Raw genomic sequence first — 56,814 nt, 5'->3', positions numbered from 1 at the left:
AACTCCCGTACGTGTTCCAGGATCTCCGCCCGGGAGAGGCCGGGCAGGCCGACGGCCAGCTGGATGCTGAACCCGTCGAGCAGGGCCCGGGTCCGGGCGGCGAAGCGCTCGGCGTCGACCGGGCGGAACTCGCCGCGCGAGATGCCCTCGGCGAGGAGGGCGACCAGGTCGCGGTGCCAGGCGCCTTCGATCGCGGCCTGGCGTTCGCGTTCCTCCGGGCCGGCGTTCTGGGAGCGGTTCCAGACCTCCAGCCAGAGCGTCCAGTGCGGGTCGCGGGCGTACTGGGGCACGTACAGGTCGACGTACGCGGCCAGCCGCTCGCGGACCGGACCGCGGCGGGAGAGCAGGGCCCGCCGTTCGCCGCCGAGGGCGGCCTCGCTCCACTCCAGGGTCTGCAGCAGGAGCTCGTCCTTGCTGCGGAAGTAGTAGAGGAGGTGGCCGCTGCTCATGCCGACCTGGCGGCCCAGACCGGCCATGGTGAGCCCGTCCAGGCCGCGCTCGGCGATCGTGGCCATGGCGGCGACGAGTACGTCCTCGCGCGGCGGCGCGTTCTTCCGCGCGCGTACCCCACCCGCCACCATGGCCACTCTCCTCACACCTTGGGCTGCTGCTGGGTGATGCAGTGGATACCGCCACCCCCGGCGAAAATCGTACGTGCGTCAACCAGTGTCACGGTCCGCTCGGGGAACAGACCGCGGAAGATCTCGGCGGCCTCCTCGTCGCGCGGGTCGTCGAAGGAGCACAGCACCACGCCGTCGTTGCACAGGTAGTGGTTGATGTACGAGTAGTCCACCCACTCGCCGTCCTCTTCCAGCACCGTCGGCGCGGGGATCTCCACGACCTGCAGCTGCCGCCCCCGGGCGTCGGTGGAGGCGCGCAGCAGGGCCGCGATGAACTTGCCGCGCTCGTGGTCCGGGTGGGCCGGGTCGGGCTGGGTGTGGACCATGACCACGCCGGGGCGGGCGAAGGCGGCCACGATGTCGACGTGGCCCTGGGTGCCGTAGGTGCCGTAGTCGCCGGCCAGGCCGTAGGGCAGCCAGATGGCCTTGGTGGTGCCGAGGTGGGCGTGGATCTCCTGCTCGACCTGCTCGCGGGTCCAGCCGGGGTTGCGGCCCTCGCCGAGCTGCACGGTGTCGGTCAGCAGGACGGTGCCCTCGCCGTCGACGTGGATGGCGCCGCCCTCGTTGACCAGCGGGGTGGAGTACGTACGGGTGCCCACCAGGTCCGAGACGTGGCGCGCGACCTTGGAGTCGTGCTCCCAGCGGGCCCACTCCTGGGCGCCCCAGCCGTTGAAGGTCCAGTCCACGGCGGCCAGCTCGCCCTGGGCGTTGGTGACGAAGGTGGGGCCGATGTCGCGCATCCAGGCGTCGTCGAGCTCCCGCTCGACCAGCTCGATCGGGTGCTTGTCGCCGGCGCCGACGACGACACGGGCCCCTTCGGCGTCACCGGGCGAGACGACGAGGGTGACCGGCTCGTACGCGCTGACGGCGCGGGCCACCGAGCCCCAGGCCTGCCGGGCCTCGGCGAGCTCCTCGTCGTTGGTGAAGGTCGGGTTGGGGCTGGGCCAGGCCATCCAGGTGCGCTCGTGGGGAGCCCACTCGGGGGGCATGCGGTATCCGGCGTCGACGGGCTTGTTCATGGCGGTGGTCCTTGCTGGTCTACAGGAAGTACAGGCGGTTGAGGGAGACCGATTCGGCGGCTTCGGAGCGCAGCGGGTCGCCGTCGAGGGTGACGAGTCCGCTGCGCGCGTCGACGTCGACCGCGCCCACCCGGGAGTTGAGGAGGAGGTCCTCGGGGCCGATGCCGCGGGTGCCGCGGACGGCGACCCGGCGGCGGCGGGTCGGCATGGCGTCGGAGCCGAGGCTTGCGGCGGCGGCCGAGACGAAGGCGACGGAGATGTCGGCGGCGGTGGCGCCGTACGAGCCGAACTGGGGGCCGAGCACCAGGGGTTCGCAGGTGTCGGTGGCCGCGTTCGGGTCGCCGGTGACCCCGTACGCCGGGAAGCCGGACTTCAGCACCAGCTGCGGCTTGGCGCCGAAGAACTGCGGGCGCCACAGCACGATGTCGGCGAGCTTGCCGACCTCGATGGAGCCGATCTCGTGGGCCAGGCCGTGGGCGATGGCCGGGTTGATGGTCAGCTTGGCCATGTAGCGGAGCACGCGGGCGTTGTCGTCGCCCTCGCCGTCCCCGGCCATCGGACCGAGCTCGTGCTTCATCTTGGCGGCCATGGCGAAGGTGCGGCGGACGGTCTCGCCGGCCCGGCCCATGCCCTGGGCGTCGGAGGAGGTGATGCCGATCGCGCCCAGGTCGTGCAGCACGTCCTCGGCGCCCATGGTGCCGGCCCGGATCCGGTCGCGGGCCATGGCGGCGTCGCCGGGCAGGTCCGGCTTGAGGTCGTGGACGGAGACGATCATGCCGTAGTGCTCGGCGACCGCGTCCCGGCCGAAGGGCAGGGTGGGGTTGGTGGAGGAGCCGATGACGTTCGGCACGCCCGCCATCTTGAGCACGTTGGGGACGTGTCCGCCGCCGCAGCCCTCGATGTGGAAGGCGTGGATGGTGCGGCCGTCCAGGACCCGCAGGGTGTCCTCGACGGAGAGGCATTCGTTGAGGCCGTCGCTGTGCAGGGCGACCTGGACGTCGTGCTCCTCGGCCACCCGCAGGGCGGTGTCCAGGGCGCGGGTGTGGGCGCCCATGTCCTCGTGGACCTTGAAGCCGGAGGCGCCGCCCTCGGCGAGCGCCTCGACCAGGGGGGCCGCGTCGGAGGAGGAGCCGCGGGCCAGGAAGCCGATGTTCACGGGCCAGGCGTCGAAGGCGTTGAAGGCGTGCTTGAGCGCCCACGGGGAGTTCACGCCGACGCCCCAGACCGGGCCGAACTCCTGGCCGATGACGGTGGTGACACCGGCGGCCAGCGAGGCCTCCATGATCCGCGGGGAGAGCAGGTGGACGTGGGTGTCCACGGCGCCGGCGGTGGCGATCAGGCCCTCGCCGGAGACGATGCTCGTGCCGGTGCCGACGACCACGTCGACCCCGTCGAGGGTGTCGGGGTTGCCGGCCCGGCCGATGGCGTGGATGCGGCCTTCGCGGATGCCGATGGACACCTTGCGGATGCCGAGCACCGCGTCGATCACCAGGACGTTGCTGATGACCACGTCGCACGTGTCGCGGACGGCGGCCGCCTTGAGGTGCAGGCCGTCGCGGGCGGTCTTGCCGAAGCCCGCCAGGAACTCGTCGCCGGGCTTCTGGGCGTCGGACTCGACCCGGACGGTCAGCCCGGAGTCGCCGAGCCGGACCCGGTCGCCGGCCCGGGGGCCGAAGACGGAGGCGTACTCGTGCGGGTCGATGTGGCGGCTGCCGGGGGCGCAGTGGTCGCTGTGCCGGGTCTGCTTGCTCACGGGTTCGTTCCTTCCGCACCCAGGTAGCCGCAGGCCGCGGCCTTGCGGAGGGCTTCTTCCTTGGCGCCGGGGGCGTCCAGCGGGCCGTCGACCAGGCCCGCGAAACCGATGGCGACGCGGTCGCCGCCGATGGCGACCAGGCCCACTTCCGCCTCGCCGAGCGGGTCGAACCGTACGGACGAGCCGGCGGGTACGCACAGGCGCATGCCGTAGGCCGCGGCGCGGTCGAAGTCGAGGCGCGGGTTGGCCTCGAAGAAGTGGAAGTGCGAGGTCACGCTCACCGGGACGGTCGCGGTGTTGCGGACGGTCAGCCGCACCTCGGGCTCGGGGGCCGGGGACTCGGGGCCCGGTACGACGGCGCCCGGGGCGTCGTCGCCCAGCGTGACCGCGTCGCGGATCGGGGTGGAGACCACGGCGAGGCGGGAGCCGTCGTCGAAGACGGCCTCCACGTGCACCTCGGTGACCACGTCGGCGACGCCGGGAAGCACGTCGTCCGCGCCGAGCACGCTGCGGGCCGCCTCGATGGCCTCGGCGAGCCGCCTGCCGTCGCGTGCCGCCTCACAGACGGTGTCCGCGATGAGCGCCGTGGCTTCCGGGACATTGAGTTTCAGGCCCCGGGCACGCCGGGCCCGGGCGAGTTCCGCCGCGCTGAAAAGCAGCAGCCGGTCGCGCTCCGTAGGGGTCAGCCGCACGACGTCCACCTCCCTGGTCTCAAGGTTGAGCGGGTTAGAGCATCACTCTAACTCGTCACTTCCCGGCAAGGAACCATTGACCTGAGACCAGGCATTAGGTCACATTGAATGTCGCTCAAACGAATCCCCCCGCCCGCCACCGTCCTCTGCCAGGGAGCCCCCCATGCCCATAGAACAGCGCGGAGTCGACACCATCCCCGAAGAGGAGCGCACCAGCTCTCCGCGTGACCTCGTCGCGATCCTCCTCGGCTCGAACCTCTGCCTCGGCGTGATCGTCTTCGGCTGGCTGCCGCCCTCCTTCGGCCTGGGCCTGTGGCCCTCGGTGACGGCCATCCTGACCGGCACCGTCGCCGGAATCGCGTTCACCGCGCCGCTCGCCCTCGTCTCCCTGCGCACGGGCACCAATCTGTCCACCTCCAGCGGGGCCCAGTTCGGGGTCCGCGGCCGGCTCGTCGGCTCGGTGGTGGGCCTGCTGCTCTCGCTCGGCTACACCGCGCTCACCCTGTGGATCGGCGGCGACGTGATGGTCGGGGTCCTCTCCCGGCTCACCGGGCTCCCCGACACCGGGGTCTCCCGCGCCCTGATGTACGGCGTCCTGGCCGCGTGTACCGTCGTCGGGGCCGTCTTCGGCTACCGGCTGCTGCTGCGGATGAGCAAGCTGCTCGCCGTCGCCATGCTGGTGCTGCTGGCCGTCGGCGTGTTCGCGTACTCCGGCGACTTCACCACCGCCGCCCCGCCCGACACCCCGTACCTGCTGGGCTCCTTCTGGCCGACCTGGCTGCTCGCCACCGTCGCGGCCGGCCTCAGCGGGCCGGTGGCCTTCATCACCCTGCTCGGGGACTACACCCGCTACATCTCCCCCGCCCGGCACAGCTCCCGCAAGGTCCTCTGGGCCACCTGCGCCGGCCTGATCTTCGGCCTGCTGGTCCCGCAGCTCTTCGGCACGTACACCGCGCTGGCCGCCCGGGCCGGCCTGGACTACGCCGGACCGCTGGTCGAGGCCTCGCCCGTCTGGTACCTGGTGCCGCTGCTGGTGGCCGCGGCCGGCGGTTCGATCGGCAATGCCGGGCTGATGCTGTACTCCATGGGGCTCGACCTCGACGCCATCGTGCCGCGGACCACCCGCACCAGGGCCACCCTGATCGCCGCCGCCGTCGCCACCGGGTTCGTCTTCCTCGGCTCCTTCGCCTGGAGCGCGCAGGCCGCGATGACCTCCTTCGTACTGCTGCTCACCGCGCTCGGCACCCCCTGGGCCGTGATCACTCTGGTCGGCTACGTGCGCTGCCGCGGGGAGTACGACCCGGATGCGCTCCAGGTGTTCAACCGCCGGGCCCGCGGCGGCGTCTACTGGTACAGCGCCGGGTGGAACCTCCGCGCCACCGCCTCCTGGGCGGCGGGTGCGGCGGTGGGCCTGGCCGCCGTGTCGACTCCGCTGTACGAAGGGCCGCTGCTGGCCCTGACCGGCGGGGTGGACTTCAGCTTCGTCCTGTCGGGGCTGGTCGGCGGCCTGGTGTACGCGGCGCTGTCGTTCCGGGCCGCACCGGTGCGGAACGTCGCCATGGCCATGGACTGAGGACGCACAACGGGGAGGCGCCGTGGAAGAGCTGGCCTATGTGATGGGCAAGGTCGTCAAGGGGGTCGCGGGCCTCGCGTACGCCTTCGGCGACACCCTCGTGGGCCTCGGCCCCGAGGGCAAGGACAAGCGCAAGGGGACCGACGGCGAGGACGGGGCCGAGGAGAAGGCCGACCGCTGACCGCCGCGGCCCGACGGCCGCCGCCGTACACGGGAAGGGCCCCTGCCGGAGCAGGGGCCCTTTGCCGTACGTCGGGAGTGCGGAGCGACTAGCCGAGCGGGTGCATCCAGCCGTGGTTGTCGGCGGCCTGCCCGGTCTGCAGGTCCAGCAGCGCCTTGCGGAGCTTCATGGTGACCTCGCCGGGCTCGCCGTTGCCCTGGGTCCAGTTGGCGCGCTGGGACTTGACCGAGCCGACCGGGGTGATGACGGCGGCGGTGCCGCAGGCGAACACCTCGGTGAGGGTGCCGTTCTCGTTGTCCCGCTTCCAGTCCTCGGTGGTGATGCGGCCCTCCTCGGCGGTGTAGCCGAGGTCGCGGGCGATGGTGAGGAGCGAGTCGCGGGTGATGCCCGGGAGGAGCGAGCCGGTGAGCTCGGGCGTCACGATCCGCTGCGTTCCATCCTCCTGGCCGTACACGAAGTACAGGTTCATACCGCCCATTTCCTCGATCCAGCGGTGCTCGACGGCGTCCAGCCAGACCACCTGGTCGCAGCCGTGCGCGGCCGCCTCGGCCTGGGCGACCAGGGAGGCCGCGTAGTTGCCGCCGGTCTTGGCCGCGCCGGTGCCGCCCTTGACCGCGCGGACGTACTCCTCGGAGAGCCACACCGAGACGGGCTTGACGCCGCCGGGGAAGTAGGCGCCGGCGGGCGAGGCGATGACCATGAAGAGGAACTCGTTGGCCGGGCGCACGCCGAGGCCGACCTCGGAGGCGAACATGAACGGCCGCAGGTAGAGCGAGGCTTCACCGGAGTCGGGCACCCACGCGCGGTCCTGCTGGATGAGCGCGTCGCAGGCGGCGATGAACAGGTCGGTGGGCAGCTCCGGCATGGCCATGCGGCGGGCGGAGGCCTGGAACCGCTCGGCGTTGGCCTGCGGGCGGAAGGTGGCGACGGTGCCGTCGGGCTGCTTGTACGCCTTGAGGCCCTCGAAGATCGTCTGCGCGTAGTGCAGCGTCATGTTGGCCGGGTCGATCGACAGCGGCGCGTACGGGACCAGCTCCGCGTCGTGCCAGCCGCGTCCCTCGGTCCACTTGACGGTCACCATGTGGTCGGTGAAGTGGCGGCCGAATCCGGGGCTGGCCAGGATCGCCTCGCGCTCCGCGTCGGACAGCGGGTTCGAGGAGGGCTTGAGCTCGATCGTGGGCGTCGTCATGAGTGCTTGTCCTTCACCGGTTGTGTATGGCGGACCGCGCTCACGGCGTACTAGGACGTCCGAGCTTCCCCGTATTCCGCGGCCTCGCGTTCGATTATCGCGCGCGGGGTGGCTCCGGAGAAACGGGGCGATGCGGCCCAGGGGAGATGGTGGCACCCGGGGCCGCACAGGAAAAGCCGCCGGGTCCAGGGAAAGCGGCCCGGCGGCTTCTTGACTCTGGTGGAGCTGAGCTGCGCCGGGTCAGCCGGCTACTCGCGCGGCGAGGGCGTCGCCGATCCGGTCGGTGGACCGGAAGGTTCCGTCGCGCTCGGCGAGGTCGGCCGAGACGGCGTCCTCGATGCGGGCGGCCTGGGCGTCGTAGCCGAGGTGGCGCAGCAGGAGGGCGACGGAGAGGATGGTGGCGGTCGGGTCGGCCTTGCCGGTGCCCGCGATGTCCGGGGCGGAGCCGTGGACCGGCTCGAACATGGACGGGAAGGCGCCGGTCGGGTTGATGTTCCCGGAGGCGGCCAGGCCGATTCCGCCGGTCACGGCGGCGGCCAGGTCGGTGAGGATGTCACCGAAGAGGTTGTCCGTGACGATGACGTCGAACCGCTCGGGCTGGGTGACGAAGAAGATCGTCGCGGCGTCGACGTGCAGGTAGTCGGTGGTGACCTCGGGGTACTCCTGGCCGACCCGGTCGAAGATGTTCTTCCACAGGTGGCCGGCGTAGACCAGCACGTTGTTCTTGTGGACCAGCGTCAGCTTCTTGCGGGGGCGGGAGTTGGCCCGCTCGTACGCGTCGCGGACGACCCGCTCCACACCGTAGGCGGTGTTCACGCTCACCTCGGTGGCCACCTCGGCGGGCGTGCCCGTGCGCAGCGAGCCGCCGTTGCCGGTGTACGGGCCTTCGGTGCCCTCGCGGACGACCACGAAGTCGATGTCGGGCCGGCCGGCCAGCGGGGTGGCGGTGTTCGGGAACAGCTTCGACGGCCGCAGGTTGATGAAGTGGTCGAAGGCGAAGCGGAGCTTCAGCAGCAGGCCGCGCTCCAGCACGCCCGACGGGACCGAGGGGTCGCCGATGGCGCCCAGCAGGATCGCGTCGTGGTGCTTGAGGGCCTCCAGCTCCGCGTCCGGGAGGGTCTCGCCGGTGCGGTGCCAGCGCTGGGCGCCGAGGTCGTATTCCTTGGTCTCCAGCTTCACATCCTGGGGCAGGACCGCGGTAAGGACCTTGAGGCCCTGAGCCACGACTTCCTGGCCGATGCCATCACCGGGGATCACTGCGAGATTGATGCTGGTCGACATGTCGGCACCGTACTCCTCGTCCAGCCTTCGGTCATGTTGCGTCCACCATCTGGACGCAACATGACGCGGACGGGACGTCCTGCTCGGGGCCGGTCAGGGCCCGGCCGACGTCTGCTGGGGCCCTGGTCGGGGCCTGCTCAGTGGCCGGTGGCGCCGCCGTTGTCGCGGCGGTCCAGGGCCCGCTGCAGCGCGGCGGCAGCGTTCCTGCGGTCCGCGTCGGCCGTGGAGGAGTGGCGGACGCGGCGGGCGGCGGGGCGGGAGGTGGTGGTGTGCATGGTGATCGACTCCTTGAGATCGCGGCGTGGCGGGGCCACGGATGAGGGGTTCCTTCAAGGCGCCGGAGGGGCGGGGAGCGCATCGCCGCAGGGATTGCCTGCTCGGGGCGCGCGCTCTCGACCGCATTCGCCGGATCGGCGAGACGTTCGGCTTCTACAAAGCTAGGACAGGTCAGGCTGTATGTCTCGGCAATTACTCGGACTTCCTACTATCTGAGACGGGTATATCCGGACGATGCCGGAACGGTGCCCGGACGATGCGCTCACCCCGTGCGGCGGCTCAGGCGGCCGGCCGGTGCCGCTGGGCCCGGAGCTCGCGGATCAGCGCCTGCACCGAGAGGGTTCCGGCCTGTTCGCGGGTGGTGACGTAGCCCACCGAGCGGGTCGGGCGCTCCGGTCCGAGATCGGTGATCTCCACCGCGTCCCCTGCTCCGCGCAGGGACAGGGCCGGCATGATCGCCATACCGAGCCCGCGCTCCACCATGGTGAGCACCATGCCGTCGTCCTCCGCCTGCACGGTGGCCCGCGGGATCCAGTCCTGCCGCCGCCACCAGGCACGGGTGTAGGAGCCGCAGTTCTCGTTCCAGTCCAGCAGCGGCAGGGCCCGCGGGTCGGGATGGCCCGCGGGGTGGACCAAGGAGTACGGCTCCTCGAGCAGCTCCCCCCGCAACAGCCCGGCCGGGACGGCGTCGGAGCCGCCCAGCGTGGCGATGCCCAGGTCGGCCCGGCCCGCGGCGACCTCCCCGGCCGTGCCGGCCCCCAGTTCCCGGACCACCCTTACCTCGGGCCGCAGGCCGGGGTGGCGGGCGGTGAGCCGCTCCAGGGCGGGCGGCAGCAGGTGCAGGGCCGCGCTGCGGAAGGCGGCGATGCGCAGGGTGCCCTCCAGGGGCCCGCCGGCCGTCGGCCCGCCGGCTGCGGCCGCGCCCCGCACTTCCGCGCCGAGGACCTCGTACAGCCGGAGGATGCGGCGGGCGTGGGCGACGGCCCGCTCCCCCGCCGGGGTGGGGCGGGCCCCGGAGCGGCCCCGCTCGAAGAGCACCGCGCCGAGCTTGGCCTCGCTGCCGCGCACGGAGTGCGACACGGCGGACTGGGTGAGGCCGAGCGGCCCGGCGGCCGCGGAGAACCCGCCGGTGTCGGCGACGGCCACCAGGACGCGCAGTTCCTGCGGAGCGAGCTCGGTCGTGCTGTCTGCCACGGGGGTCCCCACCTCGGTGTATGAGCGCCGCTCATGGATGCGCGGCTTCCATGAGCGCAACCCTCTGCCCGGCCCCGGGATTCCTTCCTACCGTCATCGCCATGACCACGCAGACCGGCTACGCCGTCCACCAGATCGCCCGTCCCACCGGCTTCCCCACCGCCGCCGAGTTCACCCTCGCCGAGACCCCCGTCCCCTCCCCCGCGCCCGGCACCGCCCTGGTGGAGAACCTGCTGCTGTCGGTGGACCCGTACCACCGCGGCCTGATGGACGGCGGCGAGGGCGGTTTCGAGCTGCACACCCCGCTGGAGGGCCGCGCGGTGGGCCGGGTGATCGCATCCCGCGACCCCGGGCTGGCCGAGGGCGACCTGGTCTTCCACCGGGCCGGCTGGCGCACCCACGCCCTGGTCACCGCGGGCGTGGACGGCACCCGCAGGATCCGCCCGTACGAGGGGGTGCCGCTGGAGGCCCACCTGTCCATCCTGGGCGGCACCGGCCTGACGGCGTACGCCGCGCTCACCCGTACGGCCGGACTGCGGGAGGGCGAGGACGTGTACGTGTCCGCCGCGGCGGGCGGGGTCGGCACCGCCACCCTGCACATCGCCCGGCTGCTGGGCGCCCGCCGGGTCGTGGGCAGCGCCGGCTCGGCCGCGAAGGTCCGCCACCTGACCGAGGAGCTGGGCTTCGACGCGGCCTTCGACTACCACGACGGGCCGATCGGCGAGCTCCTCGCCGCGGCCGCGCCGGACGGGATCGACGTGTACGTGGACAACGTCGGCGGGGAGCACCTGGCGGGCGCGATCGACGTGCTCCGCGAGTACGGGCGGATCGCCTGGGTCGGCGCGATCTCGACGTACAACGGGGACCGTTCGCCGGCCGCGCCCCGCAATCTCTTCGAGGTCGTACACAAGTCCCTCCGCCTGGAAGGGGTATTGGTTCGCAATCACACCAATCTGCAGGAGGAGCTGGAGGAGTTCCTCGTCCCGCACCTGCGCAGCGGGCTGGTGGGCACCGACACCACCGTTGTCCAGGGCATCGAGCACACGGTGGACGCCTTCCTGGACATGCTGCGGGGCGGAAACACCGGCAAGATGCTGGTCCGGCCGGTGGGTTGATTCCGGCCACCCGGAAGTTCACCGAACTCTTACCGCACGGCTGTAGACCTTTGACGCCCGCGGCACCACCCTTGCCGTCGATGTGCCGCAGTGGCACCGGAGTGGGAGGCGAGGGGCCAGTGACACCGATCAGCCGCAGAGGGTTCGTGGGAATCGGAGCGGGTCTCGTGGCGGGAGCGACCCTGGCCCCCGGCGCGACGGCCGAGGCCGGAACCCCGTCCGCGGCGGCCGCGGCGGCGGCCGGCACGATCACCGACGTCAAGCACGTGGTGATCCTGATGCAGGAGAACCGCAGCTTCGACCACTACTTCGGCCGGCTGAAGGGCGTCCGCGGGTTCGGCGACCGGGCGGCCGGCAACCTCCCCGGCGGCTGGGGCATGTTCAACCAGCCGAACTGGGGCGGCCGCCAGTACCCGTGGAAGCTGTCCGCCACCCCGCCGGCGGGCGGCGCGGACGGCGAGACCCTCGCCCAGTGCACCGGCGACCTGCCGCACAGCTGGACCTCGCAGCACGCGGCCTGGAACAAGGGCCGGATGGACAACTGGGTGACCGGCGTCGGCAACACCCGCACCCTCGGCTACCTGGACCGGTCCGACATCCCCTTCCACTACGCGCTGGCCGACCACTACACCGTCTGCGACGCGTACTTCTGCTCGGCGCTCTCCGCCACCGGCCCCAACCGCACCTTCCTGTGGAGCGGCAAGATCGACGCCTCCAGCAAGGACGGCGGCGACGAGTCCGGGCTGACCTGGGAGACGTACGCGGAGGCCCTGGAGCGCGCCGGCATCTCGTGGCGGGTCTACCAGAACGCCCAGGACAACTACGGGGACAACGGTCTGGCCTACTTCAAGAAGTTCACGGACGCCGCGCCCGGCACCCCCTGGCACGACAAGGGCATGTCCTCGGTGCCCCGGGTCACCGGATCCACCCCGGACGACATCGCCGCCGCCATCCGGGCGGACGTGGTGGCGGGCACCCTCCCCCAGGTGTCCTGGGTGGTGGCCAACGAAGCGTTTTCCGAGCACCCGTACGCCCCTCCGGGTGACGGCGCGCACTTCGTCGACCTGGTCTACCGGGCGCTCGCCGCGAACCCCGAGGTCTTCGACTCCACCGTCCTGTTCCTCAACTACGACGAGAACGACGGCTTCTTCGACCACGTCCCGCCGCCGGTGGCCCCGCCCGGCACCCCCGGCGAGTACCTGGACGGCATTCCGGTCGGCCTCGGCTTCCGGGTGCCGATGCTGGTCATGTCCCCGTGGACCCGCGGCGGCTGGGTCAGCTCGGAGGTCTTCGACCACACCTCGGTGCTCCGCTTCATGGAAACCTGGTCCACCGCCCTGGGCAAGCCGGCCGCCTGCCCCAACATCTCCGCGTGGCGCCGCAAGGTGGTGGGCGACCTGACCGGGGTCTTCGATTTCGCCAACCCCGTCTACGGCCTCCCGGCGAACCTGCCTTCCACGGCCAAGGTCATCGGACAGGGCACCTGTGCCCCGCTCCCGAACCCGGTCCCGCAGAACAACGCGCTGCCCGCCCAGGAGGCCGGAAACCGCCCGGCCCGCGCCCTGCCCTACCAGGTCAACGGCAACCTGGACCGGCTGGAGTTCGGCGCCGCGGGCAAGATCGTGGCCTGGTTCTCGATGACCAACCAGGGCGCCCAGGCCACCCGCCCGGCCCACTTCTCCATCCACCCGCACCAGCACCGCGACACCGCGGCCTGGCAGTACACGGTGGATCCCGGCGGCACCGCCTCCGACCACTTCCACATCGGCCTCGGGCACGGCTCGGGCAAGTACGACATCTCCATGCACGGCCCGAACCGCTTCCTGCGCCGCTTCATCGGGGACGCGACGAAGCCGGGCAAGTCCCTGGAGGTGGCCGCCCGCTTCGCGGTGGAGCCCGGCACCGGCAAGCAGGCGATCTACTTCAAGCTCACCAACACCTCGGCCGCACCGGTCACCTTCACCATCCGCTCGAACGCCTACCGCACGGACGGTCCCTGGACCTACACCGTGCCGGCGAACTCCTCCCGCGAGGACTTCTTCAACGCCGTGGCGTACAACAACGGCTGGTACGACTTCACGATCCTGGCCGGCTCCGACGGCCCCTGGTCCCGCCGCTACACGGGCCACATCGAAACGGGGGCGCCCAGCATCACCGGGTCCTAGCCGGGCCGGGTCCGGGCGGCGTCGGCGTCGGCGTCGGCGTCGGCGTGGACCACGGCCTCCGGCCGAGGCCGGCTCGGGCCGGGCCGGGGCTCAGCCGAAGCAGACCCGGCCCCCCTCGGCCGGGCTGCCCGGCGTCAGACAGAACCGGGCGCCGGCGGGCCCCTTGGCCGCCGGCGTCATCGGGGTCGCCAGGTACCGGCCGAGGTCCCGGTCCGTCACCCGGAGCTCCTCGGGCGCCGGGCTGCCCGGTACGGACACCTCGACGCGGTCCCCCGCCTTGAGGCCCGATGCCCGCACCCACACGGCCTGGCACATCTCACCGTGGCGGAGCTCCAGTTGCCTCCCGCCGGGTGCGGTTCCGGTCAGGACGGTGGTCACCATGCCCGCGCCCCCGCACCCCATGCGCAACGGGTCCTTGCCCGCACAGCCCGCCGCCGCGCATCCGGGATTGCGTACGGGCTTCTCCGACTCCGCGGCCGGGGATGCCTGCGGCCCGGAGCCCCGGAGCAGGGCCGGGCCCGTGGACGCCGCAGCCGCCGCCAGCAGCGTGACGCACAGCGCCCCGACCACCACGGCGGCCCTCCGCCGGCACGGCGCGGCAGGCTCGACGCCGGACACCGGCCCGGACGCGGGTCCGGACGCCGATCCGGACGCCGGTCCGGATGTGGACACGGATACGGAGTCGGGTACGGAGACGGGCGCGGACGCGGGCCGGCCCCTGCCGCTCCAGGCCGCGTCGGCGAGCTCCCAGAGGGCGAGCAGGCGGGCGGGGTGCTCGGCCGCGACCGCGCACAGCGCCTCGACCGCCTGCCGGGGCGGGGGCTGCTTGCCGTTGAGGTACCGCTCCCAGGACGACTTGCTGTACGGTGTGCGCCGGCCGAGGGCCGCGAGACTCAGCCCCGTCCGCTCGCGCAGCCGCCTCATCTCGGCTGCGAGCTGCCCACACTCCGTGGACGTCCTCACCTGCGGAGCTCCCCCCAGGTCTTCGGTCCGACGATGCCGTCCGCGATCAGTCCGCGCGCCGCCTGGAACCGCGTCGCGGCGTCCTTGGTGGTCTGGCTGTACAGCCCGTCCGTCGCACCCGGGTCGAAGCCGTGCTCACGCAGCAGGCACTGGACCTCGACGACGTCGAAACCGGTGCTGTTGATGTCGAGCAGGATCTCGCGGTTCGTGCTGTGCCCCGCGCGCAGCCGCCCGCTCTCGCGCCGGACGTCGCAGTCGTACGCCACCCCGCGCCGGTAGCCGGACTTGCCCGGGTCCGCGGCCGCCTTCTCGTCGTCGGCCCACGCGCCGCCGGTCAGCAGGCCCGCGGTGAAGGCCAGGACCACGGCGGCGACGATTCCGGCGACGCATCCGCGCAGGGAGACCGTCCGCGCGGCCGGCGGCGGCCCCGCCGCGACCACGTGCGGGTCCTCCTCCGGCTCCCCGCCGGCCGGTTCCCCGCTGCCCGGTTCCCCGCTGCCCGGCTCCCCGCTGCCCGGCTCCGCGGCGGCCGCCACCGCACCGGCCGTCCTGCCGGGAGCGTCCCGCCGCGCCTGGACGGCGACGTCGTGCAGCACCACCAGGCGCGTCGGCTCCAGCCCGCACACCTGCGCCAGCTCCTCGACGGCCTCACGGGGCACCGGCTGCTTGCCGTTGAGGTACCTCTCCCACGAGGAACGGCTGTAGCCGGTCTTCCCCGCGAGCGCGGCCAGGCTCAGGCCGCTGTGGTCCTTCATCCGCCGCAGCTCCGCGATGAGCCGCCGTTCCCGCCCGTCGAGTGCGGCGGGCAGTTCCTTCCAACGCGCCACTGTTCATCCCCCTCGGTCCGGGCACCAGCATCGGGCCACCACCCCCGGGCGCGCAGCCGGTTGGCCGGCTTGGCCCGATCCCGGCTCGCCGCCGACGTCCCACGAAAGCATCCCGGCCGGGGACGTCCCAGCAGGTCAGGGCGTGGGACGTCCCACGCTGACCCCGTCGGGCGACATCGCTGGACGCCGCCGAGGTTGGCGCAGGAAAGTCGCTCCCAACGCCGGGCCCGACGCCCGGTCGGCCACGGAGGGAACGCGTTTCATGAACCTTCGCAAGCAGTGTCAGGTCGGCCTCGACACCTGGCGCTCCGAGCTGCGCTCCGGCGTGTGGTGGCAGTCCGGTCCTGACGTGACCTGACCTGCATGGGCCAAGCCGGCGGCGCGCGGGGGAAGCGCGACAGGTGTCCGCCGGCCAACGGGGGAAGACAGTGGCCCGGCCTCCCGCCAGGAGGCCGGGCCACTGAGACCGAATCGGAGGGCACGGGGGAACGGGGGAACGGACCCTCCGAGCAGGGCCGTGAGGTCCGGACGGCATCCCGCCGCCCGGACCTCACGTCTTTCGGCGCAGGAGCCCCTAGAGCACGTCCCCGTTGCGCCAGTCGAACCACAGCGGCTCGGCGGGGTCGGGTACGGCCATGCCGTCGGGCACCCACAGATAGGCGTCCCCTTCCTCCTCGGGCAGCCGTACGGGCCCCTGCGGCCCCAGCGTCCCGATCCGGCCGCCCCACACGGCCCAGCCCCGGCTGCGGTACAGCAGCTCCCCGTCGTCCGAGGCGGACAGCGCCCCGAGCACGTAGGCCCTCGCGATCACGTCCTCCAGCGCGGCCATGACCCGGCCGCCGTGGCCCTGCCGCCGCCGGTCGCCCCGTACGGCCACGGCCTCGACGTACCCGGTCCGCAACGCCCGCCCCCGGTGGACGATCCGCCGCTGCACGACACTGCCGTGCGCGACGAGCTCGCCGCCCTCGTAGAGCAGGGCGTGCATCCCGCCGAGCCCGTGCTCGAAGTCCTCGTCGGAGAAATCCCCGTCGAAGGCCGCATCGAGCAGCGCCCGGACCTCCTTCAGCGTGTCGGGGCCCAGCTGCGAGGTGTGGGCCAGGTGCGTTCGCGTATCGGTCATCGAAACAGTGTCCCTCCGCCGGGAATCGGCCGGTGGGTATCTGGTCAGGTCCAGACCTGTTGGGCAGACTCGGCGCCATGTCGACCACCACCCCGCAGTGGACGCCCACCCACGGCGATCCCTACCGTCCCGTCGCCTACCGTCCCGCCCGGATGCCCACCGCCGAATCCCTCGCCCGGGCCGCCGAGTTGCGGGAGCGGATGGACGGGCGGCGTACCGTGCGGCACTTCTCCGGCGACCCGGTGCCCGAGCAGGCGGTCCGGGACGCGATCGCGTGTGCCGCGACCGCACCGTCCGGGGCGCATCAGCAGCCGTGGACCTTCGTACTGGTCAAGGATCCGGGGGTGCGCGCGCAGATCCGGGCGGCGGCCGAGCAGGAGGAGGAGATCTCCTACGACGGGCGGCTCGGTGACGAGTGGCTCGCCGCCCTGCGGCCCCTGGGCACGGACGCGGTGAAGACGCACCTCACCGATGCGCCCGCGCTGATCGTGGTCTTCCAGCAGCGGTACTGGCTGGGCCCGGACGGCACCAAGCGCAAGCACTACTACGTGGACGAGTCGGTCGGCATCGCGGTCGGCATGCTGCTGTCCGCCCTGCACCTGTCCGGACTCGCCGCCCTGGTCCACACCCCGAGCCCGATGCGGTTCCTCGGCCACGTCCTGAACCGCCCGGAGAACGAGAAGGCCTTCGCCGTGATCCCGGTGGGCTACCCGGCGGAGGACTGCCAGGTGCCCGACCTGGTCCGGAAGTCCCTCGACCAGGTCCTCGTCGAGTTCTGAGGGCGCAGAAATGGAAACCGCCCCCGCTCCGGAATTGGGGGTACCGGGGCGGGGGCGGGGTTCACAGGGGGCCGGGATCAGCCCATGTGGGGGTAGCCGTACTCGGTCGGCGGGACCAGGGTCTCCTTGATGGAGCGGGTCGAGGTCCAGCGGAGCAGGTTCGACGCGGCACCGGCCTTGTCGTTGGTGCCGGAGGCGCGGCCGCCGCCGAAGGGCTGCTGGCCGACGACGGCGCCGGTCGACTTGTCGTTGATGTAGAAGTTGCCCGCGGCGAAGCGGAGCTTCTCCATCGCGTCCGCGGCCGCGTAGCGGTCGGCGGCGATGACCGAGCCGGTCAGGGCGTAGGCGGACACCGATTCCATCTGGGCCAGCATCGCGTCGAAGTCGGCGTCCTCGTAGACGTACACGGCGAGGATCGGGCCGAAGTACTCGGTCGTGAAGACCTCGTTCTCCGGGTCGGTGCACTGGATGACGGTCGGGCGGACGAAGTAGCCCTCCGAGTCGTCGTACGTGCCGCCGGCGACGATGGTGCAGGTCGGGTCGGCCTTCGCGCGGTCGATCGCGGCCTTGTTCTTCGCGAAGGAGCGCTCGTCGATGACCGCGCCGATGAAGTTCGTCAGGTCGGTGACGGGGCCCATGGTGATGCCGTCGACCTCGGCCGCGAACTGCTCCTTGAAGCCGTCGTTCCAGATGGAGGCCGGAACGTAGGCGCGGGAGGAGGCCGAGCACTTCTGGCCCTGGAACTCGAAGGAGCCGCGGGTCAGGGCGGTCTTGAGGATCGCGCGGTCCGCGGACGGGTGCGCGACGACGAAGTCCTTGCCGCCGGTCTCGCCGACCAGGCGCGGGTAGGACTTGTACTTCTCGATGTTGTTGCCGACGGTCTTCCACAGGTACTGGAAGGTCTTCGTCGAGCCGGTGAAGTGGATGCCGGCCAGCTCCGGGTGCTCCAGGGCGACCTCGGAGACCGCGATGCCGTCGCCGGTCACCAGGTTGATGACGCCCTTGGGGAGGCCCGCCTCTTCGAGGAGCTCCATGAGCAGGACCGCGGCGTGGGTCTGCGTCGGGGACGGCTTCCACACGACCACGTTGCCCATCAGGGCCGGGGCGGTCGGCAGGTTGCCCGCGATGGCCGTGAAGTTGAACGGCGTGATCGCGTAGACGAAGCCCTCCAGCGGGCGGTGGTCGCTGCGGTTCCACACGCCGGCGGAGTTCGCGATCGGCTGCTCGGCCAGGATCTGCCGGGCGAAGTGCACGTTGAAGCGCCAGAAGTCGACGAGCTCGCACGGGGTGTCGATCTCGGCCTGCTGCGCGGTCTTCGACTGGCCCAGCATGGTGGAGGCGGCCAGCTTCTCGCGCCACGGGCCGGCCAGCAGCTCGGCGGCGCGCAGGATGATCGCGGCGCGGTCGTCGAAGGAGGTCGCGCGCCAGGCCGGGGCGGCGGCCAGGGCCGCGTTGATCGCGTCCCGGGCGTCGTCCTGGGTGGCGTTGGCGTAGGTGCCGAGGACCGACTTGTGGTCGTGCGGCTGGACGACGTCGAAGCGCTCGCCGCCGCCCATCCGCTTGACGCCACCGATGGTCATCGGGAGGTCGACGGGGTTCTCGGCCAGCTGCTTGAGCTGGGCCTCCAGCCGGGCGCGCTCCGGGCTGCCGGGGGCGTACGACTGGACCGGCTCGTTGACCGGCGCGGGGACCTGGGTCACAGCGTCCATGGGTCTGGTAACTCCTTAGACCTAGTTCTTGGTGATCATCGAGCGGACGAAGAAGAGCAGGTTGGCCGGCTTCTCCGCCAGGCGGCGCATGAAGTATCCGTACCAGTCCGTCCCGTACGCCGTGTAGACGCGCATGCGGTGGCCCTCGGCGGCCAGCCGCAGGTGCTCCTCGCTGCGGATGCCGTACAGCATCTGGAATTCGTACTCATCCAGTTTGCGCCCGGCCTTGCGGGCGAGCTCCTGGGTGATGGCGATCAGGCGCGGGTCGTGGGACCCGATCATCGGGTATCCGCGGCCCTCCATCAGGATCTTCAGGATCCGGACGTAGGCCTTGTCGATCTCCGCCTTGTCCTGGTACGCGACCTCGGCGGGCTCCTTGTAGGCGCCCTTGACGATCCGGACCCGGCTGCCGGCGGCGGCCAGGCGGTGGGCGTCGGCCTCGGTGCGGAAGAGGTAGGCCTGGATGACGCATCCGGTCTGCGGGAAGTCCTTCCGCAGCTCCTCGTGGATGGCGAACATCGAGTCGAGGGTGGTGTGGTCCTCGGCGTCCAGGGTGACGGTGGTGCCGATGGCGGCGGCGGCCTCGACGACCGGGCGGACGTTGGCGAGGGCCAGCTCGTGGCCGCCTTCCAGCGCCTGGCCGAACATGGACAGCTTGACCGACATCTCGGCCTTGGTGCCCAGGCCCAGGTCCTTCAGGCGCTCGATGAGCTCCAGGTAGGCGTCGCGGGCGGCGTGGGACTGCTCCACGGTGGTGATGTCCTCGCCCACCACGTCGAGCGTGACCTCGAGGCCCTTGTCCGTGAGGTCGCTGACGATCGGAATCACCTGGTCGACCGTCTCACCGGGGATGAACCGGTTCACCACGGGCTTGGTCACCGGGGCGGCAGAGACGATTCGGCGCATCTTGTCGCTGCGCGAAGCGGCGAGGATCGCGGGACCCAGCACGGGGCACCTCCAACGGGTGGCAGAAAGCTAAGTAAAACCACCGTGAAACCTAAGGATCGATTTGATCCTCTGCCATCGACAGCTGTCACGCATCCGTGGCCCCGATCTCATACATATGTCTGAGGAGCGCCGATCAGGGTGGGAGAATGTGGCCGTGAAGGGCGATTACCAGGACCTGGTGGACGAGATCTCGGCGCTGCTGGGCGCCCCGGCGACGCTGGAGAACCGGGACTTCCGCCTGATCGCCTTCGGCGCCCACGACAGCGACGACGACCTGGCGATGGACCCGGTCCGCACCCGGTCGATCCTCACCCGGCAGTCCACGGCAGCCGTGCGGTCCTGGTTCGAGGGCTTCGGGATCGCGCGGGCGACCGGGCCGGTCCGGATCCCGGCGGCCCCGGAGGCGGGGGTGAACCGGGGGCGGATCTGCCTGCCGGTGCGGTACCGCGGGATCGTGCACGGGTACGTGTGGCTGCTCGACGCCGAGCCCGGCCCGGACCCGGCGCAGCTGGCCGCCGCGATGGAGGTGGCCGAGCGGATCGGGGTGCTGCTGGCCGAGGAGGCGAAGGCCGGGGCGGACCTGTCCCGGGAGTTCCGGGCGGTGCTGACCGCGGGGCGCGGCTGGCAGCGGGACATGGCGGTCGGTGCGCTGAGGGCGGCCCTGGGGCCGGGCTCGGACGGGCTGCACGCGCTGGTGTGCGTGGCCCCCTGGACCGGGGAGATCCCGGGGTCCGTACCGGGCGCTGCGGCGGTGTGCGCGGCCCCCTTGCGGGCGGCCGAGGCAGGGGCCTGGAGCGGCGACGGGTCCGGGGACGGGTCCGGCGATGCCCTGCCGGGCGGCGCGGGCGGAGGCGCGGGCGGGAGCGGGGACCGCGCGGCCGGCGGCCAGGCGCTGGCGGTGCTGGTCCGGCTGCGTTCGGCGGACGTCCTCGCCCCGGCGGTGAACGCGGCCACCCGGCTGCTGCCCCGGGCGGGCGGGCCCACCGGATCCACCGTGCCCGCCGGATCAGCCGGGTCCGCCGGATCCGCGGCATCCACCGCAACCGCGACGTCCACCGCAGCGATCGCGTCCGCCGGTACGCCGGCCCGCGCGGCCGGAGTCGGCGAGCCCGTCCGGGGTTTCGCCGGGCTGCCCGAGGCCTGGTCGCAGGCGACGGCCGCGGCACGCGCCGCCCTGGCACAGCCCCGGCTCGGCCCGGTGGCCGAGTGGGCGCGCATCGGCCCGTACCGGATGCTGGCGGCACTGTCCGCGGACCCGGCCCACGACCCCGCGACGCGCGCCCTGCTCAGTCCGGCCAATCCGGAACTGGCCCGCACGGCCGAGGTGTTCCTGGACTGCGCCGGCCAGGCGGGCCGGGCGGCCGCCGCGCTGGGCATCCACCGGCAGACGCTCTACTACCGGCTCTCCCGGGTGGAGCAGCTGACCGGACTCGACCTGGACGAGGGCGAGGACCGGCTCCTGCTGCACATGGCCCTGAAGGCGGCCCGGCTGCGCGGCTGAGGGCGGGCGAACCGCTCGTCGGCAGGGTCACCGTAACGAAGCGTCATGAAGCGACGTGAAGCCTCATGAAGTGACGGGCTGCGGCCGCTCACCGCCGCCCCGCCGGGCCGCGATCAGGGCGAGCACCCCCAGCACGATCAGTGCGGGCGCTCCGGAAAGCGGGTTGAGCACCATCAGCGGCACGCCGATGGCGAGCAGGTACCAGCCCAGCTGGGCGGGCAGCCGGCCGGTGTCGCGGACGATGCGCCCGCTCAGGGTGCCCAGGGCGACGAGGCCGAATCCGGCGAGGAAGAACCACATCTCGAGCTCGCGCCGCGCGTCCCCGGTGGCGGCGTTCCAGAACCCGTCGCGAGCCAGGTCGCCGAAGGTGCGGTTGCCGATCAGGGCCACTGCGAAGTGCAGTACGGCCAGCCAGGTCACCAGTCGGGGGATCCATCGAATCACGGTCAACCACCTCGGTCCTCAAGGCCCTTGGGCTTCCATACACCCTTGTACGGAGTCACCGTACAGTACTGTACGGACATGGCAAGGAGGCAGCTCACACCCCAGGACTGGTCGATCGCGGCGCTGCGGGCGATGGCGCGCGGCGGAGTCGCCGCCGTTTCGGTCAACGCGCTCGCGGGCGAGCTGGCGGCGACCCGCGGCAGCTTCTACTGGCACTTCAAGGACCGGGACGCGCTGCTGACGGCCGCGCTGGAGATGTGGGAGCAGGACGACACCCACGCCCTGATCCGGGAGCTGGGCGACATCGCCGACCCCCGGCAGCGGCTGACGGCCCTGCTCGCCGCCGCGCTGGGGCAGGAGGGCATCAGCGGCCTGGAGCCGGCGATCGTGGCCCACGCCGATCACCCCGCGGTCGCCCCGGTCCTGCGCCGGGTCACCGAGCGTCGGATCGGCTATCTCACCGACCTCTACGCCGACTTGGGCCTGGAGGCCGCCGCGGCCCGCCGGCAGGCGGTCGTCGCGTACGCCGCCTACCTCGGGTGGGTCGAGCTGCGCCGGTCGGCCGGCGACCTCGTCCCGGAGGTCGCGGCCACCGGTCCCGCGGCCGAAGCCGCGCTGGACCACCTCCTCACTCAATTGGCCGGGCCGGCCGGGGGTCAGGAGTCGCCGGCGCCGGCGTAGAACGGCTCTGGCCGCGCAGCGCGGTCTCGGCCGCCCGGCGCATTCCCTCGGTGAACTCCTCGGGGGTGGCGGCCGATTCGGGATCGAAGATCCACTGGATCATCAGGCCGTTCAGCAGGGCCTGGTAGAAGGCGCCGAGCGTGCGCACATCGCGCTCGTCGAGCTGGTCCTCCGGGGTGCCGGTCATCATGGAGATCAGCCCGCGCCGGCCCTCGGCCTGCGAGGCGGCGAGCATCGCGCGCAGGTCCGGAACCCGGTCCCGGCTCAGGGCGACCTCCAGGCTGGCGGCCCAGACGGGGCCGGTCGCCTCGTGCTGGGCCAGCACGTTCTCCCACACCCCGCGGAAGCGTTCGAGCGAGCCGTCCTCCCCCTTCGCGCCGGAGGCGAAGGCCTCCCCCCACTCCTCCATGACCGCGATGAAGGCCTGGGTGAGCAGGGCGTCCTTGGACCCGTAGTGGTAGCCGATGGAGGCCAGGTTGGCGCCCGAGGCGTTGACGATGTCGCGCGCGGTGGTCCGCACGAAACCCTTCTCGACCAGGCACTTCTTCGCGCCTTCGAGCAGATCTTCCTTGTGTCCCATGGAAGGGACTGTATCAAGACAAGCGTCCTATACGAATGTTCTATACAGATGTTCTAGACGAATGTTTATGACGCTTGTACATTGCTCCTCATGACGAACCCGCCGAACCTGCCGACCCCCGCAGCACCCCGCGCCGGCCGCCGCGAATGGATCGCCTTCACGGTCCTCCTGCTGCCCCTGCTCCTGGTCTCGATGGACGTCTCCGTCCTCTACTTCGCCATCCCGGCCATCACCCGGGAGCTCGACCCCAGCGCCACCCAGCAGCTGTGGATCTTCGACAGCTACGCGTTCGCCCTCGCCGGCCTGCTGATCACCATGGGCTCGCTCGGCGACCGGATCGGCCGGCGCAAGCTGCTCCTGACCGGCGCCGCCGCCTTCGGAATCGCCTCGGCCGCCGCCGCCTACGCCCCCAGCGCCGAAATGCTCATCGCGGCCCGCGTGCTGCTCGGCATCGGCGGGGCCACCCTGATGCCCTCCACCCTGGCCCTGGTCCGGAACCTCTTCCAGGACGACGCCCAGCGCACCCGGGCCATCGCCATCTGGTCCGGCGCCATGGCGGGCGGCATCGCCCTCGGCTCCGTGATGAGCGGTGTGATCCTCGAGTACTTCTGGTGGGGCTCGGTCTTCCTCGTCAACGTGCCCGCGATGCTGCTGCTGTTTGTCCTGGCGCCGGGACTGGTCCCCGAGTTCAAGGACCCGGCCCCGGGCCGCTTCGACCTGATCGGCGTGCCGCTGTCCATGGGTGCCGTGCTGCCGGTGGTGTACGGGCTCAAGGAGATCGCCGCGGAGGGCGTCGAGGCCCGCTACCTGGGCTGCCTCGCCGTCGGACTGGCCGTCGGGTACGCGTTCGTCCGCCGTCAGCGCTCCCGCGAGGACGCCATGATCAGCCCGGCGCTGTTCCGGGGCCGCGGATTCGGCGCCGGCATCGTCCTCAACACCATCGCCGCCTTCGCCATGATGGGCTCGGCCTACTTCTCCACCCAGTACCTGCAGTCGGTGCTCGGCATGGGCACCCTGGAGGCCGCCCTGTGGAGCCTCGCCCCGTCCCTGGCCGTGGGCGCCGCCGCCCCGCTCGCCGCCACCCTCGGCCGGCGGCTCGGCAAGGGCCCGGTCATCGCCGGCGGGTTCGTCACCGGCGCCGCCGGATTCGCACTGTTCGGGCTGGTCGGCACCGACTCGCTGTGGCTGCTGCTGGCCGGCTGCGCGGTCCTCGCCTGCGGCATCGTCGCCGTGATGTCCCTGGTCTCCGACATGGCGCTGGCCTCCGCCCCCGCCGAGAAGGCCGGCTCGGCCGCCTCTCTGCTGGAGACCGGCCAGGAGTTCGGCGGCGCCCTGGGCATGGCCCTGCTCGGCAGCCTCGGCACCGCCGTCTACCGCAGCGAGCTGGCCGGGGCCGAGCCCGCCGCCCGGGAGACCCTGGGCGGGGCCGCGGCCACCGCCCGGCAGCTGGGCGGGGAGGCGGGCGCCACGCTGCTGGCCGCCGCCCGCGAAGCCTTCGTGCACGGGATGCACTACGCCGCCTGGGGGGCCGCCGCGCTGCTGCTGGCCGCCGCCGCGCCCGCGGTGGTGCTGCTCCGGCCGAGCGGTCGCTCCGCGCAGGCCGAAGCGGTGGCCGAGCCGGTGGCCGCCGCGCACTGAGCGACGTACGAAAGGGCCCGGGGGAAATCCCCGGGCCCTTCGCGTATGCCTGCGGACGCGGCCGGTCAGCCGGCCGGTCTGCCAGTCAGCCGATCGGCCGATCGGCCGGTCAGTCGGCCAGGTTGACCGAGCGGGCGGACACCGCGCCGATCTCCTCGGCGATCTCCGCCAGGACGGCCGGCGGCAGCGAGTCGTCCACGGTCAGGACGGCGAGCGCCTCACCGTGCTCCTCGGCGCGCGCGACCTGCATGCCCGCGATGTTCAGACCGGCCTCGCCGAGGATCCGGCCGACGGTGCCGACGACACCCGGACGGTCCTGGTAGCCGAGCACCACCATGTGGTCGGCGAGCGCCAGGTCCACGTCGTACTCGCCGATGCCGACGATCTTCTGCAGGTGCTTGGGGCCCGCCAGGGTGCCGGAGACCGACACCTCCTGACCGTCCGACAGGGTGCCGCGCACGGTCACCACGTTGCGGTGGTCCGGGGACTCCGAGCTGGTGGTCAGGCGCACCTCGACGCCGCGCTCCTGCGCGAACAGCGGGGCGTTGACGTAGGAGACCGTCTCGTCGACGACGTCCTCGAACACACCCTTGAGGGCGGAGAGTTCCAGCACCTTGACGTCGTGCTGGGTGATCTCGCCGCAGACCTCGACGTCGAGACGGACCGCGACCTCGCCCGCGAGGGCGGTGAAGATCCGGCCGAGCTTCTCGGCGAGCGGCAGGCCCGGGCGAACGTCCTCGGCGATGACCCCGCCCTGGACGTTGACCGCGTCCGGCACCAGCTCGCCGGCGAGCGCGAGGCGCACCGACTTGGCGACGGAGATGCCGGCCTTCTCCTGGGCCTCGTCGGTGGAGGCGCCGAGGTGCGGGGTGCAGACGACCTGGTCGAGCTCGAACAGCGGGGAGTCCGTGCAGGGCTCCTTCGCGTAGACGTCCAGGCCGGCGCCGGCGACCCGGCCCTCCTTGATGGCCGAGTACAGCGCGGCCTCGTCGACGATGCCGCCGCGGGCGGCGTTGACGATGCGGACGGTCGGCTTGACCTTGTGCAGGGCCTCGTTGCCGATGAGACCGAGGGTCTCCGGGGTCTTGGGCAGGTGCACGGTGATGAAGTCGGCGACCTCGAGGAGCTCGTCCAGCGTCAGCATCTTGACGCCCATCTGGGCGGCGCGCGCGGGCTGTACGTAGGGGTCGTACGCGACGACCTTCATGCCGAAGGCGGACATCCGCTGGGCGACCAGGACGCCGATCCGGCCGAGGCCGACGACACCGAGGGTCTTCTCGCTGAGCTCGACGCCCGTGTACTTGTTCCGCTTCCACTCGCCGTTCTTCAGGGCGGTGTTGGCCTGCGGGATGTTGCGGGCGGTGGCGACGAGCAGGCCGCAGGCGAGCTCGGCGGCGGTGACGATGTTGGAGGTGGGCGCGTTGACGACCATCACGCCGGCCTTGGTGGCGGCGGACACGTCCACGTTGTCCAGACCGACGCCGGCGCGGGCGACGACCTTCAGCTTCTTCGCGGCGGCGATGGCCTCGGCGTCCACCTTGGTGGCGGAGCGGACCAGGATGGCGTCGACGTCGACGATGGCGGGCAGCAGCTCCGCGCGGTCGGCGCCGTTGCAGTGCCGGATCTCGAAGTCGGGCCCGAGCGCGTCCACCGTGGCGGGCGACAGCTCTTCGGCGATGAGTACGACAGGTTTCGAGCTCACGTGGGTCCTCACAAGTCCAGTGCGGACGGCCGTCCCGACGGCCGCAGGCGATGGAGGGGGTAGCCGCGTGGAAGACGCACGACACTGTGGGCCTGACGCGTATGTGTTGAGCAGTGTAGTGGCGGAACCGGACCGGTTTTCCGCCTGTCCGGAAGGATCACCCGTCCGGGGTTGGCCGGGGTGGACAACCGGGGTGGCCGAAATGGACAAGCGGCGGTGGCGGAGCGGACGGCGGGGCCGGGACGCACGCGTCCCGGCCCCGCCGTGGGAGGGCTGTCCGAGGACTACTTCTCCTCGCTGTCCACCCAGCTCATCAGCTTGCGCAGCTTCTTGCCGGTGGTCTCGAGCAGGTGCTCCTCATCGGCCTTCTTGTACTCGTTGTACTTGGGCAGACCGGCCTTGTACTCGGCCATCCAGGTGTTGGCGAACTCGCCGCTCTGGATCTCGGCGAGGACCTTCTTCATCTCGGCCTTGGTGGCGTCGGTGATGACGCGCGGGCCGGTGATGTAGTCGCCCCACTCGGCGGTCTCGGAGACCGACCAGCGCATCTTCTCCAGGCCGCCCTCGTACATCAGGTCGACGATGAGCTTCAGCTCGTGGAGGCACTCGAAGTAGGCGATCTCCGGCTGGTAGCCGGCCTCGGTCAGGACCTCGAAGCCCGCCTTGACGAGCGCGGAGGCGCCACCGCAGAGAACGGCCTGCTCACCGAACAGGTCGGTCTCGGTCTCCTCGGTGAAGGTGGTCTTGATGACGCCGGCGCGGGTGCCGCCGATGCCGGCCGCGTAGGAGAGCGCGAGCTGGAAGGCGCTGCCGGTGAAGTCCTGCTCGACGGCGGCGATGCACGGAACGCCGCGGCCCTCCTCGTACTGGCGGCGGACCAGGTGGCCCGGGCCCTTCGGCGCGACCAGGGCGACGTCCACGTTGGCCGGGGGCTTGATGAAGCCGTACCGGACGTTGAAGCCGTGGCCGAAGAAGAGCGCGTCGCCCTCCTTGAGGTTGTCCTTGATGGACTCCTCGTAGATCTCGGCCTGCAGCGGGTCCGGGGTGAGGATCATGATGACGTCGGCCCAGGCGGCGGCCTCCGACACGGAGACGACCTTCAGGCCCTGCTCCTCGGCCTTGGCCTTGGACTTCGAGCCCTCCTTGAGACCGACGACGACGTCGACGCCGGAGTCACGGAGCGACAGCGCGTGGGCGTGGCCCTGGCTGCCGTAGCCGATGACCGCGACCTTGCGGCCCTGGATGATGGACAGGTCGGCGTCGTTCTCGTAGAACAGCTCGGCCACTGGGATATCTCCTTGGTGCGCTGGTGTTGCTCCCACCGTACGGCGGGGAACGGAATCTGAGTTTGCCGGTCTCGCGATGCGAGCGGGCGACGGCGCCGCCGTCGGGCGGCGCCGTGCCGGTCGGGCTGGATCGGGTGCTGCGGGTCGGGCGCTGCGGTCAGGCGCTGCGGTCGAGCGCGCGCAGGCTGCGGTCCGTGATGGACCGGCCGCCGCGCCCTATGGCGATCGTGCCGGACTGCACGAGCTCCTTGATGCCGAAGGGCTCCAGCATCTTGAGCATCGCGCCCAGCTTGTCGGCCCCGCCGGTGGCTTCGATGGTGACGGCCTCCGGGGAGACGTCGACCGTCTTGGCGCGGAACAGCTGGACGATCTCGACGATCTGGCTGCGGGTCTCGTTGTCGGCGCGGACCTTCACCAGCACGAGCTCGCGCTCGATCGCGGCGCCGGGCTCCAGCTCGACGATCTTGAGGACGTTGACCAGCTTGTTGAGCTGCTTGGTCACCTGCTCCAGCGGAAGGTCCTCGACATTGACCACGATGGTGATGCGGGAGATGTCGGGGTGCTCGGTGACGCCGACCGCGAGGGAGTCGATGTTGAACCCGCGGCGGGAGAAGAGGGCGGCGATCCGGGCGAGGATGCCGGGCGTGTTCTCGACCAGGACCGAGAGCGTGTGCTTGGACATGTGAGTCGTTCTCTCTCTCAGGCTCTCGCGGCTCAGTCGTCTTCGCTGTCGCCGAAGTCGGGACGGACGCCCCGGGCTGCCATGACCTCGTCGTTGGAGGTGCCGGCGGCGACCATCGGCCAGACCATGGCGTCCTCGTGGACGATGAAGTCGACGACCACCGTACGGTCGTTGATCGCGTTGGCCTCGGCGATGACCTTGTCCAGGTCGGCCGGGTCCTCGCAGCGCAGCGCCACACAGCCCATGGCCTCGGACAGCTTGACGAAGTCCGGGACGCGGGTGCCCTGGCGGGGGGCGGCGGACTCGCCGAGCTGGGAGCCGACCGTGTCGTGGCCGGTCTCGTCGGCGTGCAGGACGGTGTTGGAGTACCGCTGGTTGTAGAACAGGGTCTGCCACTGGCGGACCATGCCCAGCGCACCGTTGTTGATGATCGCGACCTTGATCGGGATGTTGTTCAGTGCGCAGGTGACCAGTTCCTGATTGGTCATCTGGAAGCAGCCGTCGCCGTCGATCGCCCAGACCGTGCGCTCCGGCATGCCGACCTTGGCGCCCATCGCGGCGGGGACCGCGTAGCCCATGGTTCCGGCGCCGCCGGAGTTCAGCCAGGTGCGGGGCTCCTCGTAGTTGACGAAGTGCGAGGCCCACATCTGGTGCTGGCCGACGCCGGCCGCGTAGATCGTGCCCTGCGGGGCGAGCTCGCCGATGCGCTGGATGACCTGCTGCGGGGAGAGGCTGCCGTCCTCGGGCAGGTCGTAGCCCAGGGGGTAGGTGTCCCGCCAGCGGTTGAGGTCCTTCCACCAGGCGGTGTAGTCGCCGGTGTTGCCCTCGGTGATCTCGGCCTGGACGGCCTGGATCAGGTCGGCGATGACCTCGCGGGCGTCGCCGACGATCGGGACGTCCACGGCGCGGTTCTTGCCGATCTCGGCCGGGTCGATGTCCGCGTGGATGACCTTCGCGAAGGGGGCGAAGCTGTCCAGCTTGCCGGTGACGCGGTCGTCGAAGCGGGTGCCGAGGGCGATCAGCAGGTCCGACTTCTGCAGGGCGGTGACGGCGGTGACCGCACCGTGCATGCCGGGCATGCCGACGTGCAGCGGGTGGCTGTCGGGGAAGGAGCCGAGCGCCATCAGGGTGGTGGCGACCGGGACGCCGGTCAGCTCGGCCAGGACCTTCAGCTCGGCGGTCGCGCCGGCCTTCATGACGCCGCCGCCGACGTAGAGGACGGGGCGCTTGGCCGCGGCGATCAGCTTGGCCGCCTCGCGGATCTGCTTGGCGTGCGGCTTGGTGACCGGCCGGTAGCCCGGGAGGTCCTGGGAGGGCGGCCAGCTGAAGGTGGTCCGCGCCTGGAGGGCGTCCTTGGCGATGTCGACGAGGACCGGGCCGGGACGGCCGGTGGAGGCGATGTGGAACGCCTCGGCGATCGTCCGCGGGATGTCCTCGGCCTTGGTGACCAGGAAGTTGTGCTTGGTGATCGGCATGGTGATGCCGACGATGTCCGCCTCCTGGAAGGCGTCGGTGCCGATCGCCTTGGAGGAGACCTGGCCGGTGATCGCGACCAGCGGGACGGAGTCCATGTGGGCGTCGGCGATCGGGGTGACCAGGTTGGTGGCGCCCGGTCCGGAGGTGGCCATGCAGACGCCGACCTTGCCGGTGGCCTGCGCGTAGCCGGTGGCGGCGTGGCCGGCCCCCTGCTCGTGGCGGACCAGGATGTGACGGACCTTCTTCGAGTCCATCATCGGGTCGTACGCGGGGAGGATGGCGCCGCCCGGAATTCCGAAGACGGTGTCGCACCCCACCTCTTCGAGAGAACGGATGAGGGACTGCGCACCCGTGACGTGCTCAACTGCGGCGGTCTGGTGTCCGCCGGAACGGGCCCGCGGCTGCGGATGGTGGGCCCCGGAGGCCTGCTCGGTCATCGGCAATCTCTTCTCGAAGCTGAGGGTTTTACGAGTGAATCGGCTCGTGCGCCGTGTGCCAGTGCAACAAAAAACCCCTCGTGCCGGGAGGCAAGCGAGGGGAGCGCGTCGGGTGCGTGCAGCGGGGACATGCTGGTCCCAGCCTTAGCCGACGCGCTTTCCAAGTACGAGAATTCGGGTGCGCATGGCACAGACCCTCCCTCTGCCGGGAGGTCGGTGTCAAGTGGGTGGGACGGGCGTCTCATTATGTGAGCCCCTCTGGATGACCAAAGAGCCCCCGAGGGAACCGCCGGCCAAGGCAGGCTGGGCTGCCCCGCCCGGTACTGGAAACGTACTCCTGACCAGCGCACGGCGCAGCCGGTATTCGTCAAGAGGTCCGGAGAAGGCCATGCCCTGGCCGTGGGTGCAGCCCATGGCGCGGAGGGCCAGCAGCTGCTCGGGCAGGTCCACCCCGTCGGCCACGGACTGCATGCCCAGATCGTTTGCAATGCGCAACAATCCGGCCGTGATCTTGTGCAGTCTGGCCGATTCCACGACCCCCTCGACGAGGCCGCGGTCCAGCTTGAGCACGTCCACCGGGAGGCGGCGCAGGGCGCTGATGGCCGCGTAGCCGCTGCCGAAGCCGTCCAGGGCGATGCGTACGCCGAGCCGGCGCAGGGCCGTCAGGCGGCGCTCCAGCTCGTCGAAGGGCACTCTGGGGTCGCTGTCGGCCAGCTCCAGCACGAGGGCCCCGGTGGGGAGGCCGTGGCGGGTCAGCAGGGCCTCCACCGAGGCCGGCGGGACGGCCCGGTCCAGCAGCCGCCGGGCGCTCATCCGGACCGCCACCGGGACGTCGTGTCCGGCCCGGTGCCGCTCGGCCGCCTGCTCCACCGCTTCCTCCAGCAGCCAGCGGCCCAGTTCGGCGGCGCGGGAGGCGTCCGGCCCGCCCTCCTGGGATTCGGCCACCCGGAGGAATTCGGCGGGGGTGAAGAGGATGCCCTGGGTGGAGCGCCAGCGGGCCTGGGCGGCGACGGAGGCGATCTCGCCGGTGGCCAGGGAGACCACGGGCTGGTGCAGCAGGGCGAACTCGCCGTCGTGCAGCGCGGTGCGCAGCCGGCCCGCGAGCTCGGCCTTGCGGACCACCTCGGCCTGCATCTGGGGGGCGTACAGCTCGACCCGGTCCTTGCCTCCGGCCTTGGCCCGGTACATCGCGAGGTCCGCGTTGCGCATCAGGTCCGAAGGGGTGATGCCGGGGTCGGCGAAGGCCACGCCGATGCTGGCGGCGACCCGGACCTCGCTGCCGGCGATCCGGTAGGGCCGGGAGAGGGTGGCGCGCAGCCGCTCGGCGATCTCGTGGGCCTGGTACTCGCGGGCGGCCCGGTCGCGGGCGCCGTCGCCGAGGATGAGGGCGGCGAACTCGTCGCCGCCGAGGCGGGCGGCGGTGTCTCCGGAGCGGACCGAGTCCTGGAGCCGGCGGGCCGCCTCGATGAGGAGCTCGTCGCCCGCCTGATGGCCGATGGTGTCGTTGACCGCCTTGAAGCCGTCCAGGTCGATGAAGAGCACGGCGCTGCCGTGGTCGCCGGCCCGGCGGCCGGCCAGGGCCTGGCGGACGCGGCGGGTGAACAGGGCCCGGTTGGGCAGGTCGGTCAGCGGGTCGTGCTCGGCGCTGTGCTGGAGCTGGGCCTGGAGGCGGACCCGTTCGGTGACGTCGCGGCTGTTGAGGATGAGCCCGCCCTGGTGGCGGTTGACGGTGGATTCCACGTTGAGCCACTCGCCGCTGCCGGATTCGAAGCGGCATTCGATGCGGGTGGTGGGCTCCTCGGCGGGCGGGGCGGCGAGGAAGCGGCGGACCTCGTGGACCACGCGGCCGAGGTCGTCGGGGTGGATCAGCTGGGAGAGCTGGGTGCCGACGAGCTCCTCGGCCTCGCGGCCGTACACCCCGGCGGCGGCCGGGCTGACGTACCGCAGCACTCCGCTGGGCGCGGCGATCATGATGACATCGCTGGAACCCTGGACCAGGGAGCGGAAGTGGTTCTCCTTCTGGGCCAGTTCCTGGGTGAGCGCGATGTTGTCGACGAGCATGATGCCCTGGCGGACGACGAGGGCGAGGACCACCGTGCAGCCGGTGAAGACGACCACGCGGTCGACCTTCCGGCCGTCCACCACGTTGTAGAGGATCCCCAGGGTGCAGACGGCTGCCGCGAGGTAGGGGGTGAGGGCGGGCAGGGAGCCGGTGATCGGGCGGCTGACCTGGCGGGCGGCGTACGGGTGGACGGCCGCGGCGGGGCCGGGCGGCGTGCTCCGGGCACCCCAGGGGGCGTACGCGAGGAGCAGCGAGCCGGCGAACCAGCCGGCGTCGAGCAGCTGGCCGGACTGGTAGTTCTCGCGGAGCAGCGGCGAGGTGAACAGGGCGTCGCTGAGCACGGTCAGGGCGAGGGCGGCGATGGCGGTGTTGATGGCGGAGCGGTTGCCGGCGGAGCGGCGGAAGTGCAGGACCAGGACCATCGAGACCAGCGCGATGTCCAGCAGCGGGTAGGCCAGTGAGAGGGCGGCGCGCGGGACGCTGCCGGGGGCTCCGGACTGGGCGGTCTGCGCGGCGTGCGCGAGGGCGAGGCTCCAGGACAGGGTGATCAGGGAGCCGCCGATGAGCCAGGAGTCGAGGCCGAGGCAGACCCAGCCGGCCCGGGTGACGGGCCGTTTGGCGAGCACGAGCAGGCCGACGATGGCGGGCGGGGCGAAGCAGAGGAAGGCGAAGTCGGCGACGGAGGGGCTGGGCACCGGCTTGCCGAGGACCACCTCGTACCAGCCCCAGACGGCGTTGCCGGCGGCGCCCATGAGGGAGGAGAACGCGAACAGCAGCCAGGCGGGGCGTTCCCGGCTGTCGTTGGTGCGCGCGTACCGGTAACAGGACACCGCGGCGAGTAAGGCGGCGGCGCTGAGCCCGAAGTCACCCATGAACAGGGCGAGTTCCTCGGAGCCCCAGCCGAGGGTGGCGCCCACCGCGTAGCCGCCGCTGACCAGGGCGAGGAGGAGTTGCGACAGCAGGCTGCGGCCTCCCCCGGTGACCGGCGACTGGGCCAGGATCGCGCCGGGGGAACTCACCGGGCCTCCTCGGCCGCCGGCTCCGCTGGTCGCGCCGTTGGATCTGCCGGGTGTGCCGTCGGTTCTGTAGGCCGTGCCGTTGGTTCTGTAGGCCGTGCCGCCGGGGCCGACGGTTCTGCCGCCGGGGCCGACGGCTCTGCCGGCTCTGCGGTCCTTGCCCGGGTGGCTGGTTTCGGCGCACCCAAGCGTCGCTTCCGGCGGCTCTGCCGCGTCGGATCCTTCGTCCATTGGCCGTGCATCGCCCGTCGCCCCCCAAACTGTCCGATCACTCCCCAGCGCCAGACGTTCGTGGCGCAGCCCCTTGTTCCGGACGATACACCACTTTCGTCACTCAGCGACAGGGCTCCTCTACGCTCCGTCACCAGTAGGAGAGTTGTGCACACGGAACGCACGCGAATGGTTGCGGAGCGTGCACAACCGGCCTCATTCAGTGATCAACACCGTGTTCTCGACGGGTTCTCCCGCGGCGAACCGGGTGAGCTGGCGGGCCAGCAGCCGCTTCGCCCGCGGCTCGAACGCGGAGCTGCTGCCACCGACATGGGGCGTGATCAGGACATGGGGAGCATGCCAGAGGGGGTGGCCCGCGGGCAGCGGTTCGGGGTCGGTCACGTCGAGCGCCGCGCACAGCCGCCCGCCGTCCAGCTCGGCCAGCAGCGCCTTGGTGTCGACGACCGGTCCGCGGGAGACGTTCACGAGCAGCGCGCCGTCCTTCATCCGGGCCAGGAAGGCGGCGCCCGCGAGCCCCCGGGTGTCCTCGGTGAGCGGGGTGGAGAGGATCACCACGTCGGCCTCGGGCAGCAGGGCGGGCAGCTCGGTGAAGGCGTGGACGGGGCCGCGCCCGGTGGTGCGGGCGGAGCGCGCGACGCGCGTGATCCCCGCACATTCGAAGGGGGCGAGCCGGTCCTCGATGGCGGCGCCGATGGCTCCGTAGCCGACGATCAGTACGGACTTGTCGGCGAGGGCCTCGTAGAAGCCGCCGCGCCACTCCTCGCGGTCCTGGCCGCGGACCATGCCGGGGATGCCGCGCAGGGAGGCGAGCACCAGGGTGAGGGCGAGCTCGGCGGTGCTGGCCTCGTGGACCCCGCGGGCGTTGCAGAGGCGGACGCCCGGCCGAAGGTCGGAGAGCCCGCCGAGTACGTGGTCGATGCCGGCAGTGAGGGTCTGGACGATCCGGAGGCGGGGCATCAGGGCCAGCGGACGGACGGTGACCGCCGGGGACTTCATGTAGGGGGTGACGTAGAAGACGCAGGCGGCCGGGTCGGCGGGGAACTCGTCCTCGCCGTCCCAGTGCCGGTAGCGGAAGGAGTCGGGCAGTCCGGCGATCTCTTCGGCGGGGAAGGGCAGCCAGACCTCTGAGGTGGTGGAAGACATGATCAGGAGGCTATGCGAAGCGTTCGAGATCAAGACGTTAGTTTGGGGTGCGGCAAAGGGAGGGGGACCCGGGCGTGGAGCGCAGGTCAATCGGGGCGTCGGCGCTGACGGTGGGCGCGATCGGACTCGGCTGCATGCCGATGAGCTGGGCGTACGCGGCCTCGCGGCGGGACGGGCCGCAGTCGCTGGCCGCGGTGCACGCGGCGCTCGACCTGGGGGCGAACCTGCTCGACACGGCCGACATGTACGGGCCGTTCACCAACGAGCTGTTGCTGGGCCGGGTGCTGCGGGAGCGGCGGGCCGAGGCCTTCGTGTGCACCAAGGCGGGGCTGCGGGTGGGCGATCAGCACGTGGTGGCGAACGGCCGGCCCGGGTACATACGCCGGGCCTGTGACGCCTCGCTGCGGCGGCTCCAGACGGACGTGATCGACCTGTACCAGCTGCACCGGGTGGACCCCGAGGTTCCGGTGGAGGAGACGTGGGGGGCGATGGCGGAGCTGGTGGCCGCCGGGAAGGTACGGGCGCTGGGTTTCAGCGCGGTCGGGGCGGGCGCGGGGCCGGGGGCCGGGCGGCGCGGGGACCGGTCGTACGCGGTGACGATCGGGCAGCTGGAGCGGGCCCAGCAGGTGTTTCCGGTGAGCGCTGTACAGGCTGAGCTGTCGGTGTGGTCGCCGGAGGCGGCCTGGCGGCTGCTGCCGTGGTGCGCGGCGCGCGGGGTGGGGTTCCTGGCGGCGATGCCGCTGGGCAGCGGCTTCTTGACCGGGACGCTGACGCCGGGGCAGGGCTTCGAGGCCGATGACGCGCGGGCCCGGCATCCGCGGTTCACGGCGGAGGCGATGGCGGCGAACCAGGTGCTGGTGGCGGGGCTGCGGCGGGTGGCCGGGCGGCACGGGAGCGGGGTCACCGCGGGGCAGGTGGCGTTGGCGTGGGTGCTGGCGCAGGGGCCGCACGTGGTGCCGGTTCCGGGGGCCGAGCGGGCGGCTTGGGCGGTGGAGAACGCGCGGGCGGCGGAGGTGCTGCTGACGGCGGCGGATCTGGCGGAGATCGCGGCACTGCCGGTGGCGGTGGGAGCCTGGGACTAGCGTGTCCCGCCGACCCTATTCGGCACCCCGCGCCGGCTCCGGCCCACCGCTGTGTGGGCAATCGTGCCGCAGGGCGGCACGGGTGGGCACACGGCACGACGGCCCGCACCGGCCGCGCAGCGTTGCACCCCGCACCGCAGCGGGACCCGGGCTGCGGAACCCGGGGCCGTGTGAGGTGGCCCGGGCTGGGCGGGGTACGGGCCGCGGGGCCGTGGCCCGGGCTGAGGGGGGTACGGGCCGCGGGGCGGCGGTGTCCCGGTGTGCCCACCCGTCCCGCCCTGCGGGACGATTGCCCACACCGGGGCGGGGTGCCCGGCCCGCCCCGTGCCGCGGGACGATTGCCCACACCGGGGCGGGGTGCCCCGTGCCGCGGGACGATTGGCTACACCGGGGCCGGACGGGTCGGCGGAACGGAAGGGAGCCGGGATGCGGAACGGAACGAGGCGCGGCGCGGTGGTTGCCGCGGTGCTCGCGGGGTGCGGAGCGTTGCTGGTGGCGGGGTGTTCGGCGGAGCCCGTCGGCGGGCCGGCGGCCCGGACCTCCTCGCCGACGGGGACGGCTTCGGGCGGGCCGCCCGCCTCCCCCACGGCCTCCGGGCCGCCGGCACCCCCCGCCAAGGGCTCGGTCACGGTGTCCGGTGAGGTGGCCAAGGGACTGGAGTCTCCGTGGGGCGTGGCCCTGCTGCCGGACGGTGACCTGCTGGTGGCCTCCCGCGACAAGGGGACGATCAGCCGGGTCGAGGTGAGCACCGGGAAGTCGGCCGTGATCGGCGAGGTGCCGGGGGTGGCCCCGGGGGGCGAGGGCGGGCTGCTGGGCCTGGCGTTGTCCCCCTCGTACGCCTCGGACCGGATGGTCTATGCGTACTTCACCACGGAGTCCGACAATCGGATCGCCCGGCTCCGGTATGACGATCAGAGACCGCCGGGGCAGCAACTGGGCGCGCCGGACACGGTGTTCCGAGGGATCCCGAAGGGGTTCGTGCACAACGGCGGGCGGATCGCGTTCGGCCCGGACAAGATGCTGTACGTGGGGACGGGCGAGACCGGGGAGACCGGGCTCGCGCAGGACCGGAAGTCGCTGGGCGGCAAGATCCTGCGGATGACCCCGGACGGGGAGCCGGTGCACGGCAATCCGGAGGCCGATTCGGTCGTCTACTCGTACGGGCACCGCAATGTGCAGGGCCTGGCCTGGGACCGGGACAGGCGGCTGTGGGCGGCGGAGTTCGGGCAGAACACCTGGGACGAGCTCAACCTGATCGAGCCCGGCGGCAATTACGGCTGGCCGGAGGCCGAGGGCAAGGCGGGCAAGGCGGGCTTCAAGGACCCGGTGGCCCAGTGGAAGACCGACGAGGCCTCGCCGAGCGGGATCGCCTGGGCGGCCGGCTCGGTGTGGATGGCCGGTCTGAAGGGCGAGCGGCTGTGGCGGATCCCGTTGGCCGGGGCGACGCCGGTGGCCGAGCCGGAGGCCTTCCTCAACGGGCGGTACGGCCGGCTGCGGACCGTGGTGGCGCTGGGCGGGGACCGGCTGCTCCTGGTCACGAGCGAGACCGACAGGCGGGGGTCGCCGGAGGCGGGCGACGACCGGATCCTAACCCTGACCGTGCGGTGATCAGCCGGCCCCGACGGGGCCGGAAGGGGGACGCGTGTTCAACATGATCGAGCAGTTGTTCAGCCCGGGACGCAGGCACACGCAGGAGGAGAAGAAGCGGCTGGAGCTGTCCCGGGTCGACGTGAACGACGGCGGCCCGGGACGGGGTCCGATAGACCTCGACTCCGGCGCGGTGGTCATGCGCGTCCCGGCGCGGCCTCCGCGGGAGGACTGACCGGGGCGAACAGCCGGAGGCGGTGGGCGAGCGCGGCGGCCTCGCCGCGGCCCGCGACGCCCAGTTTGGCCAGGATGTTCGAGACGTGGACGCTGGCCGTCTTCGGCGAGATGAAGAGTTCCTCGGCGATCTGACGGTTGCTGAGACCGGCCGCGACCCGGCGGAGTACGTCCCGTTCCCGGCTGGTCAGGCCCAGCGTCTCCACCGGGTCGGTGCCGGGGGCGGGCTGCGGGGCCGGGTCCTCGGGGGCGGTGAGCGGGAGCCGGGCGCGCTGGGCGAGCAGGGCCAGGTCCTCGCGGAGCCGGCGGGCGCCGAGGCGTTCGGCGTCGGCGCATGCCGCGCGGAGCAGGTCGGCGGCCCGGTCCCGGTCGCCGCCGCCCGCCAGCAGTGCCTCGCCGAGCCGGTGGCGGGCCCGGGCCAGCAGGTACGGGCGCTCCAGCGGGCGGGTCGCCTGCTCGACGGCGGTCCAGTCGGCGACGGAGTCCCGGCCTTCGGCGCGCAGGAGTTCGGCCCGTACGTACTCGGCGTGGGCGGCCCAGACCGGGGCCGGGGTGGCCAGTTCGCGGGCGGCGCCGCGGATCAGGCCCACGGCGGCCTCGCGGCCGGCGTCCGCGGCGGGGAAGCCGCGGGCGTCCGCCTCGGCGGAGGCCGCGGCCAGCAGCAGCGGCCAGGCGTAGCGGTGGTGGGCGAGCGGGAATCCGTGGCCGACGGCTTCGGCGAATTCGGCGCGGACGTCGGCCAGCCGGCCTTCCCCCACGGCCAGGCCGACGGCCAGGCGGTAGAGCGGGATGCGGTGCTGGGGCTGGCTGTCGTGGGTGCCGAAGTGCTCGTGGGCGGCGGCGAGCCGGGTGGCCGCCTCGGTCAGTTCACCGCGGGCCAGGGCGAGATAGGCCAGGCGCGCGGAGGCCGAGCCGCGGGGTGCCGCGCTCTGGCCGACGTGCAGGGCGCGCCGGGCGGCTTCGGCGGCCTCCTCCCAGCGGCCGAGGCTGTAGAGGCTCTCGGCCATGTTTCCGCAGAGCCATGCCTCGGTGTCCAGCAGCCGGGCCTTGCCGACGATCTGCACGCCCTGCTGTGCCAGTTCCACGGCTTCCCGGGAGCGGCCCCAGGCTTCCAGTTGGGAGGTGAGGTTGATGTAGGCGCGTCCGGCGAGCATCGGGACGCCGCGTGCGGCGGCCCGTTCGATGACGGAGCGCATCTCGGCGAACCCCTGCTCGGGGTCGCCGGAGTCGGTGCGCAGGCAGCCGACGGTGATCCGGGCGTTGAGTTCGGTGTCCTCGGCGCCGACCATGCGCGCGTATTCGGCGGCGCGTTCCGCGGCCGCCAGGTTGTCGGGGCCGGGGTTGTGCAGCATGCCCCATCCGGCGGCCTTGACGAGTACTTCGGCGTGCACCTGGGACGGGGGCAGCCCGCGGACGAGGTCCTGGGCGATGCCCAGTTCCTTCCAGCCGTCGCCGCGGGCGAGGCTGGCGACCAGGCTGGAGCGCTCGGTCCAGAACCAGGCGGCGCGCAGCAGGTCCGTGTCGTCGGAGGCGTCCTCGAGCGTGCGGAGCGCGACCTTGGTGAGCTTCAGGGCGCGTTCCCGTTCGCCGCCGAACCGGGCCGCGACGGTGGCCTCGGCCAGCAGGTCGAGGCGTTGCAGCGGGGTGGTCGCGGGGTCGCAGCCGCACGGCGGGTACACCTCGGTGTAGTCCGCGGGGCGCAGCGATTCGCGGATCTCGTCCGGGGCGCTGTCCCACAGGTCCAGGGCGCGTTCCAGCAGGCGCAGTTGCTCGGAGTAGGCGTGCCGGCGGCGGGCGGCCACCGAGGCTTCCAGGGCGGCGGGCAGTGCCTTGGCCGGGTCGTTGGCGTAGTACCAGTAGCTGGCCAGCCGGATGATCCGCTCCTCGGCGCGGACCAGGGTGCCGTCGGCCTCCAGGGCTTCGGCGTAGCGGCGGTTGACGCGGGAGCGTTCGCCGGGCAGGAGGTCGTCGCTGACGGCCTCGCGGACGAGTGAGTGGCGGAAGCGGTAGCCGTCGCCGTCGGTGGTGGCGAGCAGGATGTTGGCGCCGACGGCGGCCCGCAGGGCCTCGATGAGTTCGTCCTCGGTGAGCTGGGAGACCGCGCGGAGCAGCGGGTATTCGATGGTGGAGCCGCCTTCGGCGACGATCCGCACGACCCCCTGGGCGGCCTCGGGGAGCACCTCGACGCGGACGAGCAGCAGGTCGCGGAGGGATTCGGTGAGGCCGGCCCGGCAGCCGCTCTCCTGGGAGGCGACGAGTTCCTCGACGAAGAAGGCGTTGCCGTCGGAGCGGTCGAAGACGGTGTCGACGAAGGACTCGTCGGGCTCGGAGGCGAGGATGCCGGCGAGCTGGCGGCGGACTTCGGCGCGGTTGAAGCGGGAGAGTTCGACGCGCTGGACGGTGCGCAGGCGGTCGAGTTCGGCGAGGAGCGGGCGCAGCGGGTGGCGGCGGTGGACGTCGTCGGCCCGGTAGGTGGCGAGGACGACGAGGCGGCCGCTGGTGAGGGTGCGGAAGAGGTAGGCCAGCAGGTGCCGGGTGGAGGTGTCGGCCCAGTGCAGGTCTTCGAGGACGAGGACGACGGTGCGGTCGGCGGCGAGGCGTTCCAGCAGCCTGGCCGTCAGTTCGAACAGGCGGTGGGTGCTTTCCTCGTCGTGCGGGCCGCGGGGGGTGTCGCCGAGTTCGGGGAGGATCCGGGCGAGCTCGTCCTCCTGGCCGGCGGCCGCGGCGGCGAATTCTTCGGGGAGCCGGCGGCGCAGGGTGCGCAGGGCCGTGGAGAAGGGGGCGAAGGGAAGTCCCTCCGCCCCTATCTCCACACAGCCTCCGACGGCCACGACGGCGCCGTGCCGGGTGGCCTCGCCCAGGAACTCCTCGGTGAGGCGGGTCTTCCCGACCCCCGCCTCGCCGGCTATGAGCAGCGCCTGCGGCTCCGGGCCTGCGGCCCGGGTCAGTGCATCGGTGAGTACGGCCAGTTCGTCGGCACGGCCGACGAACACCGGGCTGACAGATCTGGTCTCCACGCCGCCGAGCATCGCACAGGCCTCCTGCTCCGCGGCACTCGTTATCAGTGCGCTTCTCATCACGTGTCAGCTCACGCGGTTCGCGGCGCGGGTTACGCGGCCGGGGTGAAGCGGCTCCGGTGGGCCCTCACCGTCCCCTCGGGTTCCTGGGCGGGCGCGGAGCGGCGGCGGGCCGCCTTCTTCGCCTGCTGCACCCGGCGGTAGGCGTCGGCCTGGCGGATGAGCTCGGCGCGGCGGGTCTCGGCGATCTCGTACGCGAACATCTCGTTCTCCCTGGTTCGTTTCTCTTGCACCTCGTTCGGTGTGATCCAAGATTCGCGTCCCAGGGGGTGCCGGCACATCGGGCGCATGCCGCATGTGTGCGGGCCGGGGGTCCTTAGGCCGGGCCCGTATGTGCCCTCGCCGGCCTAAGGCGGGGCCGGGGGGTGCTTAGGAGCGGTTACCCGGCGGCCTTCGGGAGGGGGGTGAGGGCGTCGAAGTACATGAGGCCGAAGATCAGGACGCCGAGGGCGCCGAGGGCGACGGCCGCCCAGGAGACGGCCTTGACCCAGGTGGGGTGGAAGCGGCCGGGGGCGCCGAAGGAGGGGCCGGCGAGGACGAGGACGCCGATGATCAGGGCGAGGGCGGAGAAGCAGCCGTTGACGAGGGCGGTGAGGTGCCAGGCGTCGCCGTAGAGGGCGTCGATCTTGGCCTCGGTGCTGGCGGCGTTGACCGATTCGATCTGGCCTATGAGCGTCTGGCGCTCGGCGAGGACCCGGGAGACCCAGCTGCCGGTGAGGGCGACCACGGCGAGTCCGGCGCCGGTGACGGCGGTGGCGGCCGCGGCGACCCCGGTGGGGCGCTCCTCCGCTTCCTGGAGGTCCGGGTCCGGGTCGTCCGGGTCGGAGTCCGGGTCGAGGTCCTCGTCTGCCTTCTCGTCTGCCTTCTCGTCTGCCTTCTCGGCTGCCTTCTCGGCTGCCTTCTCGGCTGTGTTCTCGCCTGTGTTCTCGTCGCGCGGGTCGTCGAGGTGCTCGTCCCGGAGGTCGCCGGCCGGGGTCGCGTCCGGTTCCGCGTCGGCGGGGGTGTCGGTCTTGGTGGGCTTGGTGTCCATGCGGGGCACCGTAGGCGCCCCGCATGAGAGGTTCCTGAGAATCAGGCCTTGGGCCACTCGTGGGCGAGGACCGACCAGATCTCGGTGCTCTGGCGGACCCCCCGGTGGAGGTAGTTCTCGCGCAGGACGCCCTCGCGGGTCAGGCCCAGCCGCTCGGCGACCGCGATGCTCTTGGCGTTGGCGGAGGAGACGTGCCACTCCACCCGGTGCATGCCGCGCTCGTGGAAGGCCCAGTCGATCAGGACCCGGCAGGCCGTGGTGACCAGTCCGCGGCCGGCCGCGGCGGGCTCCAGCCAGCAGCCGACCTCGCACACGCCCTGCTTGGCGTCGAAGGCGGGGAAGAGGACGCCGCCCCGCAGCGTGCCGTCGACCCGGATGCCGTAGAGGCGGGCGCCGTCGTCGGCGGCCTTCGCGGCGTTGGTGCCGAGCAGGTTCCGGGCCGATTCGAGGTCGGTGGCGCGGTCCGGGAAGGGAACGTGCTGGCCGATGAACTCGCGGCCGCGGTCGATGTGTGCCAGGAACTCCTCGGCGTGCCAGACCTCGAGGGGGAAGAGCTGGGCGTCGTCGGCCAGGTCTATGGAGAACATGCGGGCTCCTTACGGCGGTTACCGGTTACCGGTCCGGTGAACGGTCAGCGGGAAGCGGCCGCCGCGTGATCTCCGCCGGGCCGCTGCGCAGGCAGTTTCGCATGCGGGGAGGACTCGGGCGCCTCGATGCTGATCTTGGGCAGCCGGCGGTCGAGCCAGCCGGGCAGCCACCAGTTGGCGCCGCCGAGCAGGTGCATGAGGGCGGGGACGAGGAGGGTGCGCAGGACGAAGGCGTCGAGGGCGACGGCGGCGGCGAGGGCGATGCCGAACATGGCGATCAGCCGGTCTCCGCTCAGGACGAAGGCGAGGAAGACGGAGATCATGATGACGGCGGCCGAGTTGATCACCCGGCTGGTCTCGGCCAGGCCCACCCGGACGGCGCGCCGGTTGTCACCGGTCTCCAGCCATTCCTCGTACATGCGGCTGACCAGGAACACCTGGTAGTCCATGGACAGCCCGAAGAGCACCGACACCATGATCACGGGCAGGAACGGCTCGATGGGTCCGGCGCTGCCCAGGCCCATCGGTTCACTGCCCCAGCCCCACTGGAAGATCGCCACGACCACCCCGAAGGAGGAGGCGACGGCGGCCACGTTCATGGCGGCGGCCTTGAGGGGGATGCCGATGGACCGGAACGCGAGCAGCAGCAGGACGCAGCCGAGGGCGATGACCACGCCGACGAACAGCGGCAGCTTGCCGATGATCACCTCGGCGAAGTCGTCGTAGCCGGCGGTGACGCCCCCGACGTACACCTCCATGCTGCTGCCCTGCTCGGCGCGCGGGATGACGTCCTGGCGGAGCCTGTCGACGAGTTCGCTGGTGTCCCGGGACTGCGGGGAGGAGTCCGGTACGACGGTCAGGACGGCGGTGTCACCGCTGCGGTTGACCACGGCGGGGCCGGCGGCCGCGATGCCCTCGGTGTTCCGAAGGGTTGTGCCGAGCCGGTCCAGTGCGACCCGGTCGCCCGCGTCGTCGAGGCGGGCGACCAGGGCGAGCGGGCCGTTGGTGCCGGGGCCGAAGCCGTCGGCGAGGAGGTCGTACGCCTGCCGGGTGGTGGAGCCGGCCGGGTTGTTGCCCTGGTCGGAGGTGCCGAGGTGGAGGGAGAGGGTGGGCAGGGCCAGGACGGCCATCACGAGGGCGGCGACGAGGCCGAGCAGCTTGGGGTGCCGCTCCACGAAGGCGGACCAGCGGGCGGCGAACCCGGTCGGCCCCTCGGGCTGCGGGCCGTGCTCGGCGAGCCTGCGGCGCTCCCGGCGGGAGAGGGCGCGCATGCCGATGTACGAGAGGAGGGCGGGCAGCAGGGTGACCGAGGCGGCGACGGTGAGGACGACGGTCAGGGAGGCGGCCAGCGCGACGCCGTTGAGGAAGCCGAGGCGGAGCACCAGCATGCCCAGCAGGGCGATGCAGACGGTGGCGCCGGCGAAGACCACGGCCCGGCCGGTGGTGGCCACCGCCTCGCGGGCGGCCTCCTCGACCGGGAGGCCGCGCTTGAGGCCCTTGCGGTGCCGGGTCACGATGAACAGCGCGTAGTCGATGCCGACGCCGAGGCCGATCAGGGTGCCCAGCATCGGCGCGAAGTCCGCGACCGGCATGGCGTGCCCGAGCAGGGTGATGCCGGAGTAGGCGGTGCCGACGCTGACCACGGCGGTCGCGATGGGCAGCAGGCTGGCGGCGAGCGAGCCGAAGGCGAGGAAGAGGACGAGGGCGGCGACGGCCACGCCGATGACCTCGGCGAGGTGGGCGGTGGGGGCCTCGGTGAGTCCGATGGCCGCGCCGCCGAGTTCGACCTGGAGGCCGTCGGCCTCGGTGTGCCGGTTCTTGGCGGCGTCGACGACCGCGGTGGCCTGGCCCCTGGGAACGGAGTCGGCCGGCCGGTCGAAGGTGACGACGGCGTAGGCGGTGCGCCCGTCGGGGCTGATCTGGCCGGCGCCTTCGGGGCGGTAGGGGCTGGTGACCGAGCCGACGCCGGGGAGCTCGGCGATGGTGTCGAGGGCGGCGCTCATCCGCTGTTCGACGGCGGGGGTGCGGGCGGTCCGGTCGGGCGGGGTGCGCCAGACGACGGTGTCGGTGTCGCCGCCCTGGCCGTGGAAGCCGTCGCGGAGCAGGTCGGCGGCCTTGCCGGATTCGGTGCCGGGGACCTCGTAGTCGTTGGAGAACGCGGTGCCGGCGGTGGCGGCGGCCGCGGCGGTGCCGCCGAGGGCCAGGAGCCAGATCAGGACGGCGACGAGGCGGTGCCGCATGCACCACCGTGCGATTGCTGCCAACGGAACGTGCTCCCTGGTGGTTCGGATCTTCACCGGGGTACGGCCCGACGTAGAACGCATGAACGCATGTGCCCCTAGGGGGTCTCCCCGGGCGGTCCACACCGACACGATCGCAGCGAATGGTGATCGTTGGCCCGTTTCGTGTGCATCATCACAGGCCTGCGGGGGTCTGCGGGACCTTGTACCCCGGGACGGAGGGCCAACGGACGGTCAGGACGACCGTGTCCTCCTCGGCACACCAGGTGTGGTCGACCCCGCGGCCCCAGACCGCGTAGTCGCCCTGCTCGGCGAGGACGACGGTGCGGCCCGGGAACTCCAGCCGGAAGCGTCCGCTGATGAGGACCTGCAGGGCGGTGCGCTCCTCACCCCGCACCCACCGGGCGCGCTCCTCGCCCTTCGGGTGGACTCCCCACTTGATCTCGACGTCCTCGCTGTGCCGGGGGCCGTCCGGGTCCTTGAAGTGGCCGAGGAGCCAGCCGTGGTCGAGGGCTGCGTCGGCGGCGGCCCGGCCGACGTACACGTTGTCGCTCATACGAGGCGAGGCTAATGCAGTTGCAGGGGTGCCCGGACGGCTGGTCAGCTGATCGGATGACGATGGATCTTGCCGAGGTACGGGCGCGGTACGACGCGGAGATGCGGCGCGGGGCGCTGCCCGAGGGGCTCGGGGCGGTGGTGGAGCGGGCCGGTCCGGTGGTACGGCAGAGCGCGCCGGGGCTGGGCTGGAACGCGGTGCTCTGGTCGGAACTGACGGAGGAGACGGCGGACAGCGTGATCGCGGCGCAGGTGGCGCACTTCGCGGGCCTGGGGGCGGACGAGTTCGAGTGGAAGCTGTACGACCACGACGGGCCGGCCGACCTGGGGGCCCGGCTCGCGGCGGCCGGCCTGGTGCCGGAGCCGCCGGAGACGCTGATGGTGGCCCGGGTGGCGGACGTGGCGGCGGAGGCGGCCGTACCGGAAGGAGTGACGCTGGTTCCGGTGACTGACGCGGCCGGGGTGGACCTGATGATGGCGGCGCACGAGGCCGCGTTCGGCGAGTCCTTTCCGCGCCTGCACCACCAGGTCCTGACCCGGCTGGCCGAGGCGCCGGAGACCCTCGCCGCGGTCGTGGCGATGGCGGACGGCCGGCCGGTGAGCGCGGCGCGCATGGAGATGCCGCCCGGCGCCGGGTTCGCCGGCCTGTGGGGCGGCGGCACCGCTCCGGAGTGGCGCGGCAGGGGGATCTACCGCGCCTTGGTCGCCCACCGCGCCCGCATCGCCGCCGCCCGCGGCATCGCGTACCTCCAGGTCGACGCCTCCGACCAGAGCCGGCCGATCCTGGAACGCCTGGGCTTCGAGGTGCTGGGCGTCACCACGCCGTACGTGTGGTGTGCGGCGTAGCGGGCCGCGATGACGAAGGTGACGCTGATCAGCAGCGACCAGGCGGCGAACTTGGCGAGCGGGACGGGCTGCCAGCCGTCGAGCTGGTCGGGGTAGCTCCAGGCCCCCGCGTAGGTCGCGGCGTTCTCGGCGACCCAGAGGAAGAACCCGATCAGTACGAAGGCCAGGGCCAGCGGCATCCGGTACCGGTCGGCGCCCACGGTGAAGTGCACCCAGGTGCCCCACAGGGCGAGGAGCAGCAGGGCGGCCAGCGGCCACCGGAGGTCGGGGAGCCAGTGGTGGGTGAAGAAGTTGAGGTAGACGAGGGCGGCGAGGACGGCCATCGGCCGTGGCCGGTACCGGCCCAGGGAGAGGTCCATCAGCCGCCACGAACGGCACACGTAACTGCCGACGGCCGCGTAGAGGAAGCCGCCGTACAGCGGGACGCCCGCCACCTTGGTGAGGGCCTCCTCCGGGTAGACCCAGGACCCCATCCGGACTTTGACGAGCTCGAAGAGCAGCCCGATGAGGTGGCAGGCGGCGATCACAGCGGTATCGCGGGCCGTGTCCCAGCCGGCCCTGCGGGCCAGCACGGTCAGGCCCACCCCGTAGAGCAGGACCAGGTCGTAGCGGGCCACCGGCAGGTCGGGGAGCAGGCCCGACGCGCCGATGCCGAGGACCAGGGCGACGGGGAAGGCGCAGCAGCGGGCCTGGAGCAGGCCGAAGCGCAGGAGCTGGGCGGCTGCGTGCGCGGTCACGTTCGCGGACATGCTCCCGCAGACGCAGACACCGCCCCCAGGGTTCCGAACCTCCCCCACCCGGCAGCACCTCCCCACCCGCCGTGCGGCCCCTTCCCAGCCCCGCCGGGCTACCTTCCCAGCCCCGCCGGGGTCTGGCATTTCCAGCCCCTCCGGCGTTTGAGGAGCGGGGTCTGGGGCGGAGCCCCAGTTCGGGAAGGGGCGGGGAGGGGAACAGCTCCGCGCAGCGGCCCCCACCCCCGCCCCGGCTTCGCAGCGGGTCCGGGTCCGGGTGCGGCGCCGTTGCGGGGGCCGGCCCCCGGACGCCCGCGCCTCAATCGCCGGCGGGGCTGGAGTTGCCTGCGGCAACCCAGCGGCAAGGGCCGGCGGGCTGCAGGTGCCGGGTCGGGTGCGGCGCCGTTGCCGGGGGCCAGCCCCCGGACCCCCGCGCCTCAAACGCCGGCGGGGCTGGAGGGGGCTTCACCCCCCGGCGGGGCCGGAGGCAGCCCGGCGGGGGTGAAGCGGGCCCGGCGGGGGTGAAGCGGGCCCGGCGGCCCGGGGCGGGGGTGGAGCGGCCCGGCGGGGCTGGAGGGGGCTCCACCCCCGGCGGGGGCCGGAGGCGGCGCGGTGGGGATGGGATTGGCGGGGAGGCCGCGTCAGCGGGGTGTTGGGGCGGGCTGCCAGTACCCCAGGCTGTCCAGCCGCGACTTCGGCAGGCCGAGGTCCTTGCGGAGCCAGGAGGTCAGGGCGCGCGTGGTGGCGGTGTCGCAGGCCAGCCAGACGTACGCGGTGGCCGGATCCGGCGCCAGTGCCGGAAGTTCGGCCTTGACCCGCTCGACCAGGGCCGCACCACCCCGTTCGCGGCGGATCCGGCGGATCTCGTGCCGGCCCGGGTCCAGCCGGACCGGAAGCTCCGCGTCCGAGGCGTGCTGCGTCTCGAACCAGAGGGTGGCCGGGGTGCCCGGGTAGGCGTCCAGCAGGGAGTTGACGGCCGGCAGCGAGGACGGGTCGCCGATCACCAGCAGCCGCTCGGGCGCGGGCACCGGCCGGACGAAGCCGGTGCCCTGGACCGAGGCCTCGATGGTGTCCCCCGGCACGGCCGTGCGCGCCCAGTTGCCGGCCGCACCCCCGTGCAGGGCGAACTCCAGCGAGAAGGTGCCGGCCGCCGGGTCGGGATCGACCAGGGTGTAGGCGCGCTGGTGGGGTTTGCCGTGGTCCTCGAACCACAGGCGCACCCACATGGTCGGGTGCAGGGACTCCCCGGCCGCCGCCAGCAGTCCCCCGTCGGTGAAACCGACCCGCCGGTAGTCCGCCGTGACCTGCTCCGCCCCGGTCACGGTGAACGTGAAGTCCTTGGCGCGCAGGAGTTTGAGGACCACACCCTCCCAGCCCTTGCCCACAGCCATGTCCGTCCACCCCTCTCCCGGCACCCTATAGTTAGGTCAGCCTAACCTGACGCGCCTGGGGGTACGTGTGAGCAGTCCGAGCAAAGCGACCGGTGCGGACCACGCGGTCTACCGGGACTCCCACGGCATCCCCCACCTCCGCGCCTCCGACCCCCTCCAACTCGCCTACTCGCAGGGCCGGATCACCGCCGTGGACCGGGCCTGGCAGCTGGAGGTGGCCCGGCACCGCGCGCAGGGCTCCACCGCCGCCTTCCTCGGCCCCCGCGCCGTCGCCTGGGACCGGTTCGCCCGCCAGGCCCGGCTCCACGACACCGCCCGCCGCTGCTTCGAGGCCTTGGACGCGGAGACCGCCGCCTGGGTCCGCGCGTACGTGGACGGGGTGAACGACGGCCTGGCCCGCGGCGCGGACCGCGACCCGCGGTTCGCGGAGACCGGCCTCTCCCCCGCCCCCTGGCAGCCCTGGGCCCCGCTCGCCGTCTGGCTCTCCATCCACATCCTGTTCACCGGCCTCCCCACCAAGCTGTGGCGCGAGCGGGTCGCCCGCTCCCTCGGCGAGGCGGCCGTCCCCCTGTTCGCCGCCGACGGGCCCGGCAGCTGCGGCAGCAACGGCTGGCTGGTGCCGGGCGACCGCACCGTCACCGGCGCGGCCGTCCTCGCCGGCGACCCGCACCGGACCATCGAGGACCCGGGGGTGTACCAGCAGATACGCCTCTGCTGCCCGGAGTACGACGTCCTCGGCCTCGCCGTCCCCGGCGTCCCCGGCATCGCCCACTTCGGCCACACCGGTACCGCGGCCTGGGCCATCACCAACGCCATGGCCGACTACCAGGACCTGTACGTCGAGGAGTTGCGGGAGGACGACGAGGGCCGGCTGCTGGCCCGTGCCGCCGGCGGCACCTGGGAGCCGGTCGCCCGCCACACCGAGATCCTGACCGTCAAGGACGGGGAGAACTTCCGCCACCTCGAGGTCGAGGTGCTGGAGACCGCGCACGGCCCGGTCGTCGTCCGGCAGGGGGTCGACGGGGCCGAGCAGAACCTGAGCCTGCGCCACCCGCCTCGGGTCCGCGAGGACCTCGGCTTCGCCGCGTTGCCCGCGCTGCTGCGCGCCCGTACGGTCGCCGACATCGACCGGGCCCTCGACGGCTGGGCCGAACCCGTCAACGTGGTCCTCGCCGCCGACACCGAGGGCGGGCTGCTGCACCGGGTCGCCGGCGCCGTACCGCTGCGCGACCCCGCCAACCGGCTGCGGCCGGTGCCCGCCTGGGAACCGCAGTACGCCTGGCGGGGCTGGGCCGACCCGGTCGGCGAACCGGTGCAGGGCTTCGCGGTGATGGCGAACGCGAGGGGCATCGCCTCGCCGTTCGGCGTGGAGTTCGCGCCCGGCCACCGGGCCCACCGGATCCGCGAACTCCTCAGCGGTTCCGCCGGCTGGTCCGCGAAGGACATGGCGGCGATCCACCTGGACACACATCTGGCCTCCGCCGCACCCCTGTTGGAGCTGCTGCCCGCCCTCGACGGCCTCTCCCCCGCGGCGGCCGCGCTGCGCGCACGCCTGCTGGCCTGGGACCGCCGGATGGCGGCCGACAGCACCGACGCAACCGTGTTCGCCGCCTTCCGCGCCGCCCTCACCCGGCGGATCGCCGCCGACCCGGTGTTCGCGGAGCTGGCCGGCCCGCCGACCGGTCCCGAGGTGCTGCACGACCGGCAACTGCTCCTCCCCAAGGCCGGCTACGCGCTGGAAGGCCTGCTCACCACCCCCCTGCTGCCGGAACTGGACCGTCCGGCACATGTCCGGGCGGCCCTGGAGGAGACCGCGGCCGCCACCCCGGACACACCCTGGTCGCAGGTGCACCGCCTGGCGCCCCGGCAGGCGCTGCCGGATCCCGCGACCTCCTGGCCGGGCCTGGGCGGCGACCACGACTGCGTGAACGCCACCTCCTCCGTCCCCGGGGTGTCCGAACTCGTCGTCCGCGCCCCGGCCGCCCGTTACGTCTGGGACCTGGCCCGCCGCGAGGACAGCCTGTGGGTGGTGCCGCTCGGCGCCGACGGAGTGCCGGGCGGCACCCACCACCGCGACCAACTGCCGCTGTGGGCGCGGGGCGAGCTGGTCCCGGTGGTCACCGACTGGGACCGGCTCAGCCGTGAATTCCCGTCAGGAACCCGCTGATCAGCTCCAGCCATTCACCCGGCCGCTCCGCGAACGGCAGGTGCCCGGTGGGGAGTTCCGCATAGCGGGCGCCGTGGAGGGTGTCGGCCAGTTCGCGCTGGAGGGAGAGCGGGACGAGCCGGTCCTCGGTGGTCGCGATGACGAGTGCCGGTACGTCGATCCGCGCGAGGTCGGCCCGCAGGTCGGCCCCGCGCACGAGGGCGGCGTGGTCCCCGCTGCCGGGCGGCACCGCCGCCGCGGTGTCCCGCACGAGGGCCTCCACCTGGTCCGGGCTCAGGCTCTCCAGCACCTTCTCGCTCAGCGCGAGCGGTAGGAGCATCCGTGCGAGCAGCTCTTCGTCCCCGCGCCGGGCCAGCTCGGTCCACGTCCCGGTGACCAGGTCGAGGCGGTTGTCCGAGCGCGCGAAGGTGGCGGTGAGCACGAGCGCGGTGACCCGCTCGGGGTAGCGGGCGGCGATGCGGACGGCGACGTTGCCGCCCAGCGAGTACCCGAGCACGGCGAACCGGTCGAGCCCTTCGGCGTCGGCCGCCGCCACCAGCTGATCGGCGAGCTCGTCGAGCTCGAGCGGCTGCTCGGCCTTCGGCGTGCCGCCGGTGCCGGGGTAGTCGACGCCGACGACGGTGTGACCGGCCGCGAGCCCGTCGAGTATCGCCCCGTAGTTGGACTCGACGGATCCGCCCCCGCCGTGGGCGAGCAGCAGCCCGGGGCCGCGGCTCTCGTTGCGGACGGTGCGGGCGTAGGTGGCGGTACTCATGGATGACCCCGTTCAGTTCGCTAGTGGTCGCTACAGAAAGAACCGTACAGGATTTAACTAGCGATCGCTACAGAAACAATCTTTGTACGAGTGAAGTACGAGTCGACGGAGCGTCGGAATCCGTCCGGCCGGGGAAGGACCCGGCATGGCAGACACCAACAAGCCCCTGCGCAACGCCTCTTGGGTGGTCATCGGCGCGCTGGCGGCACATTTCCGCAGGCAGACGCCGTTCACCCAGGAGAGCCTGGCGGAACACCTCCATGTGGACCGCGAGACGGTCTCGTCCATGGAACAGGGCCGCCGCCTTCTCCAGCCGAAGATGGCGGCGGCCCTCGACGAACTGTTCGCGACGCGCGGGGCGTTGAGCGCGGCGCTGGCGAAGGTTCCGAAGCGGGAGCGGTATCCGGCGTTCGCGATCGAGTTCATCGAGCACGAGCGCGACGCAGCTAGCCTGCTCTGGTACGAGAACCACGTGATCCCGGGGCTGCTCCAAACCCCGGAGTACGCAGCGGCGGTCTTCGGCTGTCTCTTTCCGCCGCTGACCGCGGAAGGGACGGAGCAGCAAACGGCATCCCGGCTGGCCCGGCAGACGCTGTTCAACCGCAAGCCGTGGCCGCCGATGATGCATTTCATCCTGGAACAGGTGGTCCTGGAACGGCCGATCGGCGGCATGGACGTGCTCCGCGAGCAGCTCCGCCACCTGCGGGAGATGACGGAACTCCCGTTCCTCGGACTCCAGGTAATCCCCACGAGCCGGACCACCCACGCCGGCCTCGCGGGGCCGATGATCCTTCTGGAAACCGGCGACCACGACCAGCTCGCCTACCTGGAAGGCCAGCGCGTCAGCTTCCTGTTGGACGATCCCGACGAGGTCCATCCACTGCATCTCAAGTATGGGATGCTGCGTTCCCAGGCTCTCTCCCTGGAGGACAGCAAGGGCCTGTTGGACGACCTGCTAGGAGAGTCATGACACACGAACTGACCTGGTTCAAGTCGAGCTACAGCAGCGACGAGGGAGGCGCCTGCCTCGAAGTCGCCTACCACTGGCGCAAGTCGAGCTACAGCGGCAGCCAGGGCGGCGACTGCGTCGAGATCGCCGCCCACCCCGCCGCCGTCCACGTCCGGGACTCCAAGGTCGCCGACGGCCCGGTGCTCACCGTCTCGCCCGCGACCTGGACCGAGTTCCTCTCCCTCGCGCGCTGAGGCGCATTGACCGGCCGCACCCTCCCGCGCAAAGCTGACCGTTCATCAATTCAGCTTCTCTGGAGGGACATTGACTAGGACGGGCTGGACCTCCGTGACTGGCGGGCCGAGCGGACGTTCGCGACGGCCGGTGAGCGGCGCGAGATCATGCGGACGCTGGAACAGCTGGCCGACGTACTGGACTGGCTGCACTCGGGGAAGGCCACCCCGTCCGGGCGGACCGTGATCCACGGGGACCTGTCCCCGGGCAACGTCATGGTCGACGCCCACGGGCAGGCCACCCTGGTGGACTTCGGGCTCAGCAAACTGACCGCCGACCACCAGACGGCCGAGGTCTGGTTCACGCCGGGATACGCGGCGCCGGAGGTCTTCGAGGGCAAGCGGACGCCGGGCAGGACCGGTACGCCTTCGGGGCCATCGCGTACTTCCTGCTCAGCGGGGAGGCGCCACCGCCGGACCCCGGCCGGTTGGCAGCCTCGCTGACCGCACTGCCGCAGATCGCCACGCTCGACGCCGAGCAGCGGGCGCGGCTGGCGGCGATCTGCTCAGCCGATCCGGGGGAGCGGCCGGTGAGCCTGGCGGCATGGATGAAGGACGTCCGCCGTGCGGTGGTCTCGACGACCGCCTCGACCTCCCAGCAGGCCCCGCAGGACGCGGCCCCGCGGCGGTACGTGCCACCGCCGCCCGCAGCTGCGCCGCTGGTGCCGCCCGTACCGTCGGCACGGCCGGCGGTCCATCCGCCGCCCACGCCCGAGCCCGTCGTACCGGTCGAGTACAGGCCGGCGTACGCGGCACCGGCCCCGGCACCTGAGGCCCGTACGACGGCTCAGCGCAGCCGCAAGCGCGGCAGCGTCCTGCCCGGCCCGAGCTCCGTCTCGCTGACCACCCTGAGGTCGGTCGCGAACGGCGACTACGCCTGGCTGGACGTCGGAAACGGCACGGTGAAGGCCAAGTACTACGAGAACGCCCTGGTCGCCGGGATCGACGACTCCTCCGCCCACAAGACCGCCCGGCTCACCATCTCGGCCGACGGCAAGGCTCTGTACACCGGCGAGATCAGCCTCGGAGCGCCGGAGACGCTGAACCTCAAGCTCGACAACGCCCTGCGGCTGCGCATCAGCTACGCCGACCCGCAGAAGAGGTGCGAGATGGGCCGGCTCGTCCTCGGCGAGCCGACGCTCGCCAAGTAGCGGTACGCACGAGGGGCGGCGTACCGGGCCGGAACCAGGTACGCCGCCCCTCGCGGCACTCACACTGCGCGGGCTCAGCCCTCGGACACGCCCAGGCGCTCCAGGATGAGCTCCTTGACGCGCGCCGCGTCCGCCTGGCCGCGGGTGGTCTTCATGACCGCGCCGACCAGCGCGCCGACCGCCGCGACCTTGCCGCCGCGGATCTTGTCCGCGATGGCCGCGTTGCCGGCGATGGCCTCGTCCACGGCCGCGCCCAGCGCGCCCTCGTCCGAGACGACCTTCAGGCCGCGCTTCTCGACGACCTCGTCCGGGGTGCCCTCGCCCGCGAGGACGCCCTCCAGGACCTGGCGGGCCAGCTTGTCGTTGAGCGAGCCCTCGGCGACCAGCACCGAGACGCGGGCGACGTCCGCCGGGGTGATCGGCAGCTCGTCGACGCCGACACCCTGCTCGTTGGCGTTGCGGGCCAGCTCGCCGAGCCACCACTTGCGCGCCGCGACCGAGTCGGCGCCCGCCTCGATGGTGGCGACGATGGAGTCCACCGCGCCCGCGTTGAGGATCGACTGCATGTCGTGCTCGCTGATCCCCCACTCCTCGCGGAGGCGGTTGCGGCGAACCCGGGGCATCTCGGGCAGGCCGGCGCGCAGCTCCTCGACCCACTCGCGGGCCGGGGCCACCGGGACGAGGTCGGGCTCCGGGAAGTACCGGTAGTCCTCGGCGTTGTCCTTGATGCGGCCGGAGGTGGTGGAGCCGTCGTCCTCGTGGAAGTGACGGGTCTCCTGCACGATCGTGCCGCCGGACTGGAGGACGGCCGCGTGGCGCTGGATCTCGAAGCGCGCCGCGCGCTCGACCGAGCGCAGCGAGTTGACGTTCTTGGTCTCCGAGCGGGTGCCGAAGGTCTCGGTGCCGTTCGGGCGGAGCGACAGGTTGACGTCGCAGCGCATCTGGCCCTTGTCCATGCGGGCCTCGGAGACGCCGAGCGCCCTGATGACCTCGCGCAGCTCGGCGACGTACGCCTTGGCGACCTCGGGAGCGCGCGCTCCCGCGCCCTCGATCGGCTTGGTGACGATCTCGATGAGCGGGATGCCGGCCCGGTTGTAGTCGAGCAGGGAGTGGGACGCGCCGTGGATGCGGCCGGTGGCGCCGCCGACGTGCGTCGACTTGCCGGTGTCCTCCTCCATGTGGGCGCGCTCGATCTCCACGCGGAAGATCTCGCCGTCCTCCAGCTGGACGTCCAGGTAGCCGTTGAAGGCGATCGGCTCGTCGTACTGGGAGGTCTGGAAGTTCTTCGGCATGTCCGGATAGAAGTAGTTCTTCCGGGCGAAGCGGCACCACTCGGCGATCTCGCAGTTCAGCGCGAGGCCGATCTTGATGGCGGACTCGACGCCGATCGCGTTGACGACCGGCAGGGAGCCGGGCAGGCCGAGGCAGACCGGGCAGGTCTGCGAGTTGGGGTCCGCGCCCAGCTCGGTGGAGCAGCCGCAGAACATCTTGGTGCGGGTGCCGAGCTCGACGTGGACCTCGAGGCCCATGACGGGGTCGTACGCAGCGAGGGCCGCGTCGTACGACAGGAGTTCAGTGACAGTCACGGTGGAACTTTCCCTCTCAGCCCAGCAGGACGTCGTCGTCGCCGAGGCGCTTCAGCTCGCGGTACAGGATCGCGAGGCCTGTGGCGATGGCGGCGGCGGACACAACGGCGTCGAGCAGCAGCAGCGCGTCGGACTCGGTGCGGGCCTTGCGGGCCTGCTTGATCACGCTGATGGCACCGAAGGCGGTGGTGCCGATCGACAGGTACGTGCCGGACTTCGACTTCTTGAAGCCCTTGGCCTTGCTCAGTGCACTCACAGGGACGGAGCCTCCTCCAGCAGTGGGTGACCCCAGCGGGCGATGAAGGCGGCCTCGACGGCGGCACCGACCTTGTACAGGCGGTCGTCCTTCATCGCGGGGGCGATGATCTGCAGACCGACCGGGAGACCGTCCTCCGGCGCCAGGCCGCAGGGCAGCGACATGGCGGCGTTGCCGGCCAGGTTGGTCGGGATGGTGCACAGGTCCGCGAGGTACATCGCCATCGGGTCGTCGGCGCGCTCGCCGATCGGGAACGCGGTGGTCGGGGTCGTCGGGGAGACGATCACGTCCACGCTCTCGAAGGCCTTCTCGAAGTCCTGGGTGATGAGGGTGCGGACCTTCTGGGCGGAACCGTAGTACGCGTCGTAGTAGCCGGAGCTGAGCGCGTACGTGCCGAGGATGATGCGGCGCTTGACCTCGGGGCCGAAGCCGGCCTCGCGGGTCAGGGCGGTGACGTCCTCGGCGGAGGTGGTGCCGTCGTCGCCGACGCGCAGGCCGTAGCGCATGGCGTCGAAGCGGGCCAGGTTGGAGGAGGCCTCGGACGGCGCGATCAGGTAGTACGCGGCCAGGGCCAGGTCGAAGGACGGGCAGTCCAGCTCGACGATCTCGGCGCCCAGCTCCTTGAGGAGCTCCACGGACTCGTCGAAGCGCTGCACGACACCGGCCTGGTAGCCCTCGCCGCGGAACTGCTTGACGACGCCGACGCGCATGCCGGCGACGGAGCCGTTGCGGGCCGCCTCGACGACCGGCGGGACCGGGGCGTCGATGGAGGTGGAGTCCAGCGGGTCGTGGCCGGCGATGACCTCGTGGAGGAGGGCCGCGTCCAGGACCGTGCGGGCGCAGGGGCCGCCCTGGTCGAGGGAGGAGGAGAAGGCCACCATGCCGTAGCGGGAGACCCCGCCGTACGTCGGCTTCACGCCGACCGTGGCGGTGACGGCGGCGGGCTGGCGGATGGAGCCGCCGGTGTCCGTGCCGATGGCGAGGGGCGCCTGGTAGGAGGCGAGGGCCGCGGAGGAACCGCCGCCGGAGCCGCCCGGGATGCGGGTGAGGTCCCACGGGTTGCCGGTGGGGCCGAAGGCGCTGTTCTCGGTGGAGGACCCCATGGCGAACTCGTCCATGTTGGTCTTGCCGAGGATGACGACGTCGGCTTCCTTCAGCTTGCGCGTGAGGGTGGCGTCGTACGGCGGGATCCAGCCCTCGAGGATCTTCGAACCGACGGTGGTCGGGACCCCGACGGTGGTGAAGATGTCCTTCAGGGCGAGCGGTACGCCGGCCAGCGGGCCGAGCTTCTCGCCGGCGGCGCGCTTGGCGTCGACGGCGCGGGCCTGGGCGAGGGCGCCGTCGCGGTCGACGTGGAGGAAGGCGTGGACCTTCTCGTCGACGGCGTCGATGCGGGCCAGGTGGGCCTCGGTGACCTGGACGGCCGTGAGCTCGCCGGAGGCGATCTTCTCGGCGGTCTCGGCGGCGGTGAGCTTGATGATGCTGTGGTCACTCATGTGATTAGTCCTCCCCCAGGATCTGCGGCACCTTGAAACGCTGCTGCTCCTGTGCCGGGGCGCCGGAGAGCGCCTGCTCGGGGGTGAGCGAGGGACGGACCTCGTCCGCGCGCATGACGTTGGTCAGCGGGAGCGGGTGGGAGGTCGGCGGGACGTCTTGGTCGGCGACCTCGGCGACGCGGGCGACCGCGCCGATGATGTCGTCCAGCTGTCCGGCGAAGTGGTCCAGCTCTTCGGCCTTGAGCTCCAGACGGGCCAGCCGAGCGAGGTGAGCGACCTCCTCGCGCGTGATGCCAGGCATGCAGCGATCCTCTGGGGGTGGGTTGTGTGGATGTTCCAGGCCCAATCCTATGGGGCGGGGCCCCTTCCCCACGAAACGCTTTGCCCCCGGGGCGGCCGGGACCGCTGCGCGGAGCCGTGCGGCGCCGTTGCGGGGGGGGGGGGCCCCCCCCCCCCCCCCCCCCCCCCCCCCCCCGGGGGGGGGGGGGGGGGCGGCGCCCCCCCCCCCCCCCGGGGCCC

50 protein-coding genes and 1 pseudogene (1 of these 51 only partly in view) are annotated in these 56,814 nt (G+C 72.3%); 17 read left to right on the top strand and 34 right to left on the bottom strand.

Annotated elements, in window-relative coordinates:
- The 4 genes in view from AB0447_RS29465 to ureA are tightly spaced (at most 19 nt apart) and all read right to left on the bottom strand, a layout consistent with a single transcriptional unit that may run on beyond the window.
- Positions 1-581, bottom strand: the 5' portion of a protein-coding gene (locus AB0447_RS29465) for a TetR/AcrR family transcriptional regulator (protein ID WP_366479872.1). Its footprint begins 46 nt before the window's first position; the window shows 581 of its 627 coding nt (coding positions 1-581); the start codon lies at positions 579-581; its stop codon lies off the left edge, out of view.
- A gap of 11 nt (positions 582-592) precedes the next feature.
- Complete coding sequence (locus AB0447_RS29460) at positions 593-1,639, bottom strand: agmatine deiminase family protein (RefSeq protein ID WP_366479871.1); 1,047 nt, start codon at positions 1,637-1,639, stop codon at positions 593-595.
- Between the two features lie 19 nt (positions 1,640-1,658).
- Entirely contained in the window at positions 1,659-3,392 is a 1,734-nt protein-coding gene (locus tag AB0447_RS29455; protein WP_366479870.1) for an urease subunit alpha, read from the bottom strand.
- Entirely contained in the window at positions 3,389-4,084 is a 696-nt protein-coding gene (gene ureA / locus AB0447_RS29450) for an urease subunit gamma (protein ID WP_366479869.1), read from the bottom strand. The genes AB0447_RS29455 and ureA overlap by 4 nt, the downstream gene beginning before the upstream one ends.
- Positions 4,085-4,247: 163 nt before the next feature.
- Between ureA and AB0447_RS29445 the strand changes: the two genes are divergently transcribed.
- Together AB0447_RS29445 and AB0447_RS29440 are read left to right on the top strand one after the other, a co-directional pair.
- Entirely contained in the window at positions 4,248-5,657 is a 1,410-nt protein-coding gene (locus tag AB0447_RS29445; protein ID WP_366479868.1) for a cytosine permease, read from the top strand.
- A gap of 22 nt (positions 5,658-5,679) precedes the next feature.
- Entirely contained in the window at positions 5,680-5,838 is a 159-nt protein-coding gene (locus AB0447_RS29440) for a hypothetical protein (protein ID WP_366479867.1), read from the top strand.
- Between the two features lie 88 nt (positions 5,839-5,926).
- Here AB0447_RS29440 and AB0447_RS29435 read toward each other — a convergent pair whose 3' ends face one another.
- The 4 genes from AB0447_RS29435 to AB0447_RS29420 form a co-directional block, all read right to left on the bottom strand.
- A complete protein-coding gene (locus AB0447_RS29435) occupies positions 5,927-7,027 on the bottom strand; it encodes a branched-chain amino acid aminotransferase (RefSeq protein ID WP_366479866.1) in 1,101 nt (366 codons plus the stop codon).
- Positions 7,028-7,267: 240 nt separating this feature from the next.
- Positions 7,268-8,308 carry a 3-isopropylmalate dehydrogenase gene (locus tag AB0447_RS29430; RefSeq protein WP_366479865.1) on the bottom strand — a complete coding sequence of 347 codons (1,041 nt, stop codon included), beginning with the start codon at positions 8,306-8,308 and terminating at the stop codon, positions 7,268-7,270.
- A 137-nt stretch (positions 8,309-8,445) separates the two neighbouring features.
- Positions 8,446-8,622 (bottom strand): hypothetical protein, encoded by a 177-nt coding sequence (locus AB0447_RS29425; RefSeq protein ID WP_366479881.1) that lies wholly within the window; start codon positions 8,620-8,622, stop codon positions 8,446-8,448.
- A 241-nt stretch (positions 8,623-8,863) separates the two neighbouring features.
- Complete coding sequence (locus tag AB0447_RS29420; protein WP_366479864.1) at positions 8,864-9,778, bottom strand: LysR family transcriptional regulator; 915 nt, start codon at positions 9,776-9,778, stop codon at positions 8,864-8,866.
- Between the two features lie 101 nt (positions 9,779-9,879).
- Between AB0447_RS29420 and AB0447_RS29415 the strand changes: the two genes are divergently transcribed.
- Both AB0447_RS29415 and AB0447_RS29410 read left to right on the top strand, forming a co-directional pair.
- On the top strand, positions 9,880-10,893 hold the full coding sequence (locus AB0447_RS29415; protein WP_366479863.1) for an NADP-dependent oxidoreductase: 1,014 nt from the start codon (positions 9,880-9,882) through the stop codon (positions 10,891-10,893).
- A 119-nt stretch (positions 10,894-11,012) separates the two neighbouring features.
- A complete protein-coding gene (locus AB0447_RS29410; RefSeq protein ID WP_366479862.1) occupies positions 11,013-13,058 on the top strand; it encodes a phosphocholine-specific phospholipase C in 2,046 nt (681 codons plus the stop codon).
- Positions 13,059-13,148: 90 nt separating this feature from the next.
- Here AB0447_RS29410 and AB0447_RS29405 read toward each other — a convergent pair whose 3' ends face one another.
- From AB0447_RS29405 to AB0447_RS29395, 3 genes are all read right to left on the bottom strand, one after another.
- A complete protein-coding gene (locus AB0447_RS29405; protein ID WP_366479861.1) occupies positions 13,149-14,021 on the bottom strand; it encodes a helix-turn-helix domain-containing protein in 873 nt (290 codons plus the stop codon).
- Positions 14,018-14,848 (bottom strand): helix-turn-helix domain-containing protein, encoded by an 831-nt coding sequence (locus AB0447_RS29400; RefSeq protein ID WP_366479860.1) that lies wholly within the window; start codon positions 14,846-14,848, stop codon positions 14,018-14,020. The genes AB0447_RS29405 and AB0447_RS29400 overlap by 4 nt, the downstream gene beginning before the upstream one ends.
- A 574-nt stretch (positions 14,849-15,422) precedes the next feature.
- Positions 15,423-15,968, bottom strand: coding sequence for a GNAT family N-acetyltransferase (locus AB0447_RS29395; protein WP_366479859.1), 546 nt, complete (start codon positions 15,966-15,968; stop codon positions 15,423-15,425).
- A 77-nt stretch (positions 15,969-16,045) separates the two neighbouring features.
- Here AB0447_RS29395 and AB0447_RS29390 point away from each other — a divergent pair, with 77 nt between their 5' ends.
- Entirely contained in the window at positions 16,046-16,747 is a 702-nt protein-coding gene (locus AB0447_RS29390; protein ID WP_366479858.1) for a nitroreductase family protein, read from the top strand.
- Between the two features lie 77 nt (positions 16,748-16,824).
- Here the strand turns inward: AB0447_RS29390 and pruA are convergent, their stop codons facing one another.
- Positions 16,825-18,456, bottom strand: a complete 1,632-nt coding sequence (pruA, locus tag AB0447_RS29385; protein WP_366479857.1) for an L-glutamate gamma-semialdehyde dehydrogenase — start codon at positions 18,454-18,456, stop codon at positions 16,825-16,827.
- A 21-nt stretch (positions 18,457-18,477) separates the two neighbouring features.
- Positions 18,478-19,404, bottom strand: coding sequence for a proline dehydrogenase family protein (locus AB0447_RS29380; RefSeq protein WP_366479856.1), 927 nt, complete (start codon positions 19,402-19,404; stop codon positions 18,478-18,480).
- Between the two features lie 154 nt (positions 19,405-19,558).
- Between AB0447_RS29380 and AB0447_RS29375 the strand changes: the two genes are divergently transcribed.
- Positions 19,559-20,905 carry a helix-turn-helix domain-containing protein gene (locus AB0447_RS29375; RefSeq protein WP_366479855.1) on the top strand — a complete coding sequence of 449 codons (1,347 nt, stop codon included), beginning with the start codon at positions 19,559-19,561 and terminating at the stop codon, positions 20,903-20,905.
- 63 nt (positions 20,906-20,968) lie between these two features.
- On the opposite strand, the gene AB0447_RS29370 is transcribed toward AB0447_RS29375, so the two are convergent.
- Entirely contained in the window at positions 20,969-21,349 is a 381-nt protein-coding gene (locus tag AB0447_RS29370) for a DUF6463 family protein (protein ID WP_366479854.1), read from the bottom strand.
- A gap of 78 nt (positions 21,350-21,427) precedes the next feature.
- On the opposite strand from AB0447_RS29370, the gene AB0447_RS29365 reads away from it, so the two are divergent.
- The gene (locus AB0447_RS29365) at positions 21,428-22,030 is read left to right on the top strand and encodes a TetR family transcriptional regulator (RefSeq protein WP_366479853.1); all 603 of its coding nucleotides are present in this window, start codon (positions 21,428-21,430) and stop codon (positions 22,028-22,030) included.
- Here AB0447_RS29365 and AB0447_RS29360 read toward each other — a convergent pair.
- A complete protein-coding gene (locus AB0447_RS29360) occupies positions 21,978-22,610 on the bottom strand; it encodes a TetR/AcrR family transcriptional regulator (RefSeq protein ID WP_366479852.1) in 633 nt (210 codons plus the stop codon). The two genes, AB0447_RS29365 and AB0447_RS29360, sit on opposite strands and share 53 nt — an antisense overlap.
- 90 nt (positions 22,611-22,700) lie before the next feature.
- On the opposite strand from AB0447_RS29360, the gene AB0447_RS29355 reads away from it, so the two are divergent.
- A complete protein-coding gene (locus tag AB0447_RS29355; protein ID WP_366479851.1) occupies positions 22,701-24,248 on the top strand; it encodes an MFS transporter in 1,548 nt (515 codons plus the stop codon).
- A 109-nt stretch (positions 24,249-24,357) separates the two neighbouring features.
- On the opposite strand, the gene serA is transcribed toward AB0447_RS29355, so the two are convergent.
- The 6 genes from serA to AB0447_RS29325 all read right to left on the bottom strand — a co-directional run bounded on the left by serA (position 24,358) and on the right by AB0447_RS29325 (position 34,283).
- Entirely contained in the window at positions 24,358-25,950 is a 1,593-nt protein-coding gene (gene serA / locus AB0447_RS29350; protein ID WP_366479850.1) for a phosphoglycerate dehydrogenase, read from the bottom strand.
- A gap of 284 nt (positions 25,951-26,234) precedes the next feature.
- Positions 26,235-27,236 carry a ketol-acid reductoisomerase gene (gene ilvC / locus AB0447_RS29345; RefSeq protein ID WP_366479849.1) on the bottom strand — a complete coding sequence of 334 codons (1,002 nt, stop codon included), beginning with the start codon at positions 27,234-27,236 and terminating at the stop codon, positions 26,235-26,237.
- A gap of 157 nt (positions 27,237-27,393) precedes the next feature.
- Positions 27,394-27,918, bottom strand: a complete 525-nt coding sequence (gene ilvN / locus AB0447_RS29340; protein WP_366479848.1) for an acetolactate synthase small subunit — start codon at positions 27,916-27,918, stop codon at positions 27,394-27,396.
- A gap of 32 nt (positions 27,919-27,950) precedes the next feature.
- Entirely contained in the window at positions 27,951-29,831 is a 1,881-nt protein-coding gene (locus AB0447_RS29335; protein WP_366479847.1) for an acetolactate synthase large subunit, read from the bottom strand.
- Positions 29,832-30,050: 219 nt separating this feature from the next.
- A complete protein-coding gene (locus tag AB0447_RS29330; RefSeq protein ID WP_366479846.1) occupies positions 30,051-32,912 on the bottom strand; it encodes an EAL domain-containing protein in 2,862 nt (953 codons plus the stop codon).
- 423 nt (positions 32,913-33,335) lie between these two features.
- Positions 33,336-34,283 (bottom strand): 2-hydroxyacid dehydrogenase, encoded by a 948-nt coding sequence (locus AB0447_RS29325; RefSeq protein WP_366479845.1) that lies wholly within the window; start codon positions 34,281-34,283, stop codon positions 33,336-33,338.
- A gap of 74 nt (positions 34,284-34,357) precedes the next feature.
- On the opposite strand from AB0447_RS29325, the gene AB0447_RS29320 reads away from it, so the two are divergent.
- The 3 genes from AB0447_RS29320 (at position 34,358) to AB0447_RS29310 (ending at position 37,187) form a co-directional block, all read left to right on the top strand.
- Positions 34,358-35,365, top strand: a complete 1,008-nt coding sequence (locus AB0447_RS29320) for an aldo/keto reductase (protein ID WP_366479844.1) — start codon at positions 34,358-34,360, stop codon at positions 35,363-35,365.
- 426 nt (positions 35,366-35,791) lie between these two features.
- Positions 35,792-36,973 carry a PQQ-dependent sugar dehydrogenase gene (locus AB0447_RS29315; RefSeq protein ID WP_366479843.1) on the top strand — a complete coding sequence of 394 codons (1,182 nt, stop codon included), beginning with the start codon at positions 35,792-35,794 and terminating at the stop codon, positions 36,971-36,973.
- 43 nt (positions 36,974-37,016) lie between these two features.
- Positions 37,017-37,187, top strand: coding sequence for a DUF6191 domain-containing protein (locus AB0447_RS29310; RefSeq protein ID WP_366479880.1), 171 nt, complete (start codon positions 37,017-37,019; stop codon positions 37,185-37,187).
- Here the strand turns inward: AB0447_RS29310 and AB0447_RS29305 are convergent.
- The 6 genes from AB0447_RS29305 to AB0447_RS29280 all read right to left on the bottom strand — a co-directional run bounded on the left by AB0447_RS29305 (position 37,150) and on the right by AB0447_RS29280 (position 44,676).
- A complete protein-coding gene (locus AB0447_RS29305; RefSeq protein ID WP_366479879.1) occupies positions 37,150-40,215 on the bottom strand; it encodes an AAA family ATPase in 3,066 nt (1,021 codons plus the stop codon). The two genes, AB0447_RS29310 and AB0447_RS29305, sit on opposite strands and share 38 nt — an antisense overlap.
- Positions 40,216-40,295: 80 nt before the next feature.
- A complete protein-coding gene (locus AB0447_RS29300; protein WP_366479842.1) occupies positions 40,296-40,496 on the bottom strand; it encodes a hypothetical protein in 201 nt (66 codons plus the stop codon).
- Positions 40,497-40,642: 146 nt separating this feature from the next.
- Positions 40,643-41,293, bottom strand: coding sequence for a hypothetical protein (locus AB0447_RS29295; protein ID WP_366479841.1), 651 nt, complete (start codon positions 41,291-41,293; stop codon positions 40,643-40,645).
- A gap of 41 nt (positions 41,294-41,334) precedes the next feature.
- Positions 41,335-41,880, bottom strand: coding sequence for a GNAT family protein (locus tag AB0447_RS29290; RefSeq protein ID WP_366479840.1), 546 nt, complete (start codon positions 41,878-41,880; stop codon positions 41,335-41,337).
- 44 nt (positions 41,881-41,924) lie between these two features.
- A complete protein-coding gene (locus AB0447_RS29285) occupies positions 41,925-44,144 on the bottom strand; it encodes an MMPL family transporter (protein ID WP_366479839.1) in 2,220 nt (739 codons plus the stop codon).
- Positions 44,145-44,295: 151 nt separating this feature from the next.
- Positions 44,296-44,676: a signal peptidase I gene (locus tag AB0447_RS29280; RefSeq protein ID WP_366479838.1), complete on the bottom strand. Its 381-nt coding sequence runs from the start codon at positions 44,674-44,676 to the stop codon at positions 44,296-44,298.
- A 62-nt stretch (positions 44,677-44,738) separates the two neighbouring features.
- On the opposite strand from AB0447_RS29280, the gene AB0447_RS29275 reads away from it, so the two are divergent.
- The gene (locus AB0447_RS29275) at positions 44,739-45,521 is read left to right on the top strand and encodes a GNAT family N-acetyltransferase (protein WP_366479878.1); all 783 of its coding nucleotides are present in this window, start codon (positions 44,739-44,741) and stop codon (positions 45,519-45,521) included.
- Between the two features lie 5 nt (positions 45,522-45,526).
- Here the strand turns inward: AB0447_RS29275 and AB0447_RS29270 are convergent.
- Positions 45,527-46,270, bottom strand: a pseudogene (locus AB0447_RS29270) (DUF817 domain-containing protein); the annotation flags it as partial.
- Positions 46,271-46,893: 623 nt separating this feature from the next.
- On the bottom strand, positions 46,894-47,643 hold the full coding sequence (locus AB0447_RS29265) for a siderophore-interacting protein (protein WP_366479837.1): 750 nt from the start codon (positions 47,641-47,643) through the stop codon (positions 46,894-46,896).
- Between the two features lie 67 nt (positions 47,644-47,710).
- Between AB0447_RS29265 and AB0447_RS29260 the strand changes: the two genes are divergently transcribed.
- On the top strand, positions 47,711-49,810 hold the full coding sequence (locus AB0447_RS29260) for a penicillin acylase family protein (RefSeq protein WP_366479836.1): 2,100 nt from the start codon (positions 47,711-47,713) through the stop codon (positions 49,808-49,810).
- On the opposite strand, the gene AB0447_RS29255 is transcribed toward AB0447_RS29260, so the two are convergent.
- Positions 49,779-50,564, bottom strand: a complete 786-nt coding sequence (locus tag AB0447_RS29255) for an alpha/beta fold hydrolase (protein ID WP_366479835.1) — start codon at positions 50,562-50,564, stop codon at positions 49,779-49,781. The genes AB0447_RS29260 and AB0447_RS29255 overlap by 32 nt on opposite strands.
- A 145-nt stretch (positions 50,565-50,709) precedes the next feature.
- Here AB0447_RS29255 and AB0447_RS29250 point away from each other — a divergent pair, with 145 nt between their 5' ends.
- From AB0447_RS29250 to AB0447_RS29235, 4 genes are all read left to right on the top strand, one after another.
- Complete coding sequence (locus AB0447_RS29250) at positions 50,710-51,534, top strand: helix-turn-helix transcriptional regulator (RefSeq protein WP_366479834.1); 825 nt, start codon at positions 50,710-50,712, stop codon at positions 51,532-51,534.
- Positions 51,531-51,767, top strand: coding sequence for a DUF397 domain-containing protein (locus AB0447_RS29245; protein ID WP_366479833.1), 237 nt, complete (start codon positions 51,531-51,533; stop codon positions 51,765-51,767). The genes AB0447_RS29250 and AB0447_RS29245 overlap by 4 nt, the downstream gene beginning before the upstream one ends.
- A gap of 84 nt (positions 51,768-51,851) precedes the next feature.
- The gene (locus AB0447_RS29240) at positions 51,852-52,250 is read left to right on the top strand and encodes a phosphotransferase (RefSeq protein WP_366479877.1); all 399 of its coding nucleotides are present in this window, start codon (positions 51,852-51,854) and stop codon (positions 52,248-52,250) included.
- Positions 52,235-52,957 carry a hypothetical protein gene (locus tag AB0447_RS29235; RefSeq protein ID WP_366479832.1) on the top strand — a complete coding sequence of 241 codons (723 nt, stop codon included), beginning with the start codon at positions 52,235-52,237 and terminating at the stop codon, positions 52,955-52,957. The genes AB0447_RS29240 and AB0447_RS29235 overlap by 16 nt, the downstream gene beginning before the upstream one ends.
- A 74-nt stretch (positions 52,958-53,031) precedes the next feature.
- On the opposite strand, the gene gatB is transcribed toward AB0447_RS29235, so the two are convergent.
- The 4 genes from gatB to gatC are packed head-to-tail and all read right to left on the bottom strand — an operon-like array spanning position 53,032 to position 56,596.
- The gene (gatB, locus tag AB0447_RS29230; protein ID WP_366479831.1) at positions 53,032-54,543 is read right to left on the bottom strand and encodes an Asp-tRNA(Asn)/Glu-tRNA(Gln) amidotransferase subunit GatB; all 1,512 of its coding nucleotides are present in this window, start codon (positions 54,541-54,543) and stop codon (positions 53,032-53,034) included.
- 16 nt (positions 54,544-54,559) lie between these two features.
- Positions 54,560-54,799, bottom strand: a complete 240-nt coding sequence (locus AB0447_RS29225; protein ID WP_366479830.1) for a hypothetical protein — start codon at positions 54,797-54,799, stop codon at positions 54,560-54,562.
- Positions 54,796-56,295, bottom strand: coding sequence for an Asp-tRNA(Asn)/Glu-tRNA(Gln) amidotransferase subunit GatA (gatA, locus tag AB0447_RS29220; protein ID WP_366479829.1), 1,500 nt, complete (start codon positions 56,293-56,295; stop codon positions 54,796-54,798). The genes AB0447_RS29225 and gatA overlap by 4 nt, the downstream gene beginning before the upstream one ends.
- A 4-nt stretch (positions 56,296-56,299) precedes the next feature.
- Positions 56,300-56,596 (bottom strand): Asp-tRNA(Asn)/Glu-tRNA(Gln) amidotransferase subunit GatC, encoded by a 297-nt coding sequence (gatC, locus tag AB0447_RS29215; protein WP_366479828.1) that lies wholly within the window; start codon positions 56,594-56,596, stop codon positions 56,300-56,302.
- Positions 56,597-56,814: the final 218 nt, after the last annotated feature.

This window comes from Streptomyces sp. NPDC051211 (assembly GCF_040689505.1).
In the GTDB taxonomy this organism is placed as follows: domain Bacteria; phylum Actinomycetota; class Actinomycetes; order Streptomycetales; family Streptomycetaceae; genus Streptomyces.
The sequence above is the reverse complement of the archived record's forward strand: the minus strand, read 5'-3'. Positions and strand labels throughout refer to the sequence as shown.

What these genes read in the sequence shown, in the direction of transcription:
- AB0447_RS29445 (WP_366479868.1), top strand. Translation starts at nt 4,248, where the DNA reads ATGCCCATAGAACAGCGCGGAGTCGACACCATCCCCGAAGAGGAGCGC.
- AB0447_RS29325 (WP_366479845.1), bottom strand. Translation starts at nt 34,283, where the DNA reads ATGTCTTCCACCACCTCAGAGGTCTGGCTGCCCTTCCCCGCCGAAGAG.
- AB0447_RS29245 (WP_366479833.1), top strand. Translation starts at nt 51,531, where the DNA reads ATGACACACGAACTGACCTGGTTCAAGTCGAGCTACAGCAGCGACGAG.
- AB0447_RS29255 (WP_366479835.1), bottom strand. Translation starts at nt 50,564, where the DNA reads ATGAGTACCGCCACCTACGCCCGCACCGTCCGCAACGAGAGCCGCGGC.
- AB0447_RS29305 (WP_366479879.1), bottom strand. Translation starts at nt 40,215, where the DNA reads ATGCTCGGCGGCGTGGAGACCAGATCTGTCAGCCCGGTGTTCGTCGGC.
- AB0447_RS29335 (WP_366479847.1), bottom strand. Translation starts at nt 29,831, where the DNA reads ATGACCGAGCAGGCCTCCGGGGCCCACCATCCGCAGCCGCGGGCCCGT.
- gatC (WP_366479828.1), bottom strand. Translation starts at nt 56,596, where the DNA reads ATGCCTGGCATCACGCGCGAGGAGGTCGCTCACCTCGCTCGGCTGGCC.
- AB0447_RS29265 (WP_366479837.1), bottom strand. Translation starts at nt 47,643, where the DNA reads ATGGCTGTGGGCAAGGGCTGGGAGGGTGTGGTCCTCAAACTCCTGCGC.
- AB0447_RS29310 (WP_366479880.1), top strand. Translation starts at nt 37,017, where the DNA reads ATGATCGAGCAGTTGTTCAGCCCGGGACGCAGGCACACGCAGGAGGAG.
- AB0447_RS29290 (WP_366479840.1), bottom strand. Translation starts at nt 41,880, where the DNA reads ATGTTCTCCATAGACCTGGCCGACGACGCCCAGCTCTTCCCCCTCGAG.
- AB0447_RS29435 (WP_366479866.1), bottom strand. Translation starts at nt 7,027, where the DNA reads ATGACGACGCCCACGATCGAGCTCAAGCCCTCCTCGAACCCGCTGTCC.
- gatA (WP_366479829.1), bottom strand. Translation starts at nt 56,295, where the DNA reads ATGAGTGACCACAGCATCATCAAGCTCACCGCCGCCGAGACCGCCGAG.
- AB0447_RS29360 (WP_366479852.1), bottom strand. Translation starts at nt 22,610, where the DNA reads ATGGGACACAAGGAAGATCTGCTCGAAGGCGCGAAGAAGTGCCTGGTC.
- AB0447_RS29315 (WP_366479843.1), top strand. Translation starts at nt 35,792, where the DNA reads ATGCGGAACGGAACGAGGCGCGGCGCGGTGGTTGCCGCGGTGCTCGCG.
- AB0447_RS29460 (WP_366479871.1), bottom strand. Translation starts at nt 1,639, where the DNA reads ATGAACAAGCCCGTCGACGCCGGATACCGCATGCCCCCCGAGTGGGCT.
- AB0447_RS29275 (WP_366479878.1), top strand. Translation starts at nt 44,739, where the DNA reads ATGGATCTTGCCGAGGTACGGGCGCGGTACGACGCGGAGATGCGGCGC.
- AB0447_RS29250 (WP_366479834.1), top strand. Translation starts at nt 50,710, where the DNA reads ATGGCAGACACCAACAAGCCCCTGCGCAACGCCTCTTGGGTGGTCATC.
- AB0447_RS29390 (WP_366479858.1), top strand. Translation starts at nt 16,046, where the DNA reads ATGTCGACCACCACCCCGCAGTGGACGCCCACCCACGGCGATCCCTAC.
- AB0447_RS29395 (WP_366479859.1), bottom strand. Translation starts at nt 15,968, where the DNA reads ATGACCGATACGCGAACGCACCTGGCCCACACCTCGCAGCTGGGCCCC.
- pruA (WP_366479857.1), bottom strand. Translation starts at nt 18,456, where the DNA reads ATGGACGCTGTGACCCAGGTCCCCGCGCCGGTCAACGAGCCGGTCCAG.
- AB0447_RS29415 (WP_366479863.1), top strand. Translation starts at nt 9,880, where the DNA reads ATGACCACGCAGACCGGCTACGCCGTCCACCAGATCGCCCGTCCCACC.
- AB0447_RS29365 (WP_366479853.1), top strand. Translation starts at nt 21,428, where the DNA reads ATGGCAAGGAGGCAGCTCACACCCCAGGACTGGTCGATCGCGGCGCTG.
- AB0447_RS29280 (WP_366479838.1), bottom strand. Translation starts at nt 44,676, where the DNA reads ATGAGCGACAACGTGTACGTCGGCCGGGCCGCCGCCGACGCAGCCCTC.
- AB0447_RS29295 (WP_366479841.1), bottom strand. Translation starts at nt 41,293, where the DNA reads ATGGACACCAAGCCCACCAAGACCGACACCCCCGCCGACGCGGAACCG.
- AB0447_RS29430 (WP_366479865.1), bottom strand. Translation starts at nt 8,308, where the DNA reads ATGTCGACCAGCATCAATCTCGCAGTGATCCCCGGTGATGGCATCGGC.
- AB0447_RS29355 (WP_366479851.1), top strand. Translation starts at nt 22,701, where the DNA reads ATGACGAACCCGCCGAACCTGCCGACCCCCGCAGCACCCCGCGCCGGC.
- ilvN (WP_366479848.1), bottom strand. Translation starts at nt 27,918, where the DNA reads ATGTCCAAGCACACGCTCTCGGTCCTGGTCGAGAACACGCCCGGCATC.